Source organism: Streptomyces sp. NPDC059455 (assembly GCF_042750115.1).
Lineage (GTDB): Bacteria > Actinomycetota > Actinomycetes > Streptomycetales > Streptomycetaceae > Streptomyces > Streptomyces endocoffeicus.
Window position 1 is genome coordinate 23,091 of sequence record NZ_JBHYVB010000042.1, and the last position, 42,864, is coordinate 65,954.

Below are 42,864 nucleotides of genomic sequence, written 5' to 3' on the forward strand. Positions count from 1 at the left end.
GCGCGCGCCCCGGCGCGGCCGGCGACGCCCCCCAGCCTGAGCGCCCCCCGCGCGCGCGCGCCCCCCCGCCGGCCCCCCCCCCCCCCCCCGCCGGTGTATGTGACGAACAGCCCGCGAGCGGGGCCTCCTGAGCGGTACGGACTTCCAGCCGGTTGAGCGCGCCTCAGAGGCGTTCCAGCAGTCACTGACCGCGGAGGAAATCGGGAAGGTCTGCCGACATGCCTTCTCGAGCACCGCCACTCCGGTGTACGCCCCTTCCGGCACGGTCAACTGTGACCCGGAGAAGCCGCGCCCTCCCGCCACCGGTCTGCTGCTTTACGCCCCTGGCAGACACCCTCCCTCAGATTGTCACCAACCGAAAGCCTGGAGTTCGCAGGCCATGAGCACCCCACCGGCCCCCGTACCATCCCTGCCTTCCTGGCCGTACTGCGGGCACGGCGCCGACCCCGCCACCGACCCCGTCGGTTGCCCCGGCATCCACGCCCCCGGCCACACCGCATGCTTGGCCCACCTGAACGACACCGACCGCGATGCCTACCTCACCACCCTGGCCCCCGGTTCGGACATCGACCACCGCGGCACCCCCTTCACCGCACCACTCCTCCAAGTCCTTCTCCAAGTCCTCCACGACCCCACCACCCAGAAGCCCCGCTTCGGCACCGCCCAGTTCGACGGGGCGCAGTTCTCCGACACCGCCCATTTCGGCAGGGCGCAGTTCTTCGGCGTCGCTGACTTCTGGGGGGCTCGGTTCACCAGGGGCGCCTGGTTCGTCAAGGCGCAGTTTTCCGACACCGCCTTCTTCCGCGAGGCGCGGTTCTCCGACACCGCCGATTTCGGCGAGGCGCGGTTCTCCGGCGCCGCCCATTTCGTCGATGCGTGGATCTCCGGCACCGCCGATTTCGGCGAGGCATGGTTCTCCGACACCGCCCAATTCGAACTGGCGCTGTTCTGCGGCGCCACCCGGTTCGACGGGGCGCGGTTCTCCAGCGCCGCCTGGTTCGATGGAACGCAATTCTTCGACGCAGCCGATTTTGGCAGGGCGCAGTTCTCCGACATCGCCGATTTCGAACAGTCGAAGTTCTCCCAAGACGTCCACTTCGGCCAGGCGCAGTTTGCGGTGATGTCGTGGTTCGGGCCGTTGGTGTGTGCGGGGGCGGTCGATCTGTCCGGTGCGGTGTTCGATGTACCGGTGACACTGGAGATCGCGGCGGGCGCGGTGCGCTGCGAAAGGACCCGGTGGGAGTCGACGGCGACCTTGCGCCTGCGCTACGCCACCGCAGACCTCAGTCACGCGGTGCTGTCCTCCCCCGTGGCGGTCACCGCCCACCCCGCTCCCTTCACCAGCCTCGGTTGGGCGGTGGACGAAAGCCTGCTGGCCGGGGCAGGCGCCAAGAGCAGCGTGCGGGTGGTCTCGGTACGCGGAGTGGACGCCGCGCACCTGGTCCTGACCGACACCGACCTGACCGACTGCCTGTTCTCCGGGGCCTTCCACCTCGATCAGCTCCGCCTGGAAGGCCGCTGCACTTTCGCCCTCACCCCCGCGGGCCTTCACCGCCGCCACTGCATATGGCCCTACTGGTGGACCCGCCGACGCACCCTGGCCGAGGAACACCACTGACGCGCACAGAGCGGGGACCAGCCCACCTTGCCCCCGGGCCAGCCCCTCTCACTTCGAAACTGGCGCACTGGACCGCACCACCCCGACCCCGATCTCACTCCCGACCCAGCGGACGCGGCCGCGCTCTACCGGCAGTTACGCAAGGCGCTCGAGGACGGTAAGAACGAGCCGGGCGCCGCCGACTTCTACTACGGCGAGTGCGAGATGCGCCGCCACGACCACACCAACAGCCCCTGGGGCGAGCGTAGGCTGCTGTGGGCGTACTGGCTGGTGTCCGGTTACGGTCTGCGCGCTTCCCGGGCCCTCGGCTGGCTGGGCCTCGCGATGATGACCACCATCTTGCTGATGATGGGCCTCGGGCTGCCGAACGAGACGCCGAAGCAGGAGATCGTCCGAGAGAGGGTCGATGGCGAGTGGAAGACTGTCGTCGACAACCGGACCCGAAGAACCCGACCGGTGACCGCTTCACCAGCAAGCGGGCCGAGAAGGCGCTCAACGTCATGCTCAACTCGGTTGTGTTCCGCTCCAGCGGCCAGGACCTCACCACCTGGGGCACCTATACAGAAATGGCCAGCCGCTTCACCGAGCCCATCCTGCTCGCCCTAGCAGCACTCGCCATCCGCAGCCGCATCAAACGCTGACACCCACAAGCACCCCTTTGTTCAGCAAACTGAACGCCGCAGCGGTCATCCCTGCTCCGCTACTCCCCGAACGCCGAAATAGAGCCGAGTGCGAAGCCTGGCGCGTGACGCCATGGCCGCCCATTCTGAACACCCGGTGGTGACCTCCCTTACAGAACCACCCCGCCCCGGCTGCCATGGCAGCCCGAGTCACGAAGGAAAACTGACATGTGGTCTGCCATCGTCGCCGTAATCGGCACCCTTGCCGGCGTGTTAGTGACCGGCATCATCCAGCGGCACACCACCCGCGCCGAGCGCGCGGAAGCCAGAGCCGCCGCCCGGCAGGAAGCGCTGCTCGCCGCCGTCGCTCAGTTGACCAGCGCCCTGGCCGACCACCGGCGCCAGATGTGGGACCGTGAGAATTTACGACTGACCGGGGCTGGGCCGAGCCTGTATCAAGAATCCCGGAAGTTGAGTCACGCCACCCGGAGCGCAATGACCGTGCCACTCACCACTGTCTGCGTGCTCTCTCCGGCCCTCAGGCCCGCTGCCGAGGAGGCTGCGCGGGCTGTTTACGCCATCCGCGATCTTCCGGACCACGACACTCTCAACGCCGTCCGCAGGACCGCCACGGAAGCAACCGACCGCCTGATCGCCGCCGCTGGCCACGAACTCGCCTGACGGTCACACCGCTGTTCCATCGTACCGAAGCCGTCCTTCGACCCGAAGGCTACTCACGGGTACTTGTCACCTGGTTCGCCGCTCGTTAACGGCACCCCAACTCAAGCGCCTCGCCCGCAACGCCGCCGACCTGATGACGCTATCCGCCCAGCTCCAGGGCGCCGGCGTCCAGCTCGAACTCCTCACCGGCCCGCTCACCGGGATCTACGACCCCAACGGCATGGGCGCCATGTTCTTCGCGGTCCTCGCCGCCGCACAGATCGAGCGCAACTACATCCGCGAGAAGACCCTGGAGGGCCAGGTCACAGCCGCCGCGAAGGGCAACCACGGCGGACGCCCGAAGGTCATCGACGACGACTCCCTCCTCTTCGCCCGCGCACTCAAGGACAAGGGCGTCCCCGTCCCCGAGATCGCCAAGAAGCTGACCATCAAGACCGGCAAGAACGCGGGCAAACACCCCTCGGTCACCTCGCTGTACCAGGCGCTCGCCGAGGACGAAGACACCGCCGGGTCCGACGAAGCACAGATCATCGGTCCCGGCCGTCCGGTCCGCGCCCGCATTGCCGGGCCCGGCAGCGTCAGCGACCCGGCGCTGACGGAACGGCTCACCACGCAGGTCCTCGACGGCGGCACCGTGCCGAACGACCTGGCCCGCCAGGCCGAAGGCAGCTCCGACGACCTGGTGGCCCAGCTGCTCGCTCAGGCCCGGAACGGCGAACGGTAGGGGAAGCTCAGCAAGATCAATCTCACCGGGATTTTCTGTACCTCAACTACTCACACCCGTAGCCGTAGTCGAGCGGCCCGCCGAGGTCTCGGGCCAGCGGGCGGGCGTTTCAACGACATCGGGCCGTACATCCGGGCCTGCTTCCAGCAGCGGTACGGAGGTATCCGGCTCGACGGTGAGTCGGTGTGCCAGGGCGGTGCCTGCGGCGCCCGAGCCGACGACGATGACGTTCGGGTGCAACTCAACCTCCTGGGATCGAGGGTGGTCAGATGATCCCCGTTTGGCTCCCTGACGTCAATGAACAATATTATTTAAGATTGTCAAATCTTCGAAGGTGAGGATGGCGATGGCCAGAGACCTAACCGGAGCTGCGGGTCTCCCCGTGGACAACTGGATCAACGGGCGGAGGAGTACGGACGGCCCAGTGCACGAATCGATCGACCCGTCGACCGGCGAGGTGGTGGGCACCTTCCACTCCGCGGGCCGGGCCGAGGCCGAAGCCGCGATCACGGCCGCGCGCACCGCGTTCGACACCACGGACTGGTCTCGGGCTGCCGCGCCGCGCGCCAAGGCGAATACGAGTTGGCGAACAACCTGGCAGCACGGGCGGACGATCTCGCGACCATGCTCTCCCGGGAGAACGGCAAACTGCTGCGGGAGACGACCTGGGAGGTCGCGCTGGCGGTGGACTGGCTGCGTTACAGCGCAGCCTCCGCGCTGACCCAGGTTGCCGGACGTGCTGCCGAGCCCACGCCTGGCCTGTACTTCCAGTCGGCCCCCGAGGCCGCGGGCGTCGCCGGGATCATCTCGCCCTGGAACTCACCCATCGTTCTCACTGTCCGGGCGATCGGACCCGCCCTCGGCGCCGGATGTACCGTCGTGGTGAAGTTGCCCGGCCAGACCGCGCTGACCAACGCTCTGCTGGGCGAAGTCGTCGAGGAGACCACGTCGGTCCCGTCCGCCGTGGTCAGCCCGCTCACCGAGGCGGGCAACGAGGTGGCGCCGCTACTCGTCTCCTCGCCCGCGGTGGACGTGGTGAGCTACACCGGGAGCACCGAGGTGGGGCGAGCCATCGCTGCGGCCGCGGCACCGACGGTCAAGCGCTTGAGCCTCGAGTTGGGCGGCAAGACCCCGCTGATCGTGTTCGACGACGCCGACATCGACTCCCTGCTCCCGCTCCTGGTCGGGGCCTGCACCCTGATGAATGGGCAGTTCTGCGTCACCGGGTCAAGGGTCCTCGTGCACCGCGCGGTGGCTGACGAGGTTCGCGCCAAGCTCTCCGCCTCGTTGCAGTCGGTCCAGGTGGGGCCAGCGAACGACCCGGCCAGCCAGCTGGGCCCGCTGATTGACAAGGCCGCGGTCGAGAGGGTCGACAAGCTGGTCGAGGAGGCGACTTCGTACGCGAAGGTGCTCGTCCGCGGCGGGCCGCTGGAGGACCCCGCACTGGAGGCGGGCGCGTTCTACCGGCCGAGCCTGCTGGAGATCGAGGAGCTCAACGCCCCGCTGGTGCAGCAGGAGGTCTTCGGCCCAGTCCAGACCTTTGAGGTGTTCGACGACGAGGCGGACGCGATCCGGCGGGCGAACGCCACGGAATATGGGCTCGCGGCGTCGGTGTTCACCAGGAACGACCTCCCTCTTGTCCGGCCGGACATGGTCGTGGCGCGAAGCGGTGACGCCTCCCCACCGACGTCGGGACCCTGCCGGGATAGATCGTGGGCGGGCGCCGCTCGCTGCAGCGGGATTGGGGGGAACTATCCTGGCCTCATGACTCGGACGAAAAATTCTGAACACTCAGGAAAGGCAAAGGGTCCTACGAATCGGCGTGGGCTGGTCGAGAGCGAGATCTACGAGCACGCCACTCGCCTGTTCGCCGAGAAGGGTTTCGCGAGCACCACGCTGCAGGATATCGCCGACGCCCTCGGCGTGACCCGGCCGGCCGTCTACTACTACTTCAAGACGAAGGAGGCGATTCTCGCGCGCCTGGTCGGCGAGATCACCCAGACCTCCGCCGCGGACGTGCACGAGATCGCCGATCGTAGCGACCTCGCCCCAGCCGAGCGGCTGCGCCGGATGACCCGGTTGAACGTCTCCCGAATCGCCGCCCAGGCCGCACGGTTCAGGCTGCTCGTGAAGTCCGAGTCCGAGCTGCCGGAGGAGATCTCGCACGCTCACCGAGAGGCCCGCCGAGAAGTCCTGTCGGCGTTCGTCCGAGTCGTGCAGGATGGCATCCGGTCTGCGGATTTCCGCCCCATCGACGCCCGGACGGGCGCCCTCGGGGTCATCGGGCTCTGCAACTGGGTCGCCTGGTGGTATCACGAGGGCGACGACACCGACGCCGTGGCCGACACACTCGCCGAGATGGCAGTGGCCAGCCTGCGCCGTGCCGACGAGCGGCTGCCCCGAGAGCGTGGTACGGACGGGGCGATCGCATTGCTCCGCGAGGACATCGATCATCTCGAGCAATTGCTCGCCGACCAGCGCAAAGGAGGCTAACGCTCCGTCATGATCTGCGCGGCACGCGCGATCGCCTGCCGGATTTCCGGGTAGGTGCTGCACCGGCAGACGTTCTCAATCACGTAAATCTCCTTGTCTGTCGGCTCCCTCGATCCGGCGAGCAGTGCCTGCCGCAGCCGCGACCTGACCGGGCGATAGCCCACACAGCACGTCCAGTTCGAGCCGGGTCTGGTGCATCAGGCCCGACGACGCACGGGTGCGGCCTCAGCGATGGGACTGGTGCGGGCATTGCAGACGTCGACTCCGCAACGGAAGCTGACACGGCCAGGCGGGCGGTGAGACTCCCTCGTGGACGAGGACGACCTCCACATCGGTCTCAGGCCAGGGGAAATCTCTTCGCCAGCCAGCCGCCGATCTCGGCGGCGGCCAGGGCGGCACCCGTCGGTCCGCCCTTCGCGATCGGGCCACCGAAGTGCGTGCCCGCCACGCGAGTGACTGTGAGGTCGCGCGCACCCAGCGCCGCCGACATCTCGGTGATGTCACTTGGGAAGCACGCTTGGTCGCCGGAGAGCTCCACGAGCAGCGTCGGGGCGGTGACCCCGGGAGCCGCCCGCACAAAGCCGGCGTTGCTCGACAGAGCCGACCACGTTGACAACCACGCCTCCGGGGTTACCTGGCGGGCGAATCCGACAAGCCCGTAGTTGGTGAGATCGGGCCTACGCCCGAACAACGAGCCGTACGGCCGGTCGTTCGGGTCGAGCGAGAGATCGACACAACGCAGATCCGCGTCCGTTCGGTAGATCGTCATCAGGCGGGGAGCGATCGCCCGCCGCCGATCGGTAGTCGAATCACCTCGGCGGGCCTGCGCAGCCTCAGCGACCCGCTCGCGCGCCACCACGTCGAGCCGCTCGACCCGGGCCAGTTGGGCGGCGCGGTAGCGGTCGACGAACTCGGGGGCGTAGTGCGAGCTCTCCGGTGGCGGAGCGAACCCGTTGGCCGAGGCGAAAGGATTCAACTCGGGGTCGACGGAGAGGGGGTCCTGCTCGTCCTTGATCGAGGGGTCGATCATCCGGGACAACAAGATCCCCTGCCCGGGGTGCGGTGCCATGAAGACCGCCCCGTCCGCTGAGGGCAGTGTGGCGTCGACGAGCCCTGACGGGCGGCCCGCTGGGGTCGTAGCCACGCGATGTTCACCGACCAGGCCCGCCTGCTCGTGGTAGTAGGCGTAGAGAGCGCCACCACCCGAGTGCCCGAGCGTGACGATGTATGCGAAGCCGCGGTCGCTCAGGAATGAAAGGCCGGCAGCGAGATCGAGCAGCGCCTGCTCGTGCACGAGGGCGACGTCGCTGTTGACCGAGCGGGTGCCCTGTGTCCAGACCGCCGCGCCACGTGCCAGCAGCTCCGAAACCAGCGGGTGGTGTGTGACGTCCTGGCGGGGGTGAGCGAGACACACGACAGTCTCCGCGCCGGGCACGGTCCGCAGGACGCCGTCGACGGAGGCGCCGTCCGCGGTCGTCAGCCGGTGCAGGGAGATGACGGTGCCCGCCGGGGGCTCGGCGACCGGCAGGTGACGACCGGCGCCGAGCCGCTCGGGGCTCACCTGGGGCCTCACGCGCAGCGCGTCCTTGTCCCACTGAGTGATGATCGCACCACCTCCGGTGCCCGCCACGCACGAGTACCAGACAGCGTGGCGCATTCCGGTAGCCCGCCGGTCGATCGTGAGTTCGGTGTCCGTGGACAGCTCGAAGTAAGGCCCGACTGTGCGGATGTTGACCGCCGCCATCACCTCGGCCTGCCGAACCAGTCCTTCGTTCTCAGGCACGTCGAGCACGTAGAGCGTGATCATGAAACCTTCCCGGTCTGCTGGGCTGCGGACTGCTCGGCGGACCAGGCCTCGGCCTTGGCCACGATAAACTGGGCCTTGCGGGCGACCAGCGCGGCCATCGAGGGGTTGGGCTCCGCGACGACGTCGAGGAGGGCCTCGATCGTCAGCTGGGCGTCCAGGTCCTCCTGAGGGAGTACCGGACGCAGGGCGCGGGTTATCTCGAACATGTAGCCGTTCGGGTCGTGGGTGTAGATCGACTCGATCGTCTCGTGCTGCAACTGCAGCTCGACCGGCCACTCGCTTGCGTCGAGCCTTCGCCGGTACTCGAGAAGGTCCTCCTCGGAGTCGACGTGCAGGGCCAGGTGGCGGGACCGCACGAAGTAGTCCGGCACCTCGGGGCCGAACCGCGCGTAGACGTCGCCCTTCGCCGCAGCAGGACCCTCGGGTGCGGCCCCGCCCGCGACGTCCCGTTCCAGACCGAAGTAGTAGAAGAACGCGATCCGGTCGTCGTTGCCGATGTCGAAGAAGAAGTGGATGAAGTCGGGGTGATTCTCAGGGCCCCAGCCCGCGGCGCAGATCGAGTGCACCACGGGGAAGCCGAGGACGTCCCGGTAGAAGCGGACCGTGCCCGCAGGGTCGAAAGTCGGGAAGGCGACGTGGTCCACCCCACGGGCCAAGTGACGCAGCTCGGACATGGCGATCTCCTCTCAGGCGTTAAGCGGGGCGCGGGAGCCGAGCAGGCTCCCCGCTCCGGGCAGGACGGGCGCGAGGCCGAGAGCGCGCAGCACGCTGAAGGCGCCTGCGGTCGCTGCCGACAGCACCGGAAGGCCGAACTCCTCCTCGGCCGCCGCGATCAGATCGAGCGAGGGCATCTGCACACAGCAGGAAAGCACCAGGGCATCGACATCGCGCAGGTCGAGCGAACGAGCGGCCCGCATGATCTGGGCACCTGGGATGCACCCGACCTCGGCGTTGTTACCGACGCCGAGGTTGCGCCGGTCGGCCACCTCGACGCCCGCGCCGCCCTCGGCAACCGGCGTGCGCAGGTATTCCACGACCTGTTCGGCGAGCGGAGTGAGGTAGGGCATGACGAGTGCGACCCGTCGGGCCCGAAGCTCCTGGAGAGCCTCAACCAGCGCACCCGCGCTGCTGCGCACCAGCGTCTGCGAGCCCCCCGTCGACAGTTGTTCGGCGACCAGCGACTCGACCCGGGTGTGCTCGCCGGGGCCGCCCGCCATCAGGGCGACGAGGCAGGCGTACAGCAGTACGTCCGGACCGGCGTCACCGAGTTCAAGGACGCAGCGTTCGCGCTGTGCGTTCATGGCCGCCAGCTCGGCAGCGGACACGGCGCGCATTCGCATCCGTGAGGAATGGAACGAGAAGCGAGCGTGCTCGTGGCGCCCCAGGAGGGCCGGCAGCTCCGTCTCCACCGTGATGTTCGAGCTCGGGACGACCAACCCCACGCGGTGAACTCTCACCCGTGACACCTCCGGCGGTAGATTGACATCAGTGCAAGTAATTCTACATTATTGAAAGTGATGTCAGGTGGAAGAGGAGTCAGGTGAGCGAACGGCGAGTAGCCGTCATCGGGGGCGGCCCAGGCGGGCTCTACGCGGCCGCGTTGATCGGCCTCACGTGCCCGGACCATGAGGTCACGGTGTACGAGCACAACGCTGACGGGCAGACGTTCGGGTTCGGGGTCGGCCTGACAGCCAGCACTCTCAGCAGCCTGGACGCGGCCGACCCGGTGTCGGCGGCGACGATCCGCCGGACCGGTCATCCAGGCTGCGGCCTGGATTTGCGGGTCGGAGCGGGTGTGGTTCTCGATGGCGGAGACAACATCGCCATCGGACGAGCCTCCCTGTTGGAGATCCTCCGTCGGCGCGCCCTTGAAGCCGGCGCGCGGATAGAGAACGCCCACGTCGAGGCGTCCGGCCTGGACGCGGACCTCGTGATCGCCGCAGACGGGGTGCGCAGCGCCACCCGCGAGAAGCTGGCAGCCGAGTTCGCCGCCCGGGTCGACCTGGACGATGCGCTCTACCTGTGGGCGGGTGCGGACTTCACCCTGGACCGGGCAACGTTCCTCCCGGCCCGCACACCGCACGGGGTGTTCGTCGTCCACGCCTACCCTTACGGACCGAACCGGAGCACCTTTTTGGTCGAGACGGACGACGCGACCTGGCGACGGGCCGGGCTCCAGACCACGGACGCGCGTACCCCGGGCGACTCGTCGGACGAAGAGAGCCTTGACTACCTCTCCGAGGTGTTCGCGCACATCCTCGGAGGCCGACGGCTGCTGGGCAACCGGACCCGCTGGCAACGATTCGCGACCATCAGCTGCGGACGCTGGCGGCACAACGGCGTGGTGCTGCTCGGCGACGCAGCACACACCGCCCACTACTCGATCGGCTCGGGGACCAAGCTCGCGATGGAGGATGCCATCGCGCTGGCCGCGGCGCTGCGTGGCGAGACGGACAACGCGACGGCGCTGGCCCGCTACGAGAGCGAGCGCCGCCCCCGGGTCGAGCGGTTCCAACGGATTGCGGAGCACAGCCACCTTTGGTGGAAGGTCTTCCCGCGCCGGCTCGACCTCGCTCCGGCCACGATCATGTCATCGTTCATGACCCGGGCCGGGAATATCACCGTCGACGGTTTCGCCACCCTGCACCCGGACGTCGTCGCGGATGCCACCGAGGCGTTGACTGGCAGCAGGCCGACAAACGCACAGGCCGGTGAGCCGGACGCGCTCGCCGATCTGGTCCTGGAGGACCGCACGGTCACGGAGCTGAGCTACGACACCGCGATCGTGCCCACGGGGCCGATCGCCGACGTCTGGGGAGCCGACGGCGCGGCGGTGGTCGAGCGAGCACGCGGACTACAGGCCCACGTGCTATGGCTCGAGGACCGCGACGCCACGGCGCGCGCGGACGTCCTGAGCCGCTGCGCCCTGGCCGAGCGGCTCCGTCTCGACCTCGGCGCCACCGTTGGTGTCGACGTGCCTCGGTCTGCCCGGGCCGACGCAGTCGGCGCCCTGCTCGCCGGTCGTGTTGATCTCGTCCGCTTCCGCTGACCACTGGCTGCAGATCCAAGGAGGGATCATCGTGGTTCACATCGGACTCACGACTCGCGCCCCTGAGCTCGTCGACCAGTACCGCCTGGCCGGTGCGTGGCGGGCCGAAACACTTGCGAAACAGTGGCAGCGCGTCGCGGACGCCCACCCGGATCGGGAGGCCGTCGTCGCCCCGGACGGACGGCTGAGCTACGCCGATCTATCACTCGCGAGTGACCGGATCGCCGTCGGCCTCCTGGACCAGGGGCTCGTCCCCGGCGACCGGGTGATCGTGCAGAGCGCCAACTCTGTCGGCACCGTTTCGGCGTGGTACGGCCTGCTGAAGGCAGGGCTGGTGCCGGTGTGCACGCTTCCGGCTCATCGACACCATGAAATCGAGGCGATTGCGCGGCGGGCCGGAGCCGCGGCGCACCTGGTCCAGGAACAACCGCGGTTCGACGTGCATAAATTCGCCGAGGAGATGGCCGCGGCGGTGCCCACCCTGCGGGTGCGGCTCACGCTCGGGGCCAGCCGAGACACGGCAGGGACCAGGATCGAGGACCTCGCCGGAACCGGGGACCCCCAGGCCGCGCGGGCACGGGTCGAGTCCATCCAGGCGGCCCAGAACCCGGACGACATCGCCGTCCTCCAGCTCTCCGGCGGCACTACCGGGACCCCTAAGCTGATTCCGCGGCTGCACCACGAATACTGGTACAACGCTGCGCGGTACGCCAAGGTGCTGGGCTGGGACGTCGACGCCCGGGTTGCCCATCTGCTGCCAGTCATCCACAACGCCGGAATAGTATGCGGCCTGCACGCCCCGCACAGCGTGGGAGCCACCGCTATCCTGCTGCCCCCCGATCCCAAGGTCATCCTTCCCGCCGTGGCAAAGGAACACGTGACCGACCTGATCGCGGGTACCCCGATGGCCGCGTTGAGTGTGCCGCTGCTGGAGCGCGGGGAGTATTTGAAGCGGGTCATCCTTTCCGGTTCCAAGCCCCCCGAGGGCATGTTCGAGGCATTCGAGGCTGCCGGGGTGTGGGCTGGACAGCTCTACGGCATGGCCGAGGGCTTGTTCACCGTCACCCCACTCGACGCACCCCGTGCTGCGCGCCGGCACTCCGTGGGAGTCCCGATCAGCGAACTGGACGACGTTGTGATCCTCGCGCCGGGCACCGAGACCGAACTCCCGGACGGCGAGGTCGGCGAGTTGTGTGTCCGCGGTCCGTACACGATCACCGGCTACTTCGATGTCCGACCGGAGCCGGAAGCCGCGGAGACAATCGCGCACAACGCCCGAGCCTTCACCTCCGACGGGTTCTACCGGACCGGCGACCTGGGCATGGTGCGCTTCGAGGAGGGCTACCGCTGCTTCTCCATCGAGGGCAGGCTGAAGGACGTCATCGACCGAGGAGGCGAGAAGATCAGCGTCGACGAGCTCGAGTCCCTGCTGACGGGGTACCCGAAGGTCGCAGAAGTCTCCGTGGTCGCAATGCCGGATCCGCGGCTCGGGGAGCGCGGCTGTGCGTTCATCGTTCCAGTCCCAGGCGCCATGCCAAACTTGCTCGACCTGCAGGAGTACCTCGCGGGCCGCGGGGTCGCGAAGTTCAAGTGGCCCGAACGGGTGGAACTGGTCGAGGCACTGCCCCGTACACCAGTAGGCAAGATTGACAAGAAGGCGATGCGAGCCAGCATCACGACGCGGCTCGAAGCCGAAACACACGCGGCCACTGGCTGACCAGTCGGGCCGTTGACAACCACTACAACGCCACCATGACGACTACGCGCGATCTAGGTCCATCTTCAAACGGATCTTGCCCAGAGCAGGAATGACGCGAGTGTGACCGCTGCTTCGTAGGGGGTGGCGGTCTTTTCGTATCTGGCCGGGGTTTCGATGTTCACGTAGGCGCGTCCCCTGTCGGCTGTAGAGCATTCGACGAGTCGCTGCCGCCTCTCAGGACGGGGCCGAGCAGGAGCTGTCTCTTGGTGCCCACCTCGTCGTCCCAGGGTTCGGGGTTCAGCAGTGCGCTGTCGAGATGAGGGTGCTCGGCCGGGTGTTCTCCCGGTTGTAGGAGCAGCAGCAGCCGCAGGTCGGGTCTCGCCGAACGGTTCAGCGTCGTGGCTGTCCGCCCAGACCAGCACGCAGGGGGCGGGGCGGTCAGCGCCGACTACGATCACGTCGCGCGACCGACCTCCGCCGCGGGCGGGCAGATCGGCGCGGATTCCGCTGGTGTCGGCCAGGTGCCGTTGGCCAGCTCGGGGTCATCGGCGATACCGCCGGTGGAGCGCAGCCCGCGCGCTCAGGAGCTTCGCGGTCGACGAGTTCGCCCGTCTCGCCCGAGCGATACCAGCCGTCCGTGGTGAACGCCGCCCGGCTCTGCTCGGGCTGTCCCCAGTACCCGGCCGCGACGCGAGGCTCGCGGACCAGCAGTTCGTACGTGCCCGCGACGGACCGCAGCGCGATCTCGACCCCGGGGCAGCGGCGTGCCGATGCAGCCCGGGACGCGTGAAAGGCCGGGTCGGCCTCCAGCGCGGGAAGCAGCGCCGCGAAGCCGATCGGGACCGCTCCGTGGAAGGTGGGCCTGTGGCGGCGGAGGCTTTCGATCGTGACGGCGAGCCGACCGGGCCTGTCGGCGGCCTCGTCGACGTACAGACTACCGCCCTGGGACAGCACAAGGTTGACGTTGGCGTTGCTGCCGAAGGCGTGGTTCCGGCAGCCAGTCGACCAGCACCGGGCGGTGGGCGGTCATGAAGGGCCAGACGTCGATGGTCGGTCAGGGGGTTCGTCGTCATCATCGACTGGGTGCAGGCCACCGGTTTCGGCTTGCCGGTCGAACCAGAGGTGAGAAGGATCTTCGCTGCGGGCTGTGGTGTCGATGTCCTCGGGGGCCGGTCGCGTGGTGCCGTCGTGGGTCGCTTGCCGCAGTTGTCTCACGGCGGAGCGGCGGACGAGGACGCGGGCCGCCGGCGAACCCGCAGGCAGAGCCTGCGCCAGAACGGTCGCACGGGCCGGATCGGCCTGCCTGCCGCGTAGGACCAGGCCGTCCTGCCGATGTCGGCGGCCACCGTGAGGAGGACCGCGTCTGGCGTTTCCGTGGCGTACCGGCGCGGCCAGTGCAGGACAGTCGGTGTGGGGGTGCCCGCAGGGATCCGGGACCGCACAACGATGGAGCCGTCCGGTTCACAGCGGCAGCCGACCACCGGCGTCGCGAATACGCTCATGCCCCAGGCGCCACGTCGCGGTCCTGGACGTGCAGCAGTGCCAGCACGTCGACCGCGGCCGCGTCCCGGGCCGCAAGGACGTCGCTGATCGGCCGGTTGCCGAGCACCTCGTCAGCGGCGGCGATCAGCCGGGCACGGACATCCTCGTCGAGACGCGGCGTGCCCAAGTCGGACCACCACCCCTCGATGGTCTGCGCGAACGAGCGCATCGCGCCGCGCATCCCGTCGGGCCCGCCGGCCAGCGCCAGCGAGGTGAGAGGACCCCCGACCAGAAGACGCGGTGTGATGCCGTGCACCACGGCGTCCTCGATGCCGCGCGCGTCCACGACGCCCTCGGCGAGCAGGTGTGTCATCTCCCGCAGCATCGCGAAGGTCAGCCGGTTTGTCAGATAGCCGGGCATTTCACGGTGGAGCAGCACTGGGCGTTTGCCCAGGCTGGTCAGGTGAGCGAGCACGGCGGTGACGACGGCGGGCGAGGTCGCCTTGCCCGCCAGGACCTCCACGAGCGGGAGCGCGTAGACGGGGCTTTGCGGGTGGGCGACGATCAGCCGTTCCGGGTGGTCCATGCCGGCCTGCAGCTCGGTCGGCATGAGCCCGCCACTGCTCGACAGGATCGGGACCTCGGGCGCCACCTCGGCCTCGATGGAACAGTAGGCGTCCTGCTTGGCTTCGACGGACTCGGGGACGTTCTCGTGCACGAGAGCCGCGGTGCCGAGCTCTCCGGCCGGGACCAGCCGGAGCAGTTCCCGTGGCACCGACACGGGCGCCTCGGGCAGGGTGCGGCGGATTGAGGTCCACACCGCGGCGAGGTACGACGTCATTCTCTCGAGCGCGGCGGGTGCCGGATCCACCACCAGCACCGGTCGGCGGCGGGCAAGGTAGGTGGCGGCCCATCCGCCGCCGATCGTCCCCGCGCCGACCAGGCCGATCGGAGCGTGGTTTCCGTCCTCGGGCATGCCTGGCTCCTTGTCAAGTGCCTGTCATTGTTGTGGGGCGGCGTCCTCGCGCAGGGAGTCCATGTCCGGCACCGGGCCGGAGCGGGTGAGCAGCGCCTTGCGCCGCAGGAATCGCAGCATGCCGTTGGGCCCCATGCGGGAACCGCCTAGGCCGGAGGCGTTGTAGGAGGTCTTCTCGACGTCGCGCATGATGGTGATGGTCAGGGAGGTGTCCATCAGACTGACCGCACCGGCGCTGATGCGCCGCCCTATCGCCCGGGCCTCTTCCTCGTCACCGGCGATCACCGCGGCGGACAACCCGTAGGCACTGTCGTTGGCGAGGCGGATCGCTTCGTCGACGCCGTCGTAGGCCTGCACGGGGACGACGGGGCCGAACGTCTCCTCGTGCATGATCTTCATGTCGTGGTCGACGCCGGTCAGCACCGTCGCGCGCATGTAGCGGCCGCCGTCGAGCGTCTCGCTGTGGCCGCCGCAGTGCAGGACGGCTCCCCGGGCCAGTGCGTCGGCCAGGTGCTCGTCGACGATATCGGCCTGTCGGGCATGAATGAAAGGCCCGATGTGGCCGCGTTCGACATCCGGGTGGTTCAGCTCGAGCCGCCGGGCCTGGGCTGTCAGCTCCTCGACGAACGCGTCGTGCACGCTGCGGTCGACGTACACGCGCTCAGTTGCGAAGCAGACCTGCCCTGCGTTGTGGACAGCTCCCTTGAGGACCGCGGCCGCGGCCCGTTGCAGGTCGGCCGAGGCGGTGACGACCGCCGCGTCCTTGCCGCCGAGTTCGAGGAAGGCCGGGATGAAGCGGCGGGCGCACGTCTCGGCAACGGCACGGCCGGTGGGCACTCCGCCGGTGAAGCACAGCGCGTCCACCTCGTCGACGATCGCCCGGCCCGTCTCCGGGCCGCCAGCGACGAACTGCAGCACAGCGGCCAATTCGGGCACCTCGGCGATGGTGGCGGTGACCGGCTCGACGAATCGGGGAGTCACTTCGCTCGGTTTGACGATCACAGCACAGCCCGCGAGCAGCGCGGGCACGGCGTCCAGCGTCGCGAGCAGGAACGGGTGGTTCCACGGGCTCATCACACCGAGCAGGGCGTAGGGGTCGAATTCGGTGTCGTAGCTCACCGTGCTGGAGGTGCTCGAGACGCCGTGGAGCCGGGCACCTTCGATGATCGCGGGCGCGGCGTCGCACCATCCGCGGATGGAGGAGGCGACCGTGTACGGCACCTCGTGGGACACCCGGCTGCGGCCGGTGTCGACCGTCTCGGCGTCTCCGATCGTGGCGGCGTTCGCCTCGATGGCGTCCGCCCAGCGGCGCAGCATCGCCGCTCGGTGATCGATCCCGGCCGCGGACCATGCCGGCTGGGCCGTGCGGAGGCCGGCACACATGCGGGTCACCTCGGCAGGCGCGGGCGGACGGATCAGGTGGTCGACGCGCCCGGTACGGGGGTTGCGGACGGGCACCGTGCCGTCGCCGACGGTGGTGGCGTCGCTGTCATGGCTGCTCGGAAGCCGGGTCGATGTCACAGGTCTGCGCCCTCTCACTGTCCGAGGAAGTTCAGGACGAGCTCGTTGAACCGGCGATGCCGCTCCCACTGCGGCCAGTGCCCCGCGCCCTCGACCAGCTCGAAACGCCCGTTCGGGAGCTTCTCTGCCATACGCAGCCCGACGGCGGCGGGTCCTGAGGGGTCGTCGCTGGTCCAGACCACGAGCGCGGCTGCGGTGATGGCCGCCAGTTCGTCGTCGGTGATCATGTTCCGCGCCCGGACGTCTGCGTCCTGCAGGCACATGATGTTCCGCATCGACTCGGCGAACGGCGGTTGGGCGTAGAGGGTCCGCCGGACGTCGACCAGCTCCTGGGTAACGCTTGCCGGATCGGCCATCAGCCAGCTCACGCGGGCGCGTATACGCTCGTCGCTCGGGTCGTCGGCTGCGCCCTGGGACAGCGTCCGGATCCGTTCGCGGACAGCCGGGTCGGAGAGCGCACCGCCGGGAGTGTTCAGCACGATTCGGCCCACCCGCTCCGGGTGCGCGTATGCGGTCTTCACCGCGATCCAGCCGCCGAGCGACTCCCCGTTGAGATGTGCCCGTTCCACACCGAGGGCGTCCAGGAGACTGATGAGATGGGTGACGTAGTCCGGTAGTTCGAGCGGCCGTGTCGCCGAGGTGGTCAGCCCGTGGCCGGGGTAGTCGTATGCGATCACGCGGTAGCGCGCGGCGAGGGCGGGAATGTTGCGTGCGTATGCCTCCAGGTGGCCGCCGACCCCGTGCAGCAGGACCACGGTCTCCTCTCCAGAGCCGGCCTCCAGTACGCGGGTGTTCCATTCGCCGACCTGCACGTGCCGAATCGTCAGGTCCTGCCCGAGCAGAGCGGTCCAGATGCTTGGCTCGTCGGTGATGGGTGCGGGTACGGGGATGGTCATGGATTCCTCCGAGTCTGTGCGGTGGTGATGCCGAAGCCAGCGATCCACTCCGGGATCGGACGGTAGAAACTGCTGCGCACGGTGTAGGAACCGGCGACAGCCAGCGCCGCGTAGCAGGCCAGCCAGGTGCGGACCTCGTGGGCCGAACTGCCCGCCTCGGCAGAGATCCAGGCGTTGGTCCAGTCGTCGGTGGCCGCGAGCCGGCCCTCGGCCAGCAGGTCCAGGAAGGCGCGGTCCCAATCCGGGTTCAGTCGTGGCCCCGGCTTGCCAGCCGCGACGGCCAGCCCGGCATCGCGAACCCGGTTCTCGCGTCCGGCCCGCTCCTCGGGTGACGGATTGCGGCCGGCGATCAGCCGGGCCGCGACCTCGGGCGGCGCGCCCTCCAGAAGAGGGAGCGGCGGATCGTGGGAGAGCCCGCCCGAGCCGAGCAGCAGCACCCGACGGTCGAGCGCGAGCAGGGCACGGCCCAGTGCCTCACCGAGGAGGCGGGTGCGCTGCACGGGGCCGAACGGCACCGCCACGGAGTTGATGAAGACGGGGACCACCGGAGTGGCGTCGATTGCCCCGAACAGCAGCTCCAGGGGCTGCGCGAAACCGTGGTCGACGACCATACGCTCAGACATGGCCAGGTCGATGCCCCCTGCCAGAACCTCCCGGACGACGTGCTGCGCGGCGTCCCGGTCGACCGCCAGTGGGCCTTGCCCCGTTCCGTAGTCGCCGACGGCCTCGGCCACGGTGCCCACACAGAACGGTGGCATCAGGTCATAGAACATACCGTTGTAGTGATCGGGCGCGACCACGACGACCAGGTCGGGCCGGAAGCCCGCGACAAAGGCCCGGGCCTGTGCGAATGCCGAGTCGACCGCGGCCCGGGTGTCGCCGTGCGGCTCGACCGTGTGCATGAGCGGCGAGTGCGACGCCGTAACGACGGCCAGGGGCATGTCGGATCTCCTCGTCATGGGGGATGCTGCGACGCTACGACTGCCTGCTCATATAGGTCCATGTGAAAATTCGGCATCAGGACTTAACCTTCTTGCTATGAGTTCGTCGTCCACGCCGGATAACAGGATCTCCCTGCACAAGCTCGAGGTGTTCTGCAGCGTGGTCGAACGCGGCGGGGTCCGTCTCGCGGCAGAGGATCTGTTCGTCTCCCAACCCGTGGTCAGCGCTCACCTGCGCTCACTTGAAGAGCGCCTGAAGGTCAAGCTCTTCCAGCGCGACGGCCGGGGCATGAAGCTGACCGAGGCCGGTGTCGAAGTGCACCAGTGGGCTGCCGGGGTGTTGCGCGGGCGCACCGAGCTCGACCGCAGCCTGCGTGACATCTCCCGTGGAGTGGCGGGTCGGGCATCGATCGGGTCGAGCATGTCCGTGGGCAACTATGTGCTGCCCCGCATCCTGGTGGACTTCCGCAGAGAACACCCGCATGCGTCGATTTCCCTGAACCAGTCGTCCGTGGAGGTCGCACTCGATCGCACACTCGACGGCCGCCACGACTTCGCGGTTGTCGCCACGGACGCCGTCGTCGACGCCAACACCTTCGAGGCCAAGCTGATTGCCCAGCCGCCCTTCTGCCTGGTCACAGCGCCGGATGACGAGCGGATCGGCGACTCGGTATCGGCCGACGAGCTCGGTGCGCTCCCGTTCGTCTGCCCGCCAGCTGGCATGGCGATCCGCCGCAGTCAAGACTCGGCGCTGGCCTCCATCGGGGTCGTGGACCGGCGGGTGGAGATCGAACTGGGCAGCGCCGAGTCCATGAAGGTGGCCGTGCGGGGCGGACTCGGAGTGGCGCTGCTCTGGCGCGAATCGGTGCGCCGCGAGCTGGAGGCCGGCCTTCTTCGCGAGGTACAGATCCATGGACACACGCTGCACGACAAGCTCTACCTCGTGCAGCGCCGTGGCAAGAAGCTCACAGCTTTCCAATTTACCCTGACGGAAGTGCTCCGGGAGGGCATTCACGAGCTGCTGGGGCAGCATTCATAGCTTTTCTGCTCAGTGATGTCATGGAAAATCGTCATAGTGCTATTGCTGTGGGCGGCTTAACTTCCTTCGTATGACTGAGCTCACATCCTCTACGCCGGCCACTGTCGCCCGGCAGGATGACTCAGCGGCCACCCCGCCCCCCAGGTTGCGCCGTCTGGTCTCCGCTGTCGTCATAGCCCAGGGCGTCGAGTACTTCGACTTCTTCGTCTACGCCACGGCGGCCGCCATCTATCTCGGCCCGTTGTTCTTCTCGCAACTCGGCGACACCGCCGCCACGCTGGCGTCGTTTTCGACCTTCGCCGTCGGGTTCGTCGCCCGCCCGGTCGGCGGCGCGGTCGCAGGCAACTTCGGCGATCGCTACGGCCGCAAACCGGTGCTCGTCGCATCCACGGTCGTGATGGGCGTGGCCACCTTCCTGATGGGCTTGCTGCCCACTGCGGCGACCATCGGCTGGTCCGCCGCGATGCTGCTCGTGCTCCTGCGTCTGCTGCAGGGCTTCGCCCTCGGCGGGCAGTGGGGCGGTGCGTCGCTACTGCTCACCGAGAGCGCGCCGCCCGGACGGCGCGGGTTTTTCGGCAGCTTCGTGCAGGTCGGCTCGCAACTGGGGCTGATGAGCGGGATCAGCGCGTTCCTCGTGCTCTCGTTCGTCTTCTCCGACGAGCAGATGCTGGCGTGGGGCTGGCGGATTCCGTTCCTGTCCGGTCTGGCCATGGTCGGCATTGGGCTCTACATCCACCGCACGGTCGAGGACACACCCAAGTTCAAGGAGCTGCAGGCGGCTCGTCCGGGGCCGAACATGGCGGAGCAGCCTCCACTGGCGAAGGTGCTGCGCGAGCACTGGCGCACGATCCTGCTCGCGGGCGGCGCGTTCGTACTGCCGAACGCCATCGCCTTCATCGTGGTGTCCGGGGTCCTCGACTACGGTGTCCGCTCATTGCACCTGGCGCGGAGTCCGCTGCTCGGCGTGATTCTGGCCGGCTGCGTCGCACCATTGTTCTTTCTGCCGTACTTCGCGCACCTGTCCGACCGCTTGGGGCGGCCGAGGCTGTTCATCATCGGGGCCGTGGGCGTCGTGGTCTGGGGCTGGCCTATGTTCGCGATGATCGACACCGGGAATCTGTGGTTGATCTTCGTCGCGCTGTTCCTCTGCTTCACCCTCCATTCACTGATGTTCGGCCCCCAGGTGGCGCTCTACTCGGAACTGTTCAGCACGGAGGTCCGTTTCTCCGGCGCCTCGCTCGGCTACCAGGTCGGGTCGGTCTTCGGCGGCGGGCTCGCACCACTGATCACCGCCGCGCTGCTCGACTCGACGAAGGCCAGCTGGTCCGTCGCCGCCTATATGACGGCGCTCGGGATGATCAGCCTGCTGTCCATCATGGTCCTGCGCAGGCGCGCGAACTCGGCGAGCCACGAGGAGCTCACGTGATGAGGCGGACGATCCGGCACATTATTGACACCCACCACCACGTCGGCACCCTCTCCATCGGCGCGACCGAGGAACAGGCCGCGGCCCGGACGCCGGGGGACCCCGTCGGCACCCACCATGCGATGCTCGACCGCTTCGGCATGACAGCGTGCGCGGTGATGCCCGGCCTGCAGTACGAGCGCCCGCACGGGATCGTCAACACCCGGGAAGTCAACAACGCGATCGCAGCCTACCGGGACCGCTCTCCGCGTTTCCTCGCCGCGCTCGGAACCGTGGAACCGCTGCACGGTCTCGCGCTGTGCCGCGAGGAACTCGACCGGATGGTCGGCCAGCTAGGGCTCGACGGGGTCGTCTGGCACACCCGCTACCAAGGCGTCGCCGTCTCGGACCGGCGGATGCACGCCCTGATCGACGAGGCCACCGCACGCGGCCTGCCCTGCTACGTGCACATGTTCGCCGAGTCCAACCTCGAGGCACCGTGGATGTTCGCGGATCTCGCCCGCAACCATCCCGAGGCGACGATCGTCGCGCTCGACGGGTTCTCGGCGTCGACCCAGATCCAGTACGTCATGGATCTGGCGGACCGCTTCGACAACATCCTGTTCGACACCGCGATCTGCTTCCCGCTGCTCCGCCCGCTCGACGCCTTCGTCACCCGGTTCGGCTCCGAGCGGCTGATGTTCGGCACGGACTCCTACGCCGACCCTGTCAGCTACAACGTGCCGGCCGTGATGGAGGAACTGCTCGCGTCCGCAATGGACAACGAGCACTTGGAGAACATCTTCTGGCGCACGTTCTGCCGCCTCTTCCCCACCGCAGGCGAAGCGCTGCAAGCACTCGAAGCCCCCGAGGAGAAACCCTGATGCCCACTCCCTCCGGACACCGCTCCGTGATTGTCGTCGGCGCGGGCCCGGTCGGCCTGACACTCGCCGCCGAGCTCGGCACCCGCGGCGTCGACACGCTCGTGCTCGAAAAGCAGGAGACCACCACGGACAACCCGCGCTGCAACACGACCAACGCCCGGTCGATGGAGTACTTCCGCCGACTCGGCGTGGCGGACCGGATCCGCCGCGCCGGGCTGCCGCTCGACCACGCCACGGACGTCGTGTACTGCACGACTCTCACCGGCTGGGAGCTCACCCGCTTTCGGTTCTCCTCCGCGCAGGAGATCCTGGACCGGACCGCGCCCGAGCTCGACGAGTGGCCCACCCCCGAGCCGCAGCACCGGATTTCGCAGATATTTCTCGAGCCGATCCTGGAGCAGCACGGCCATGGTTACGACTCGGTCGGGATCGCTCGCGGGCACGAGGTCGTCGGAATCCAACAGCGCGGCGAAATCGTCGAGGTGCGCGTCATAGCCGAAGGCACCGAGAAGGTGCTGACCGCCGACCACGTCGTAGGCTGCGACGGCGGGGCCAGCACCACCCGGCGCGCCATAAGCGCCCGGCTGCAGGGCGACTCCCAGGCCGCAGAGAACCGGCTCTCGGTCTACTTCCGCTCGGCGGAGCTGGCACGCGAGCTCGCCGCCGCGGAGCGGCCCGGCTGGATGTACTGGTGGTACGGACCGCGCCTCAAAGGCTCGTTCGTCCAACTCGACGGGGAAGCCCTGTTCTTGTGCCATGCCCGCGTTCCGGAGGGCACCGCACCAGAGGACCTCGACGAGGACGAGGTGTTGCGTGCCGCCCTCGGCCGTGAGATGGAACTGGAGAAGATCCAGGTTATACGGTGGACGCCACGCCGGCTCGTGGCGGACCGGTTCGTCGACGGGCGGATCGTGCTCGCGGGCGACGCCGCACACCTCTGGCTCCCGCTGGGCGGCTTCGGCATGAACACCGGCATCGCCGACGCCGTGGGGCTGGGCTGGCGCCTCGCGGCACTCCACGCAGGCTGGGGCGGACCCGAATTGCTCGAGGCGTACGAGGTGGAGCGCCGCTCCGTGGGAGAGGCCACCTCGCGTGCCGCGCTCAAGATCGACCGGGACATGGCGTCCATCGCCCGCGACCCCGCCCTCCATTTCGACGACGCCAAGGGCGCCCGGCTGCGCACGGAGGCCGGCAGGCTGATCGAGAAGGTGGATCGGCAGCAGTGGCACAGCCAAGGCGTTCAGTTCGGGTCCCGCTATGTGAACTCGCCGGGGATCGCCGCGGACGGGAAGGCGGCGGAAGCCACGATCGCCCGGATCGACGAGTACCGCCCCAGCCTCGCGCCCGGCGCCCGCTTCCCGCATGTCTGGCTGCCCGACGGGCGCTCGGTGTTCGATCTTCTCGGCAGGGATTTCACACTGGTGTGTGCCGGGGGAAGTCCCGATGCGTTCGTCCGGACCGCGTCCGGACTCGGCATCCCGCTTTCGGTGGTACACCTCGACGACGAGTACACACAGCCCCTGGTTCTCGTCCGCCCCGACCTGTTCATCGGGTGGAGCGGCGCGGTGACCCCCGCCGACGTAGACAGCCTGCTGCGGCGGCTCACCGGTCTAGGTACGGTCACCGCCGATCTCCCGATCATGGCGTCCTAAACGGGCCCGCGCCGAGTGCTGACGTTCCCGCCGCCGCGAGCACGCGGCTTGCCGTAGCGGGCGTCAGGGGCCTGTTGCCCTACCTCGTGTCCCTGCCGGGTGGTCCTGGCGGATAAGGCGTACTTCCCTCGCGATCCGTGGGCACCTGCGCAAGCGCGGCATCCGGGAGATGATCCCGGTGGGCCACCGGCTGCGACGCGGCAGCCGAGGCGGCAGGCCACCGGCTATCAGCGACCGGGCTCAGTTGCCAGGGGCGGTGTGCTGCGGGGCCCGCGTGATAAGGCGAAAGCTGGATTGCCTGACCCCCAATCTCCAGTCGATGCAAGGTCGCATCCATCGGAAAGGGGGCCTTGACCCAAGGCCGGGTAGTTAACGTATTTCTGCTGGTGGCAAGAGGGTTGGGCGAGTTCTCGGGCTGTTGTAGGTGGCGGGGCCGGTCTTGGTGATGAGTCCGTTTACGGCCCATCTGTCGAGCTGTCGGTACATCGTGCTGAGGGTGATGTCGCCGAGGTGGCGGGCGAGGTCGCGGGTGTGCCACTGACGGTCGGGTTCTGCGTAAAGGAGGTCCAGGACGCGCTGTCTGCGCCGGTCGGCGGCCGGTGTGTGCCGATCGTCGTGCGGGACGGTGGGCAGGTCGGGATCGGGTTCGAGGATGGTGACGTCGAGGTCGGTGGCCAGGCGGCTTGTGTCGGGGCGGCCGTCGTCTTGGCGTGCGGCGTACCGGGAGATTGGTGACCTGACTTTTCGGGTGCTGATGCGGGGGCGCCGGTGCGGGAGGAGCCCGGCCAGGACCCGGTTGCCGATGACGCCGGTGGTGCGGGTGCCCAGGGCACTGGGCTTGATGACGTCGGCGGCCTGGACCACGAGGTCACGGGCAGTCTGGATGGCTGTGGTGAATCCGCAGCGGTCGGGGTCGGTGCCCGGCCGGGACTCGGCAGCCTCCACCATCACGGTCCGAAGTGCCTGGTAGAGGGCGAGCAGGGCCCACACCTCCTGCTCGGCCCCGACCGGGTCGCCTGAACGCAGGACCCGGCCGTCTGTGATCGTGTGACGCAGAGCAAAATACGCCGACTCGTGCTCCCACCGCTGATGGTAAAGGGCAACGAGGGCCGGGGCGGGGTATCGGCGAGCATCGGTCAGCGTCGTGACCAGCCGGCAGGAGTTGGTGAACGAGCAGTTGTCATAGGTCACGGTGATCTGCGCTTCCACGACGCGTACCGGGACGGTGCCGATGACCGAGAGGTAGGAGCCATCGGTGAGCCGGCTCAGGACCGGGGTACGTCGGTTGGCGCGCAGCCGGCCCGGGAACCTGGCTCCGGTGTCGTGCGCGGCGGCGGGGAAGGCGTTGACGTCGAAGCCCTTGTCCCACAGGACCGGCGTGCCGGGGCCCAGGTGGTGCAGGAGCCTGCGAGCGTAGGAGGTCTCCCCGTCGCTGGGAGTGCCGAACACGGCGCCGATCAGGGCGCGGGTGCCCGTCTCCACCAGGGTCATCGGTTCCAGCGTCGGATACCCGCCACGGCTGCCGGGTCCGGACCACTCCACGTTGCGCTCGGTATCGGGTGGCTTGATCGGGCTGCAGCCGTCGAAGGAGACCATCCGGAACGGCCCGAACCGCACTCCGGGAGTCACCGGCTGGGCGAGCGGGCCGGCCAGGGTCTCGAACACGCGCTTCATCGGTTCTGCACCGAGCTGTCTGCGCAGGTCACGCAAGGCTTTCGCGGTTGGCTCCGCGGCCTCGATCCCGACGCCCGTAAGGGCTGCGGTCAGCTTGTGCCAGACCAGCCGGCAGCCGACCTCCGGGAACAGGGACATCGCGAGAAGGGAGTAGACCCCGACCCGCGAGGGCAGATCCCGTAACCGGCGCTGCACGCAACGGGTTTCATCCAGAACGGCATCGACGAGGTCGAGCGGTATGACCTGCGTCAACTCGCCCAGATGACCGGGCGCGAACCGGCCCTCGGCCACGGTGAACTCACGGGTGACCCTCGCCGGACCGGGTGGCAGGGCACAATGACGCGTGGGCAACGGGGCTCCTCAACGGCCGGAAGTCTTGGCGGACTACCTGACCAACGCAGCCCCGTTGCCCGCGTTCCCAACCCGACACCGAACCCCCTTGCCACCAGCAGAAATACGTTAACTACCCGGCCTTGGGTCAAGGCCCGACCAGGACTCTGGGGGGCGTACCGCTTTGGGGCGCGCGAAAGCGTATGGCGAGAGACATGGGACGTGCCTTTCCAGGGGGTGGTGCCAGGTTCGCTGCTGCGGTGGCCCGAGAAGGGGCCCACAAGCGGCCTAGGTCTTGTCCTCAAATGATCTTTGTTGGTGGATCATGGTCGGGTGATACGTCGTCATGAACTGTCCGCGGCCGAGTGGGAGTTCGTTCGGCCGCTGCTGCCCGAGTCGTTGCGGGCGCGGGCGGTTGGACGACCGGACTGTTCTCAACGGGATCGTGTGGAAGTTCCGTCCCGGGGTTGCCTGGCGCGATGTGCCCGAGCGGTACGGTCCCTGGGCCACGCTGCACACCCGTTTCCGCAGGTGGGCCAAGGACGGTACGTTCGAGCAGATACTCCGAGAAGCGCAGGCCCAGGCTGACGCGGCCGGAGACATCGACTGGCTGGTGTCGGTCGACTCCACGATCGTGCGGGCCCACCACAACGCCGCCGGAGCCCGAAAAGGGGCGCCGGGCACTCGGACGGTCGCGTGGCGGCCTGACCAGCAAGATTCAATTGGCCTGCGATGCCTTCGGCCGCCCTCTCGCCTTCGTGGTCACGGGCGGCAACAGCAGCGACTGCACCCAGTTCACCGCGGTCATGGAAGCGATCCGGGTGCCCCGCATCGGCCCGGGCCGCCCCCGGACCAGGCCGTCTCGTGTCATCGGCGACAAACTTCCTAGGAAGGGGTTCTGCCGGGTCTAGTCCGGCAGGGTCAGCGACTGAGCCGCGCCGACCTCGTGGGTGTGCAGGTCGGCCTCTACCGGGCCGACCTCTTTCAGGAGGTCGAGGAAGGCCTGGCCGTGCGTCGAAGCCGCATGACGCTCGAGCCCCTCGCGGGTGGACCAGTGCTCGAAGAGGTGGAAGACGCCGGGCTGGTCGAGGTCAGCACTCCACGCGTAGGCGAGGTTGTCGGGCTCCTTGCGTGACTCGGCCACCACCTGTGTCATGGCGGCCGCAACGCGGTCGTGGTGGCGCGGGTCGACCCGGAGGCAACCCGACACGACGAGCGCCCTGCTCGACCGGGGCGCTCCCGTGAGCCGGTGGACGTCGTCGAGCATCCGGGTGCCGACGTCCGGGGTGAGCGAGACGAAGAAGTCGCCCTGCCGGAGAGCAGCGACCAGCGCGTCGGCGACGTCCTCGGGCTTGTCGAGCTTCGCGGTGTCGAGCTCGGCGTCGAACGCCGTTCGGTCTAGTCCGATCAGCGGGACCTCCGTCGCGTGGCGGGTGTGGGTCGCATCCGGGCACAGCAGGGTGACGCCCACTCCGGTCGGTTCCAGGTAGGCCCGCAGGGAGCGGGCCAGTCCCACCAGGGCCGACTTGGTCAGCACGTACGGGGCTGCGATGGGGACTTGGTCGGGGAAGAGCGCAAGGCTCGAGGAGGTGATGACCAGCTGGCCGTGGCCGCGGTCGATCATCGGCGGGCCGAACTCCAGGAACGTGCGGACGACGCCCCCGCAGTTCAGGTCCATCAGCCCAGCCCACTCTTCGATGCCTACCTTCTCCAGCATGCCGGCGACCGCCCGGCCGGCATGTGCCCAGACGACGTCGACGGCGCCGAAGTTCTCGGTCGTCGTCCGGTGCAGCCGGGCCAGATCGGCGGCCCGGCTAATGTCGCACGCCACGTGAAGGGCCTGCCCGCCGGTCTGGGTGATGCCGAGGGCGGTCATCTCGGCGGCCCGGGCGTCGATGTCCGCCACCACGACCCGTGCGCCTGCGGCGGCCAGCGCGATCGCGCCGGCTGCGCCGATCCCCTCTCCACCGCCGATGACGACGACGACAGCGTTCTCAAGCTCCACGGTCACGCCTCCTGCCAGCCGTTGCGGTTCTGGTAGCCGTCCGGGCCTGCGAGGTAGTCGACGAACCGCTGGTCCGGGTCCCAGGCCCGGCGTACGTCCCGCACGCGGCTCCACGCCTCATCGGTGAGACACCGGACCTCGCGGTGCTCCTGGTCGCTGTCACCCCAATACTGGCCGACCGAGTAGGGCTCGAGCGGCTTCATGGCGTCGAGCGCCCACTGTCGGTAGTGCTCGTCGTCCTCAGGGTTGCTGTAAATGATGTAGGCGCCGACCATCAGGTCCGTGCGCATCGACATTGCGATGTCGGGCCCATCAATAGGGAGCGCGTACTGGAAGAAGGTGTAGCCCTTCTCGTGGATCGGGCGCTCGGCCACGAGCATCTTCAACGCCGAGGCGATGTCAGTGTGAGGTCCGTCGACCCATGCGGACTCCACGCGGTAGCGGTAGCCGGCGGGGTGCGCGGCGTCGACGAACGCGTATTCGTCGGCCAGGGTGGTCGGCGTCGGCGGCACCACCAGGAGCGCATCAGTGAGGAAGGGGTTGTCAGCGAGGGGCGCCAGGATGGTCTGTGCCTCCTCGGCGGTGTCGCAGTAGGCCGTCGCCGAGATACCGAAGACGTAACCGCCGCTGTGCCCAGGGATTTCAAAGTCGGGTTGGAACGAAATACCCAGCAAGTCGTTGTCCTTCGGCATCGCCTTTTGGGCCTCGTTGAGCCAGGCCAGCACCTCGGCGTACCTCTCGATCGGGAAGAACTGCTTGGTGGTGGTCAGCGCCTGCGGGATCGCCCGGGTGTGGATGTGGAACCGGGTGATGAGGCCTGGGAATCCGGGGCCGCAACCTCGTGCGGCCCAGAACAGGTCGGCGTTCTGGCTCTCGTCAGCCCGAACCAGCTCGCCCGCTGCCGTCACGACGTCGATGGCCACGAGCCGTTCGACCGCCCAGCCCCAGCCTCGAAAGTTCCAGCCGATACCACCCTGGAGAAGGAAGCCGCCGACACCGACGGTGGGGCAGCGGCCACCGGCGAAGAAACGGCCATGCGGCTGAAGGTAGGTGTTTAGCTCCACGCCTCCCTGGACCGCGGGCGTCACCGAAACTATGTGGGTCTCGTGGTCGTACTCCATCTCCTTGAACTCGCCGAGGTCGATCAGTAGAGCGTTGTCGCGCATCCCCCAGACCGGGAAGCTATGCCCACCGGCGCGGACGCCGACCTGCCACCCTTGCTCTTGGGCCAACCGGACGCCCTCGATGATGTCCTGCTCGGTGTGCGGCACGAGGATGGCTGCGGGGTAGCGCTTGGGATGCCGGGTGCTGAAGATCCGCGCGAGCCGGGCCGCCTCGTAACCGTCTTCGCCGCGAACGTAGTAGGGGCCGGTGAAACGAGTGCCTACAGGGGTCGCCGATATCGTCATGTGGAGTCCTCGTGGTCGTGATGGTCCCGAGACTGAGCGAAAGGCCGCCCCGATTCCGGACCCGCGATGCTGGCGGGGAGTGGCGGTCATCACACAGTAGGGATGACGCGGACGATAAGTCCAAGACAATAATGACGATGTGCTCATAACCGATGGCATATGACGCAGGCCATCCCAGGCCCCACGAGCATCCGACACGCCTCGCGCCACCGCGTCCCGAACGACCTGCTGGAGGGGGAAAGGTAATCGTCCCGTCGCTGAACGAGCGAGATCCGCTCCGTCAGGCACAGTCCGCGGACGTCACCTCACGGAGCGAGCCGTGCGCGAGCTCGGACAGGACGCAGTACTGAGGCATGAACGCGACCCACCCGCGACCGATCACCGCCCGCTTCATCGACTCTGCGTGACCGAGCCGGATGATCACTCTAAGTCAGAGAGCCCCTGGGCGCGCAGGTGCGCCTCGATCGAACGGTGGAATGCGACGTTGGCGGGCACGTGCACCAACGGGAGCCGGTAGAGCTCACTGATCGTGATCTCTGAGGCATCAGGGCGACCATCGCGGCTAGCCATGAGGGAGGTCGGCCGTTTGCTGAGGAACGTCGGCCGCGGGCGGGCAACGCCGGCGCCAACACCGCAGACGACCACATCACCGTCCTGGAAGCGGCCCTGGCCCAGATCCCCGACGCCCACCGCCACGGCACCGACCTCCTCATCCCCGCCGACAGCGCCGGAAGTGCGAAGGCATTCCTGCACCACATACGCACCCTGCGCTCGCGCGGCGCACCCTGCGCTCGCGCGGAATCCGCGCCCACTTCTCCGTCGGGCACGCCTTCACCGAGCCGGTCCGCCGCGCGATCCGGGCCCTGCCCGACCAGGTCTGGCACCCCGCCCTGGAACAGAACGGCTCCCTGCGCGACGGGGCACAGACTGCCGAACTGACCGGCATGGTGGACCTGACCGGTTACCCGGACGGCACCCGAATCATCGTGCGGCGTGAGCGGCCCCATCCTGACGCCCAGCTGTCCCTGTTCGACCTGGACGAGGGCCTGCGTCACCAGGTATTTCTCACCGACACCCCTCTCACGGGTGGCGGACCTCTGCAGCACCTGGAAGTGCGCCACCGAGCACATGCCCGCATCGAGGATCGCATCCGGTGCGGCAAGACCATCGGCTTCGGGCGCTTCCCGTCCCGCCACTTCGCCATCAACGCCGCCTGGCTGGAACTGTCCCTGACCGCGATCGACCTGCTCGCCTCGACCCGGGCCCTGCTGCTGGACGGCAAACTCGCCGCCGCCGAACCCAAGAAACTCCGCTACCGGCACCCCGCCCGCATCACCCGCGGCGGGCGCCGCCTCTACCTGCGGATCGCCGAAACCTGGCCCTGGCGCCACGCTCTGGCCACGGCATTCGCCCGCCTCGTGGCCCTGCCCCAACCGGCCACCTCACCAGCGAACCCGCCGCTGTCCGACCACAACCCGAGAAACCTGGAGCACCCGGCCAAAGCGCCGGGCCCCTGGCCATGCCCTCCTGGCACCAAGCATCCGCCGACCACATCAACCCACCTCAGCCGACCCAACCGAAACGCGGAGGCTAACTGGCGGATGCCTCTCGCCCCGTGGCGGCGGTGTGGACCGGCGATACCTGCCGGGAGATGACCTTGGGTGAGGTCGGCAGGCCCCGGGACTGGCGCCATGGGCGGGCGCGGCGATCCCTCGTCCGTGCGGCCGTCCGGGATGCACCGGGCGACCAGGTCGACCAGCGGATGGAGGACGCCCTTCCCGCCCTGGTGATCGCCCTGCTGGCGGTCCCCGTCACCGTGGCCGGTGTGGGGGGGGGGGGCGGGCGCCGGCGCCCCCCCCCCCCCCCCCCACCACCCTCACCACACCCGCACGACCCGCTGGCGGACGACGTAGATGATGGTGAGAAGGGCGAACCAGACCGCACCGGTGTACAGGCCCACTCGTGTGTCACCCTCGAATGCCAGGCTCACCAGGACGATGACCACCATCGCGACCACGAAGATGTTCGTCCAGGGAGCGCCGGGCAGCCTGAACGCCGGCAAAGGTGCGCCCTCCACCGCCAGCCGACGGCGGAACCGCATATGGGAAATGGCGATCATGCTCCACGTCCACAGCCCGGAGGCGCTGACGACACTGGTCAGCGTGATGAAGGCATGAGCGGGCGCCAGATAGTTGAAGAGCACCCCGACGCCGACGGCGAGCGATGTGACCGTCAGCGCCCGCCCCGGCACCCGTCGCCGTGTCGTGTGGTAGAGCGCTCGTGGCGCCGAACCCGCGGATGCCAGGCCGTAAAGCAGCCGACTGGCCGAGAACATATTCGCGTTACATGAGGAAAGCGCCGAAGTCAGGACGACGAAGTTCATGATTCCGGCGGCGCCAGCCAGCCCCGCTTTCGAGAACATCGAGACGAACGGGCTCACGTCAGCGGTGTACCGCGTCCACGGCTGGACGACCATGAGGACGAACAGCGCGCCGATGTAGAAGACGATGATGCGCCAGATGACGTTGCCCACCGCCTTGGGGATCGTCCGCTCCGGGTGTGCCGCCTCGCCCGCTGTGATGCCGAGCATCTCCACCCCGATGAACGCGAAGACGGCGATCTGCAGGGTGAGGAAGAAGCCGTGCCCGCCGCTCGGGAAGAAGCCGCCGAATCTCCAGAGGTTGCTCAGGCTCGCACCATGGCCGAGTGCGGTCACACCGGTGACGATGATGACGGCCCCGAAGAGGATCAGTCCGACGATGGCGATGATCTTGATCAGGGCGAACCAGAACTCGGACTCCCCGAACATCCGGACCGAGACCCAGTGCACACCGAACAGCAGAACCAAGCCGATGAGCGCGGGTACCCACTGCGGAAGGTCTGGATACCAGTAGTGCATGTAGACACCGCTCGCCGTGAGCTCTGCCATCGGGCCCACGATGCACTGCAGCCAGTACGTCCAGCCGGTGACGAACCCGGCAAAGGGGCTGACATGGATACGGGCGTACTCGCTGAACGATCCGGCGTGCGGCGAATGGACGGCCATCTCCCCCAGGCCGCGCATGAGGCAGTACACGACCGCCCCCGCGAGGGCGTAGGCGATGAGCAGTGCCGGACCCGCGATGTGGATGCCCTGCCCGGAGCCGAGGAACAGCCCCACGCCGATGGCCATGCCGATGGACATCATCTGCATGTGCCGCGGACTGAGTCCTCGCGCCAGCCCGGCATCGTCCTCCGGCCTCGTCGACGTGTGGTGGGCGGCCGATGCGGCCGCCGCCCCGGCCGCGGTCACGGTCGGCCGCGACCGTGACAGATCATTGTCGGGTGTATTCGGCATCAATGGCTCCGCCTCCCAATGGATACTTAACGTATACTTGGCGTATCGGTGACGTGTCCAGGGTTCTCACATGGGTGTGATGACGTGAAACGGGGCTGTTACCAAGGCAGCGAGCCCATGGGGTGCCGCGCCCACCCCCGTGCACGGAGGCGGACGCCGGTTACCATCGGTGGCGTCTGGGCGGCCAAGGGGCACGTAACGGCGTGCCCTTCCGGGCCGACGCCGTGGACCATAGCGGAACGTCCGGATGATGCTTCACCCGTCGTTCCCGTTCGCAGGAGAGTGATGAATGCCGGAAAGCCGGAAAGCGGCGGCCGCCATGTCGAAGACCGGACAAACTGAGCCAAGTATGCTGGCAGCGGAGACGAACGCCGCAATGGGCCGGACCCCGGCCTCCCCGAAAAAGGTCTCCCAGACCGGGGCCGCCGTGGAGAAGATCCGCTCCCGCATCATCGACCTGACGATCCCGCCGGGTAGCCGGATCGACGAGCCGCTGCTGCTCAAGGAGTTCCAGCTGGGCCGGACCCCGGCGCGGGAGGCCATCAACCAGCTGGCCGCGGAGGGCTTTGTGAAGATCTTGCCCAACCGGGGTGGCACATTCGTCCGCAAGCTCGATCTGGCGGAGATCGGCGAGATCGTAGTGGCTCACCAACTGGTGGAGAACAACCTCGCTCAGTTGTGCAGGCTCGACGACGAGACGCTCGCCGACGATCTGGAACGCATTCAGTCGGTGTACCGCGTGGAGGTAGACAACCGCAGGTACCTCAACATCACCGCGTTGAACGAGCAGTTCCACATGCGCATGAACCAGTCGATCGGCAACAGTTTCTTCCACGACTTCGCCCAATCGACCCACCGCCATGTGCGTCGGCTGCTCGTCTATCTCTACACACTCGAGTCGGCGCTGCCCGAGCAGCAGGACGAGCAGTTCGAGCTCAATGTCCAGCAGCATGACCGCATCATCGAAGCGGTGCGGGACAAGGACCGCGAGGCGCTCACCGAGGTGCTGCCGGAACACGCAGGCGCCACGCAGGACCGCCTGGTACGGCTGCTGCAAAGCAACACGGTCGCTCCGTTCCCCGTCAAGCTGCGCCCTCTCGTCCTGCCGGGGAATTGAGCACACCCGGCTCACGGCTCAGCTCGCTCGGATCCCGTTGCCGGTCGCGGCCTTGAGACCGAATGCCCCATAGGTCGAACGCGCCTGCTCGGACGCGAGGAAGCGCACCAGCTTCAGCGCGGGGGGCAGGCCCGCCGCGGCCATGGACGGTACGGCGCTGAACTCGGTGTCGTGGTCGGCACCAGCCGGGAAGGGGCCGACCACATCGACGCCACGGACCGCCATCAGCTCGCTCACCTGCTGGATGGCAAGGTCCGCTCTGCCGTCCAGCAAAGCGTCCGCGGTGAAACCCTTCTCCACGACCGTGGCACGTGCGTTCACCTCCTCGGCCACCCCGAGTTCGGCCAGCAACCGGGCGAAGTAGATGCCGCTGGCCCCGGTTCTCGAATAGGCGACCGACCGCGCGTCGCGCAGCGTACGAATCAGCTCATCGACAGTCTCGATCCGTGGGTGCGGTGTTCGCGCACGGACCGCGAGACCGACTCCGGTGCTGGCGAGCGGCAGTCGCGCCGCGCCGTCGACGGCGCCCTGCGCGGCCAGTTGCCTGATGTCGTCCGTGATGGCGATCAGGACGTCGGGGCACTCCCCCGAGGCCAGCCGTTTCCTCAGTACGGACGTCGGATCGAAGACAGCCCTGACAGCTGTGCCCGTCGCCTCGGTGAACTCTTCGAGCAGTTGGTGTTCCAGGGCGCTCCGCACCGCCAGGGTACTGAAGAGTGTGACATGCCCGTGATCCTGCGTCTTGCGCACGACTGCTTCACCCGTTCCCTTCCGGGGCGTACCTCGTCAGCCATCCGAGCCCGTCGGCGGTGGCATTCGCGGGGCGATACTCACAGCCGATCCAGCCCGGGTATCCACGTGCCCGCAGCCGGTCGAACACGAAGTCCCAGGCGATCTCCCCAGTGCCCGGTTCTGCCCTGCCGGGCACGTCCGCCACCTGGATGTGAGCGATGGCCGGCAGGAATTCCTCCAGGCGGGCGCTCAGGTCGCCCTGGCTCATCTGGCAGTGGTAGATGTCGAAGAGCATGCCAACCTGGTCACTGCCGACAGCCGCCACGACGCCCGCGGCCTGTTCCTGGGTCTGGAGGAAGTAGCCCGGAATGTCCCGAGCGTTGACCGCCTCGATGACCAGCCGGACGCCCGCGTTGGAGGCGAGCTGTCCTGCCCACGCCACGTTCGCGACGTACCGGGAGAAGGCCGTGTCGTGCGGGACACCTGCGGGCCGTACGCCGGCCCGCAGGTGGACAAGCGGACACTCCAGCTCGACGGCGTAGCCGAGCGCCCGTATGACGCCGTCGCGGAATTCCCCGACGCGGTCCGGCATGCATGCCGTTCCCGCGGCCGTGGGCGTCCCCGGAGGCCCCACCGGACTGTTGATCAGCACCTGGCGCAGCCCCGCCTCCTTCAGCCGCCGACGTAGCTCCACCGGTGAACGACCGTAGGGCGAGGCGTACTCGACGGCACAGAATCCTGCCTTGGCCGCGGCGTCGAAGCGCTCCTCGAACGGCACTTCACCGAAGAGCCAGCCCAGATTCGCGCTGAAGCGCAGCCCGTGGTCCGTCGTCATGACGGGGTGCCGAGCGCAGCGACAACCTCGATCTCGACGCAGGCGCCGTGCGGGAGTTGCGCTACGCCAATGGCGCTTCGTGCGTGCCGGCCGGAGTCGCCGAGGGTCCCGATCAAGACCTCGGACGCTGCGTCGATCACCTTCCCCTGAGCGGTGAAATCTGGGGCCGAGGCGACGAATCCGGTCATCTTGAGGATCCGCAGGACCCGGCCCCCCTCTCCGCCGAGTTCGCTGTCCAGAGTGTTGAGGCACGCCTGTGCGCACAGCCGCGCGGCGGCCCTGGCGGACTCCAGGTCGACGTCCGCGCCGACCTTCCCGTGGTAGGCAATCCGGCCGTCCTTCCGGGGAAGCTGACCGCTGACGTACGCGACGCCCTGGTGCACCACCACGGGAGTCACGTAGCCACTCGGGGCGGAAGCCTTCTCGTTCGGTGTCGCCATCTTCCGCTCCCTATGCCTTGAGATCGTTGACGAAGTCGGAGATTTCCCGTGCGAGCGCCTCGGGTTCCTCCTCGGGAATGTAGTGACCGCTGCCGACGATGACTCCGCCGCGCACGTCGTGGCCCAGCGGCCGCATGCTCTCGTAGAGATCGGGGGCGGAGCCGACCTCGCCACCGAGGGCGAGCACCGGGACGCCGATCTTCCGCCGCATCAGGGGGGTGTTCTGCTCGATGTCCTCCAGGACCGCGCGGTAGTAGCCGAGCATGCCCCGCAGTCCACCCGGGGCCTGGTACACGCGCTCGTACTCGTCGATGTCGGCCTTGCTGAAGGTGGACATCCAGTTGGCGGTCTTCCTGCTGAAGAACCATTCGATGAGGATGCGCTCGCGTCCCTGGAGCAGTGCCTCGGGCAGGTCGGGGATCGGGTTGAACAGGAAGTGCCAGTTACGCCAGTTGTCCGGGCCGAGCGTGATCGTCGGCCGCAGGGTGACACCCGGGATGTTGCCGTCGAGGAGCACCACTCCTCGCAGGTCGGCGGCGAACTGATGGGCGTAGGCGTAACCCACCCAGGCGCCGATGTCGTGCCCGACCAACACATACCAGTCCTCACCGAGGACCTTCAGCAGCGAGCGCAGCCGCTTGCCGGTCGTCAGGGTGTCATAGCCGTCCACCGGCTTGTCGGAGTCGCCTTGCCCAGGGAGGTCGACGGCGATCACGTGGAAACGGTCCGCGAGCAGCGGCATCAGGCGCCGCCACGCGTAGCAGCTCTGCGGGAATCCCGCGACCAGGACGATCGTGGGTCCTTCGCCGGCTTCCACGATGTGGAACCGGAGGTCGTCAGCCCACACCATGCGGTGCTGGAGCTTGATATCACTCATTGCTGTCCTCTCGGAAGCGGTTGTCGGGTTCGGTAGGCGGCCATGCGACGCGTAGCCGGGAAGTCGCCTTGTCATGGCAAGGTGAGGTCAGTGACCACGGTCGAGTTGTGAGACCTCTTGGTCGCTGAGCGGGCGAGTCGGTATTCCGCGCAGGAGCAGGAAGAGTTTCGCGGTCTCCTCCAGTTCTTCGATCGCCGCCGCCGCGGAGTCCAGAGTCGTACCGCTGACGATCGGCCCATGGTTGGCCAGCAGGATCGCGTGGTAACGGGCGGCGAGGTCGTAAATCGCGGTGGCCAGCGCCGGGTCGCCGGGTCGGTGGTAGGGAACGAGGGGCAGTCGACCGACCCTCATGGCGAAATAGGCGGTGAGCGGCGGAACGCACCCAGCCGGATCGAGCCCGTCCATGCAGGACACCGCCGCCGCGTAGGTCGAGTGCAGGTGAACGATGCCGCCGGCGTCCCGTCGCTGCCTGTACAGCACCAGATGCAGGAGGCTTTCCTTGGTCGGACGGTCCCCACCGACGTGGCGCCCGTTCTCGTCCAGCTTTGACAGCCGATCCGGGTCAAGGGTGCCCAGACTCACGTTGGTGGGCGTCATCAGCCATCCGTCGGACACGCGCACGCTGAGGTTGCCGCTGGTCCCGGTGGTCAGCCCGCGGGCGAACAGGGATGCGCCCAGAGCGGCGAGCCGTTCCCGCGGCCGGGCTTCGTGGCCCTTCGTGATCAGGTTCATGGCAGCCGCTCCCAGGCGTCGAGGAAGAAGTCGCGCGAGCCGAAATTCCCCGACTTCAGCGCGAGTGCGAGTGGCCGGGGGGTGCCGAGCGCCCAGGTCCACGGGACTCCCGGACTGATCTCCGGCCCGATGACCAGCCCCGTAACACCCAGTGCCCCTACGACCGCGCCGGATGTCTCCCCGCCGGCGACGATCAACCGGCCGACCCCCATGTCGACAAGGCCGTGGGCGATCGAGGCGAGGGTGTCCTCAACCCGTGAGGCGGTGTCGCCGGGAAGCCAGGACTTCGCCGCTGTGACATTCCGAGCCGGTTGCGTCGCGTGCAGCAGGACCGGACCGTGCGCCAGAAGCGGGCGCGCCCAGCGCAGTGCCGCTGTGACGACATCCTCGCCTCGGACGATCGCGAAGGGGTCGACGGGGAAGGTCGGGTACACCGCTCGCACCGCCTCGACCTGGGCATTCGTCGCTGCTGAGCAACTGCCCGCGATGACGGCTCGCGCCCCGCCGGATAGTACCGGAGCGGGGGGCCCACCGTTGGTGAGACGATGCGGCTGGGCACGGAGAGTCTCCGCGAGCCCCATCGCCAACCCGGCACTCGCGGTGACCAGCGGCAGATCAGCGCACGCACGGCCGATGGCAAGGAGGTCATTGTCGTCCGTCGCGTCAACGACGGCGAACCGGATTCCCGCCCTGCGCAACGCGTCGAACTCGGCGCGGATCCGCTCCGGCCCCTGGCCCACGGTTCCGTGGCCGACCAGACCAACTCGCGAGTGAGTCTGTCGCCGCATCAACCGGACGACGTTCGCGTCATCCATCGGTGTCAAGGGGTGCTGGCGCATGGAAGACTCGTCCAATGGCACATCGCCCACGAAGAGCCGGCCGTCGCGGACGGTACGGCCGTTGGCTGGCAGCGCTGGGCATAGGACGGTGAAATCCATGTCGAGGGCGTCCATCAATGCCTCCGCGACCGGGCCGATGTTGCCCGCCGGAGTGGAGTCGAAAGTCGAGCAGTACTTGAAGTAGTAGCGTTCGCAGCCGATCTCCCGCAGCCACCGCAGCGCGGTGAGGGACTGCTCCACCGCGTCGGCGACCGGCGCCGTGCGGGTCTTCAACGCGACGACGACCGCCTCCGCGCCCGACCGCACAACCTCCTCCCCCGTATCGGGGACGCCGATGACCTGCACGGTTCGGATCCCCCGCGCCACCAGCGCGGATGCGAGATCGGTACCACCCGTGAAGTCATCGGCGATGCATCCGAGCATCACGCCCGCGCCCCTTTCCGATCACGTCGGCCGACGGGTCGGCTGGGGGGACAGTAGCGGTCACACGGCGCCACGGACAGCCTCCTTCAGGGCGAGGACGGCTGTCTGTGGTGCGGTGAAGACGGGGACGGCCACCTGTGCGCGGACCCGCTCCACCGCCTGCGAGGTGGAGAAATGGGCCAGGACGATGGCGTCGCAGTCAGAGAGCCTTGGTGCCTGCTCCGCGACCAGCCGGTTGTGTGACCCTGCGTCCCCCGCACGCAGCAGGTCGATCGCGGAGTCGACGACGATCGACTTGAGGTTCGCAGGCGATCCCAGGCGTTCCGCCTCGGCAGCGAATTCGTCTGCCATGGTCGGGACCGAGGGCGCGAACGTGGCAAGCATCCCGATGTCGGTGCCGTATGCGAGCGCCGCCCGGAACATCGCCTCGTTCGGTTTGACCACAGGCACGGGCAGCAGAGCCGCCGCGCGGTCTATCGCCGGGCCGAACGCCGAACAGGTCGCCAGGATGCCGTCGGCGCCGGTGCGGTAGGCATAGCGCACCAGATCCACAAAACGTTCGATCAACTCCTCAGCCAACTCTGCCTGGCGTGCCCGCTCGGTAGTGAGCCCGTCATCGAGCAGATTCGTCAGCTCAGCCTCGGGCCATTCTCTTGTGAACGCGTCATGGACGGGCGCCATGGCGACGGGCGTCGCGTGGATAAGGACAATACGTGCTGTGCCTGTCATTGCTTTCTCTGCTCTTTACGTCACACCGGTTGCCGACCCGCTGGCAGGGGGCTGAGTTCGGTTTGGTCAGGAGCTCTGTGACAAAACGGCCGTGATGGACTCGATGATGTCAATGTGGTCGTCGAGTGGAAGCCTGTCGATCGTCATCTGCAACTGGCCGAGTCGATCGACACGGCTGTCGTCGATAGCCTGGCCGATGGTGACCGCCGCGGTGAGGACGTCGTGCTCGGACTGCGCGTGGAAGTGCTTGAGCAGGTGCGGGGCGAGATCGGGCCGCAAGCTCGCGACCGCCCCGAGCAAGCCGTAGGCACCCCAGTTGGCCACGCCGGAGACGATCAAATGGTCGGCGCCGGTCCGCGCGGCGACCAGGGCGCCGTTCGGTATGTCCTCCTCGACGATCTCCCGGGGCAGTACACCCATGCCGATCTCGTTGCCGCCGTCACCGATACCGATGGTGGTCCAGGGCGAGCTCCAGCCGTCATCCTCGAACAGATAGTCCAGTGGCGCGGTATCGTCCGAGATGTCCCATCCGTGCTCACGGTGCGCCCTCCCGTCGGCACCCAGCGAGCAGCGCTCGATCGCGATGAGGTGGGTGAGCGGCTGCTCCGCCGACTCCAGACGCCCGCGTAGGCTCCGTACGGCGTCGGGGTCCACCGATACAACCTCCAGCGCGACCCTTCCCGGCAGGACACCAGTGACCGCCCAGACCGCCTTGGCGCATGGCGCGTCGGTGATCACCGTGACGGGGATACCGGCCTCGATGAACCCCGCGGCGAGCTGGCCCATGCCGTTCAGGCCGTCCGTCTCAGGTGACGGTGGTTCCGCGTGCCGGACGAAGAACCCGCACACGATGCCGATGTGCGGCGAGGGGTGGTCCGCTATCGACTGGGCCGCGCGCTCCAGATTCCCCCGCGCGAACGCGACCAGCCGACTGATGTCCCGGCGCACCTTTCGTCCGACGATGCCTTCGATCTCCGTGATAGGCGTTGGCATTTACCCTCCAAGGCGTGGCGTATACTTAACGTATATATGACCTCTGGGTGTGTCAACCACACGCCCGGGCCGAGCGGCGCGTAGCCCAGACCGGCGGTAGGCCGCTTTCCAACTGTTTACGGAAGGTCACCAACTTGAAGACCGAGCGCGAGTTCTTCTCATCCAGCGCAATGCCATGGCGCGCCGGACCCCAGCCCGGAACCACCGAGAAGATCCTGAGCAGGAACGAACTCGATCCGGAGATACTGACCCGGCTGGTGCGCTGGGAGCCCGGCCTAGATACCTCGCCCTCCGGTCTGATCCGACACGAGTGGGTCGAAGAGGTCTACCTGCTCGAAGGCAGCCTGCACGACCTGACGCTCGACGAGACCTTCTCCGCCGGGCACTTCACGGCGCGCCCCCCGGGCATGCCGCACGGACCGTACCGGACATCCGAAGGCTGCGTGATGCTGGAAATCCGATACCGTCCGTAGCCATCCATGGCGGAGGGAAGCGCAGCCCCTGCCATACAGCGGTTACCGAGGAAGCCCGGGTCAGTGACCGCGAGGCCAGCCCGGTGAGGGGCGAAGGCGAAGGCGCACTGGCCCCGAGCGGGCGGCGGTCAACTCTCGAGAAAAGTTCGCGTCACTCCGGAGCGGCGGTGAACGTCTGGGTGCCGATGGTGTTGAGCAGTCTCAGTGTGCGTGCGTCGGATGATCCCGGCTCGGCGGTGTAGACCACGATGCGCAGGTCGCCGCCCTCGACGGTGAGGACGTCGCAGTCCAAGGTCATCGGCCCGACCTGTGGGTGGAGGATCGTCTTGCGCGTCGCCATGTGGCGCGCGACCGAGCCGTGCTGCCAGCGCTGGTCGAAGCGGGGGCTCACCTTGCGCAGATCGGTGATGAGAGTCCGCAGCGGCACCTCGTCCGGGTAGCGGCCGACCGCGGCGCGCAGATCCGCGACGGCCGCGGTCTCGAAGGCGGCGTCCTCCTCGGGCGTGGCGACGACCCGGGAAGGCATGCCGGTGAAGTGCCGCCACAGGAGGTTGCGTTGGCGCGCCGGTTCACTGATCATCTCGCCGAGCAGGGCGGTGGCCATCGGGTTGGCGGCGACGAGCTGCCAGGCCGCGTCCAGGACGATAACGGGACTGTCGGCGAGCCGATCGATGATCCGATGGACGCCTGGGGTCATGTGCCGGGTTATGCCGCTGGTCCGCGGATCCGCGTGGCCGGCCAGACGGAACAAATGGGCGTTTTCGTCATCGGTCAGTCGCAATGCCCGTGCCAGAGCCTCCAGCACTGAAGGGGACGGGTTCCCGGCGCGTCCCTGCTCGAGGCGGGCGAGGTAGTCCACCGACACACCGGCGAGTTGTGCGACCTCTTCACGGCGTAGACCGGGCGCGCGCCGCAGGCTGCCTGCTGACAGCCCCACGCTCACAGGGTTGAGACGATCCCGCCAGTGACGCAGGCAACGCGCGAGCTCATTGCGATCCATGTATGCATGGTCGCCCATAGACAGCGAGTGAGCATCGCCCTGTCAGTCCTAGGCAGAAGCGGTCTCTCGTACCGCCAGCGGCCGGAGGGCACGGTGAGGTGGAGGCGGTCGCGATCCGCGGCCGCCATTCTCAAGGAGCGTCACCGTGAATCAATCCAATGGGCCACGAGGCCCTGGTGTCCGCCGCCTGGCCAGAAGGACCGCACTGGTCACCGGGGCACCGCGCAGCATCGGCCGAGCCATCGCCGAGGCGCTCGCGGAGGAGGGGGCGAATATCGTCCTGCACTACCGCAGCCGGGAGACGGAGGCACACGAGGCCGCGGAGGCGATCCGCAAGCTCGGTGTCGATGTGTTGCCGCTTTCCGCGGATCTCACTCGCAGCAGCAGTGTGCGGGAGCTGTTCGACCTGGCCATCGCATACTTCGGCGGCCTGGACATCGTGGTTGCCAACGCCGGCGTCGCCTCGCGGCTGCAGCCGGTGGCCGAGATCTCCGACGCCGAGTTCGACCGCGTGCTCGCCGTCAACACCCGCGCGGTCTTCTACGTACTGCGCGAAGCTGCCCGACGACTGTCCGACGGCGGTCGCATCATCAATATCTCCAGCAGCTCCACCCAGAGCGCGGGCGCCGGCTTCGGTGCTTACGCCACCAGCAAGAACGGCGCCAACGCCACCATCCGCACGCTGGCCAAGGAACTCTCTTCGCGGGGCATCACCGCTAACAGCATTCACTCCGGCGCTGTCGGTGACGGCTTCCTCGCTGTGGATGGCGGCGTCCTCGGCCCTGAGATGACGCAGTACGTCGCCGCCTCCGCACCCGCCGGACGCCTTGGTGAGCCGAGTGACATCGCGCCCGTGGCACGATTCCTCGCCTTGCCGGAGGCCGAATGGATCAACGGACAGGCCCTTGTCGTCAACGGCGGAAGCTGGATCTGACGTGGATATCACGGTCGAATACACCACTGTCATCGACGGCAACCCGCAAGCGGTCTGGCAACTCCTGGCCGCATTCGAGGACATGCACTGGCACCCGCAGGTGAACGGTAGCCAGTTGGCGAGCGGCATATCAGGACGGGTCGGTGCCGTACGTGAACTGTCGCTCACCGACGGCAGCACGGTAACCGAACGGCTTGACGAGCTGGATCACACCCGGATGACGCTGACCTACAGCTTCCAGGGAGACCCACCCATCCCCGTCTCCACCTCCCGCACCACCATCTCGCTGCAGCCCGCCGACGGGCAGACGGCGATCACCTGGCAGGGCGATTACGGCGTCGCGGACAGTGACGCCGCGGATCTCGTCACCCGCGTCAGCCGCCAGACGGTCTGGCCCGCGACCGCGCAGGCGTTGAAGACCGTGCTCGGCCGCTGAGCTGGGTCCGGGGTTCGCTTGCGCGTCGCCCATGTCTCTTACGTTCGGAGAACACCATCATG

36 protein-coding genes and 4 pseudogenes are annotated in these 42,864 nt (G+C 68.1%); 19 read left to right on the forward strand and 21 right to left on the reverse strand.

Translation table 11 applies throughout. From position 1 onward, the window contains the following. Positions 1–379: 379 nt before the first annotated feature. From ACFXB5_RS17475 to ACFXB5_RS17490, 4 genes are all read left to right on the forward strand, one after another. Positions 380–1,618, forward strand: coding sequence for a pentapeptide repeat-containing protein (locus ACFXB5_RS17475; protein WP_385208377.1), 1,239 nt, complete (start codon positions 380–382; stop codon positions 1,616–1,618). Positions 1,619–2,031: 413 nt separating this feature from the next. Continuing rightward, positions 2,032–2,259 carry a hypothetical protein gene (locus ACFXB5_RS17480; protein ID WP_385208380.1) on the forward strand — a complete coding sequence of 76 codons (228 nt, stop codon included), beginning with the start codon at positions 2,032–2,034 and terminating at the stop codon, positions 2,257–2,259. A 207-nt stretch (positions 2,260–2,466) separates the two neighbouring features. Next, entirely contained in the window at positions 2,467–2,919 is a 453-nt protein-coding gene (locus ACFXB5_RS17485; protein ID WP_037959780.1) for a hypothetical protein, read from the forward strand. Then, positions 2,900–3,643 carry a recombinase family protein gene (locus tag ACFXB5_RS17490; protein WP_078559507.1) on the forward strand — a complete coding sequence of 248 codons (744 nt, stop codon included), beginning with the start codon at positions 2,900–2,902 and terminating at the stop codon, positions 3,641–3,643. The genes ACFXB5_RS17485 and ACFXB5_RS17490 overlap by 20 nt, the downstream gene beginning before the upstream one ends. A gap of 42 nt (positions 3,644–3,685) precedes the next feature. On the opposite strand, the gene ACFXB5_RS17495 is transcribed toward ACFXB5_RS17490, so the two are convergent. Next, positions 3,686–3,883, reverse strand: a complete 198-nt coding sequence (locus ACFXB5_RS17495; RefSeq protein WP_106969189.1) for a lycopene cyclase family protein — start codon at positions 3,881–3,883, stop codon at positions 3,686–3,688. 106 nt (positions 3,884–3,989) lie between these two features. On the opposite strand from ACFXB5_RS17495, the pseudogene ACFXB5_RS17500 reads away from it, so the two are divergent. Continuing rightward, positions 3,990–4,145 (forward strand): annotated as a pseudogene (locus ACFXB5_RS17500) (hypothetical protein); the annotation flags it as partial. Positions 4,146–4,225: 80 nt separating this feature from the next. After that, the gene (locus tag ACFXB5_RS17505) at positions 4,226–6,136 is read left to right on the forward strand and encodes an aldehyde dehydrogenase family protein (RefSeq protein ID WP_385208384.1); all 1,911 of its coding nucleotides are present in this window, start codon (positions 4,226–4,228) and stop codon (positions 6,134–6,136) included. 337 nt (positions 6,137–6,473) lie between these two features. Here ACFXB5_RS17505 and ACFXB5_RS17510 read toward each other — a convergent pair whose 3' ends face one another. The 3 genes from ACFXB5_RS17510 to ACFXB5_RS17520 are packed head-to-tail and all read right to left on the reverse strand — an operon-like array spanning position 6,474 to position 9,400. Further along, the gene (locus ACFXB5_RS17510; protein WP_198549050.1) at positions 6,474–7,943 is read right to left on the reverse strand and encodes a hypothetical protein; all 1,470 of its coding nucleotides are present in this window, start codon (positions 7,941–7,943) and stop codon (positions 6,474–6,476) included. Continuing rightward, entirely contained in the window at positions 7,940–8,617 is a 678-nt protein-coding gene (locus ACFXB5_RS17515) for a VOC family protein (protein WP_037959778.1), read from the reverse strand. Before ACFXB5_RS17515 ends, ACFXB5_RS17510 begins: the two co-directional genes overlap by 4 nt. A gap of 12 nt (positions 8,618–8,629) precedes the next feature. Further along, on the reverse strand, positions 8,630–9,400 hold the full coding sequence (locus ACFXB5_RS17520; protein ID WP_037959775.1) for a maleate cis-trans isomerase: 771 nt from the start codon (positions 9,398–9,400) through the stop codon (positions 8,630–8,632). Positions 9,401–9,483: 83 nt separating this feature from the next. On the opposite strand from ACFXB5_RS17520, the gene ACFXB5_RS17525 reads away from it, so the two are divergent. Then, on the forward strand, positions 9,484–10,992 hold the full coding sequence (locus ACFXB5_RS17525; RefSeq protein ID WP_037959772.1) for an FAD-dependent monooxygenase: 1,509 nt from the start codon (positions 9,484–9,486) through the stop codon (positions 10,990–10,992). Positions 10,993–11,023: 31 nt separating this feature from the next. Then, on the forward strand, positions 11,024–12,709 hold the full coding sequence (locus ACFXB5_RS17530) for an AMP-binding protein (protein ID WP_385208388.1): 1,686 nt from the start codon (positions 11,024–11,026) through the stop codon (positions 12,707–12,709). Between the two features lie 1,480 nt (positions 12,710–14,189). On the opposite strand, the gene ACFXB5_RS17535 is transcribed toward ACFXB5_RS17530, so the two are convergent. The 4 genes from ACFXB5_RS17535 to ACFXB5_RS17550 are packed head-to-tail and all read right to left on the reverse strand — an operon-like array spanning position 14,190 to position 18,507. Then, positions 14,190–15,149, reverse strand: a complete 960-nt coding sequence (locus tag ACFXB5_RS17535; protein WP_138911754.1) for a 3-hydroxyacyl-CoA dehydrogenase NAD-binding domain-containing protein — start codon at positions 15,147–15,149, stop codon at positions 14,190–14,192. A 24-nt stretch (positions 15,150–15,173) separates the two neighbouring features. Then, positions 15,174–16,670, reverse strand: coding sequence for an aldehyde dehydrogenase family protein (locus ACFXB5_RS17540; RefSeq protein WP_385208391.1), 1,497 nt, complete (start codon positions 16,668–16,670; stop codon positions 15,174–15,176). A gap of 14 nt (positions 16,671–16,684) precedes the next feature. After that, entirely contained in the window at positions 16,685–17,566 is an 882-nt protein-coding gene (locus ACFXB5_RS17545) for an alpha/beta fold hydrolase (protein ID WP_385208392.1), read from the reverse strand. Then, positions 17,563–18,507, reverse strand: coding sequence for a 3-carboxyethylcatechol 2,3-dioxygenase (locus ACFXB5_RS17550; protein WP_385208395.1), 945 nt, complete (start codon positions 18,505–18,507; stop codon positions 17,563–17,565). Before ACFXB5_RS17550 ends, ACFXB5_RS17545 begins: the two co-directional genes overlap by 4 nt. 97 nt (positions 18,508–18,604) lie before the next feature. On the opposite strand from ACFXB5_RS17550, the gene ACFXB5_RS17555 reads away from it, so the two are divergent. The 5 genes and pseudogenes from ACFXB5_RS17555 to ACFXB5_RS17575 all read left to right on the forward strand — a co-directional run. After that, positions 18,605–19,546, forward strand: coding sequence for a LysR family transcriptional regulator (locus ACFXB5_RS17555; RefSeq protein WP_385208398.1), 942 nt, complete (start codon positions 18,605–18,607; stop codon positions 19,544–19,546). Positions 19,547–19,691: 145 nt separating this feature from the next. Next, positions 19,692–20,972, forward strand: coding sequence for an MFS transporter (locus ACFXB5_RS17560; RefSeq protein ID WP_385208401.1), 1,281 nt, complete (start codon positions 19,692–19,694; stop codon positions 20,970–20,972). Then, the gene (locus tag ACFXB5_RS17565; protein WP_385208404.1) at positions 20,972–21,835 is read left to right on the forward strand and encodes an amidohydrolase family protein; all 864 of its coding nucleotides are present in this window, start codon (positions 20,972–20,974) and stop codon (positions 21,833–21,835) included. Before ACFXB5_RS17560 ends, ACFXB5_RS17565 begins: the two co-directional genes overlap by 1 nt. Beyond that, on the forward strand, positions 21,835–23,487 hold the full coding sequence (locus ACFXB5_RS17570) for an FAD-dependent monooxygenase (protein ID WP_385208407.1): 1,653 nt from the start codon (positions 21,835–21,837) through the stop codon (positions 23,485–23,487). The genes ACFXB5_RS17565 and ACFXB5_RS17570 overlap by 1 nt, the downstream gene beginning before the upstream one ends. A 99-nt stretch (positions 23,488–23,586) precedes the next feature. Next, positions 23,587–23,728 (forward strand): annotated as a pseudogene (locus tag ACFXB5_RS17575) (IS5/IS1182 family transposase); the annotation flags it as partial. A 128-nt stretch (positions 23,729–23,856) separates the two neighbouring features. Here ACFXB5_RS17575 and ACFXB5_RS17580 read toward each other — a convergent pair. Then, a complete protein-coding gene (locus ACFXB5_RS17580) occupies positions 23,857–25,512 on the reverse strand; it encodes a transposase domain-containing protein (RefSeq protein WP_385208410.1) in 1,656 nt (551 codons plus the stop codon). Between the two features lie 294 nt (positions 25,513–25,806). Here ACFXB5_RS17580 and ACFXB5_RS17585 point away from each other — a divergent pair. Further along, a pseudogene (locus ACFXB5_RS17585) lies at positions 25,807–26,372 on the forward strand (IS5 family transposase); the annotation flags it as partial. A 26-nt stretch (positions 26,373–26,398) separates the two neighbouring features. On the opposite strand, the gene ACFXB5_RS17590 reads toward ACFXB5_RS17585, so the two are convergent. Then, positions 26,399–27,496 carry an SDR family NAD(P)-dependent oxidoreductase gene (locus tag ACFXB5_RS17590; RefSeq protein ID WP_385208413.1) on the reverse strand — a complete coding sequence of 366 codons (1,098 nt, stop codon included), beginning with the start codon at positions 27,494–27,496 and terminating at the stop codon, positions 26,399–26,401. Positions 27,497–27,498: 2 nt separating this feature from the next. Continuing rightward, entirely contained in the window at positions 27,499–28,905 is a 1,407-nt protein-coding gene (locus ACFXB5_RS17595) for an FAD-binding oxidoreductase (RefSeq protein ID WP_037959749.1), read from the reverse strand. 606 nt (positions 28,906–29,511) lie between these two features. Between ACFXB5_RS17595 and ACFXB5_RS17600 the strand changes: the two are divergent. Then, positions 29,512–30,341, forward strand: a pseudogene (locus tag ACFXB5_RS17600) (transposase); the annotation flags it as partial. Positions 30,342–30,781: 440 nt separating this feature from the next. Here the strand turns inward: ACFXB5_RS17600 and ACFXB5_RS17605 are convergent. Beyond that, a complete protein-coding gene (locus tag ACFXB5_RS17605) occupies positions 30,782–32,242 on the reverse strand; it encodes an amino acid permease (protein WP_385208416.1) in 1,461 nt (486 codons plus the stop codon). A 289-nt stretch (positions 32,243–32,531) separates the two neighbouring features. Here ACFXB5_RS17605 and ACFXB5_RS17610 point away from each other — a divergent pair, with 289 nt between their 5' ends. Next, on the forward strand, positions 32,532–33,359 hold the full coding sequence (locus ACFXB5_RS17610) for a GntR family transcriptional regulator (RefSeq protein WP_385208419.1): 828 nt from the start codon (positions 32,532–32,534) through the stop codon (positions 33,357–33,359). An 18-nt stretch (positions 33,360–33,377) separates the two neighbouring features. On the opposite strand, the gene ACFXB5_RS17615 is transcribed toward ACFXB5_RS17610, so the two are convergent. The 8 genes from ACFXB5_RS17615 to ACFXB5_RS17650 form a co-directional block, all read right to left on the reverse strand. Then, a complete protein-coding gene (locus ACFXB5_RS17615; RefSeq protein ID WP_385208422.1) occupies positions 33,378–34,109 on the reverse strand; it encodes a molybdate ABC transporter substrate-binding protein in 732 nt (243 codons plus the stop codon). A gap of 7 nt (positions 34,110–34,116) precedes the next feature. Further along, positions 34,117–34,926 (reverse strand): hydroxypyruvate isomerase family protein, encoded by an 810-nt coding sequence (locus tag ACFXB5_RS17620; RefSeq protein WP_385208425.1) that lies wholly within the window; start codon positions 34,924–34,926, stop codon positions 34,117–34,119. After that, complete coding sequence (locus tag ACFXB5_RS17625) at positions 34,923–35,366, reverse strand: RidA family protein (protein ID WP_385208428.1); 444 nt, start codon at positions 35,364–35,366, stop codon at positions 34,923–34,925. Before ACFXB5_RS17625 ends, ACFXB5_RS17620 begins: the two co-directional genes overlap by 4 nt. Positions 35,367–35,376: 10 nt before the next feature. Continuing rightward, positions 35,377–36,243, reverse strand: coding sequence for an alpha/beta fold hydrolase (locus tag ACFXB5_RS17630; RefSeq protein ID WP_385208431.1), 867 nt, complete (start codon positions 36,241–36,243; stop codon positions 35,377–35,379). Between the two features lie 87 nt (positions 36,244–36,330). Continuing rightward, positions 36,331–36,975: a 3-oxo-tetronate 4-phosphate decarboxylase gene (gene otnC / locus ACFXB5_RS17635; RefSeq protein WP_385208434.1), complete on the reverse strand. Its 645-nt coding sequence runs from the start codon at positions 36,973–36,975 to the stop codon at positions 36,331–36,333. Next, complete coding sequence (gene otnK, locus ACFXB5_RS17640; RefSeq protein ID WP_385208451.1) at positions 36,972–38,237, reverse strand: 3-oxo-tetronate kinase; 1,266 nt, start codon at positions 38,235–38,237, stop codon at positions 36,972–36,974. Before otnK ends, otnC begins: the two co-directional genes overlap by 4 nt. 60 nt (positions 38,238–38,297) lie before the next feature. Next, positions 38,298–38,966 (reverse strand): aspartate/glutamate racemase family protein, encoded by a 669-nt coding sequence (locus ACFXB5_RS17645; RefSeq protein ID WP_385208437.1) that lies wholly within the window; start codon positions 38,964–38,966, stop codon positions 38,298–38,300. 66 nt (positions 38,967–39,032) lie between these two features. After that, positions 39,033–39,959 (reverse strand): glutamate cyclase domain-containing protein, encoded by a 927-nt coding sequence (locus ACFXB5_RS17650; protein ID WP_385208439.1) that lies wholly within the window; start codon positions 39,957–39,959, stop codon positions 39,033–39,035. 134 nt (positions 39,960–40,093) lie between these two features. Here ACFXB5_RS17650 and ACFXB5_RS17655 point away from each other — a divergent pair, with 134 nt between their 5' ends. After that, entirely contained in the window at positions 40,094–40,432 is a 339-nt protein-coding gene (locus tag ACFXB5_RS17655) for a cupin domain-containing protein (RefSeq protein ID WP_037959727.1), read from the forward strand. A gap of 151 nt (positions 40,433–40,583) precedes the next feature. Here the strand turns inward: ACFXB5_RS17655 and ACFXB5_RS17660 are convergent, their stop codons facing one another. Then, positions 40,584–41,450, reverse strand: a complete 867-nt coding sequence (locus tag ACFXB5_RS17660) for a helix-turn-helix transcriptional regulator (protein WP_385208442.1) — start codon at positions 41,448–41,450, stop codon at positions 40,584–40,586. Positions 41,451–41,577: 127 nt separating this feature from the next. Here ACFXB5_RS17660 and ACFXB5_RS17665 point away from each other — a divergent pair, with 127 nt between their 5' ends. Both ACFXB5_RS17665 and ACFXB5_RS17670 read left to right on the forward strand, forming a co-directional pair. Continuing rightward, positions 41,578–42,366 (forward strand): SDR family oxidoreductase, encoded by a 789-nt coding sequence (locus tag ACFXB5_RS17665; RefSeq protein ID WP_385208444.1) that lies wholly within the window; start codon positions 41,578–41,580, stop codon positions 42,364–42,366. 1 nt (position 42,367) lies between these two features. Further along, on the forward strand, positions 42,368–42,802 hold the full coding sequence (locus ACFXB5_RS17670) for an SRPBCC family protein (protein ID WP_385208447.1): 435 nt from the start codon (positions 42,368–42,370) through the stop codon (positions 42,800–42,802). Positions 42,803–42,864: the final 62 nt, after the last annotated feature.

Coding starts and splice junctions, on each gene's coding strand:
- otnC (WP_385208434.1), bottom strand. CDS start 36,975: ATGAACCTGATCACGAAGGGCCACGAAGCCCGGCCGCGGGAACGGCTC.
- ACFXB5_RS17555 (WP_385208398.1), top strand. CDS start 18,605: ATGAGTTCGTCGTCCACGCCGGATAACAGGATCTCCCTGCACAAGCTC.
- ACFXB5_RS17620 (WP_385208425.1), bottom strand. CDS start 34,926: ATGACGACGGACCACGGGCTGCGCTTCAGCGCGAATCTGGGCTGGCTC.
- ACFXB5_RS17485 (WP_037959780.1), top strand. CDS start 2,467: ATGTGGTCTGCCATCGTCGCCGTAATCGGCACCCTTGCCGGCGTGTTA.
- ACFXB5_RS17660 (WP_385208442.1), bottom strand. CDS start 41,450: ATGGGCGACCATGCATACATGGATCGCAATGAGCTCGCGCGTTGCCTG.
- ACFXB5_RS17570 (WP_385208407.1), top strand. CDS start 21,835: ATGCCCACTCCCTCCGGACACCGCTCCGTGATTGTCGTCGGCGCGGGC.
- ACFXB5_RS17650 (WP_385208439.1), bottom strand. CDS start 39,959: ATGCCAACGCCTATCACGGAGATCGAAGGCATCGTCGGACGAAAGGTG.
- otnK (WP_385208451.1), bottom strand. CDS start 38,237: ATGCTCGGATGCATCGCCGATGACTTCACGGGTGGTACCGATCTCGCA.
- ACFXB5_RS17605 (WP_385208416.1), bottom strand. CDS start 32,242: ATGCCGAATACACCCGACAATGATCTGTCACGGTCGCGGCCGACCGTG.
- ACFXB5_RS17515 (WP_037959778.1), bottom strand. CDS start 8,617: ATGTCCGAGCTGCGTCACTTGGCCCGTGGGGTGGACCACGTCGCCTTC.
- ACFXB5_RS17645 (WP_385208437.1), bottom strand. CDS start 38,966: ATGACAGGCACAGCACGTATTGTCCTTATCCACGCGACGCCCGTCGCC.
- ACFXB5_RS17630 (WP_385208431.1), bottom strand. CDS start 36,243: ATGAGTGATATCAAGCTCCAGCACCGCATGGTGTGGGCTGACGACCTC.
- ACFXB5_RS17545 (WP_385208392.1), bottom strand. CDS start 17,566: ATGACCATCCCCGTACCCGCACCCATCACCGACGAGCCAAGCATCTGG.
- ACFXB5_RS17550 (WP_385208395.1), bottom strand. CDS start 18,507: ATGCCCCTGGCCGTCGTTACGGCGTCGCACTCGCCGCTCATGCACACG.
- ACFXB5_RS17595 (WP_037959749.1), bottom strand. CDS start 28,905: ATGACGATATCGGCGACCCCTGTAGGCACTCGTTTCACCGGCCCCTAC.
- ACFXB5_RS17565 (WP_385208404.1), top strand. CDS start 20,972: ATGAGGCGGACGATCCGGCACATTATTGACACCCACCACCACGTCGGC.
- ACFXB5_RS17535 (WP_138911754.1), bottom strand. CDS start 15,149: ATGCCCGAGGACGGAAACCACGCTCCGATCGGCCTGGTCGGCGCGGGG.
- ACFXB5_RS17475 (WP_385208377.1), top strand. CDS start 380: ATGAGCACCCCACCGGCCCCCGTACCATCCCTGCCTTCCTGGCCGTAC.
- ACFXB5_RS17510 (WP_198549050.1), bottom strand. CDS start 7,943: ATGATCACGCTCTACGTGCTCGACGTGCCTGAGAACGAAGGACTGGTT.
- ACFXB5_RS17625 (WP_385208428.1), bottom strand. CDS start 35,366: ATGGCGACACCGAACGAGAAGGCTTCCGCCCCGAGTGGCTACGTGACT.
- ACFXB5_RS17610 (WP_385208419.1), top strand. CDS start 32,532: ATGCCGGAAAGCCGGAAAGCGGCGGCCGCCATGTCGAAGACCGGACAA.